Source organism: Mucilaginibacter sp. (assembly GCF_025359345.1).
Taxonomy (GTDB): Bacteria; Bacteroidota; Bacteroidia; order Sphingobacteriales; family Sphingobacteriaceae; genus Mucilaginibacter.
The window spans coordinates 114993-170632 of sequence record NZ_JANYGQ010000013.1; the positions used below are offsets into that span (position 1 = coordinate 114993).

A 55640-nucleotide genomic window follows, 5' to 3' on the forward strand; every position below is an offset into this window, starting at 1 on the left:
TTAAAACAACGAGGCAGGCGATAAATTTCTTCATGATAATTGGTTTGTTTAAAAATAGGATTTAATTATGGTTTAATAAATCGGCTTCTCCCTAATTCTTCGTATGTTACCATATGAAAATCAAAATTAGTTATGGTTTATTGTTAGCTGCTGTATTTTCGGTTGCAACATTTGGAAAAGCGCACGCCCAAGCCGAACAAAAAGAATTGGCAGTTGGCGATAAAATGCCGGCATTTGCACTTACCGACCAAAACGGCAAACGCTTTAACAGCGCCGATTATCTCGGCAAGAATTTCCTGGTGATTTATTTTTACCCGAAGGATGAAAGCATGGTTTGCACCAAAGAAGCCTGCCAGTTTAGGGATAGCTTTAATGATTTCACCAAAGCCGGCGCCAAAGTAATCGGCATAAATGCCGGTACAGTTGAAAGCCATAAGAGCTTCACCGACCATTACAAGCTGCCTTTTATTTTATTAAGCGACCCGGATAACGTAGTTTATCATAAATTCGGGGTGAAGAATAAAATGTTTATGACCGGCCGTCAAACTTTTGTGGTAGATAAGGAAGGCAAAATAGCGTTCACCTATACAGCCATGATGCAGGGCAAAAAACATGCGGATGATGCACTGGCATTTGTGAAGGGGCATAAGTGAGGTAGTTAATGGTTCATAGTTAATGGTAGCGGCAAACCCAGGCCTAAGGGCCCTGTAGCAACAGATGTTCATAGCTCAATGGGTTCCATCGCCTATAATCTAAATGCTATTGATAATATTTTGTGGCCATTAACTATTAACTTGCTATACACTACTTTTCCGGCTATGAACCATTAACTATGAACTAATCATGATAACCTCTCTCAAAATCTTCTTCAGCGTCCTCTTCGTTTGGATGTGTTACCAGGTGATAAATACCAGCATCCACAGTAACTTGTTTGAACAATGGAACTTTTTAGGCGGCATACCCTGGATGAGGGCTACCCTTTGGGATTTTTATGCCAATGTAGCTGCTATTTTTTTATGGGTTTGCTGCAAAGAAAAAAGCGTGGTGCTGATGATCATCTGGCTTATATTATTGGTAGCTTTAGGCAGCATTGCTACCTGCGGTTATGTGCTGATACAACTGTTTAAGCTTAAACCGAACGAAGGATTGAAAGAATTTTTTAGCAAACAAAATGGATAATCATTCAGTATGGGCGCTGGCGCTTTATAGTTTAATAGCCTGCTGCGTAATCATGTTTTTTGTATGGCTGTGGTCGTACAAAATAAAAAATGCGGGAGTAGTTGATATTTTCTGGTCATATAACTTCCCTGTTATCGCCATCATATTGTTATTACTGGCGCCGGGATTTGAAACGCGCAAGATTTTGCTTTGTAGCATGGTGATTATTGCCGGGGTACGATTGGGCACTCATTTAGCGGTGCGGGTTTTAAAACACCTGCACGAAGAAGAACCGCGATATGCTCAAATCCGTAAAGAGTGGGGAGCAAGCGCCGAGGTAAAAATGGCCGGCTTTTTCCAAATGCAGGCAGCTTCGAATGTGTTGCTGGCCATTCCGTTTTTTATCGTCGCTATGAATACCAGTACAGAACTGTCGCCGTTTGAATACGCCGGCGCAATTTTATGGCTGATAAGTGTAATCGGAGAGGCAACTGCCGACCAGCAACTGACCAATTTTAAAAAGAATCCGGCAAACAAAGGAAAAGTTTGCGATACAGGGCTGTGGGGTTATTCGCGGCACCCCAATTACTTTTTTGAGTGGCTGATGTGGGTATCATATTTTGTATTCGCGCTGGGGTCGCCTTATGGGTATTTGGCAATAATCAGTCCGGCTATTATTTTATACCTGCTTACGAAGGTTACCGGCATACCGGCTACCGAGCAGCAATCGTTACGGTCGAAAGGGGAAGCTTTTAAAAAGTACCAGGAAAAAGTGAGTGTGTTTGTGCCATGGTTTAGGGAATAAGATGCAAGAGTCAAGAAATCAAGAGACAAGACGAAAAACCACATTGGTAAGTAAATTTATGAATTGGCGCTTTTATCTTGATTCTTGCATCTTGACTTCTTGATTCTATTCCCCATGGCTCTAAAAAAATCACCGTCCGCAATCCATCTCCAATAAAAAAACGTAAACTGCTTAAACAAACAAAAACAACAAACGAGCCGGCTTTTGCCAACCCTATTACATGCGGTACGATAAACTGATTGAACAAAATAAAGTCCCTGATTTTTTGCTGAGGCAGGGCATCCGTAAATTATTAAAGCAACGGCTGGCCGACGAAAATAAAGGCGATGTTGAAGCACAGCAGGCACACCTGATGGCTTTGATTGATAAGCTGAAAGCATCGCCAATAGCAGTTAACACGGTTGATGCCAACCAGCAGCATTACGAGGTACCGACTAAATTTTACCAATATTGCCTTGGCAAAAATCTTAAATATTCAAGCTGTTATTATAAACCCGGCGTAACCAGTCTCGACCAGGCGGAAGATGATATGCTGGCGCTTACGTGTGAAAGGGCAGAACTTAAAAACGGGCAGCAGGTATTGGAACTTGGCTGCGGCTGGGGTTCGCTATCGCTTTACATGGCTGCGAAATACCCCGATAGTACTTTTAAGGTGGTATCGAATTCGCGCACACAAAAAATGCATATCGACGAGCAGGCTGCACTGCGGGGTATTACCAATTTAATGGTGATAACTGCAGACATGAATACCTTTAAAATTGATGGCCAGTTTGATCGGGTGGTATCGGTAGAAATGTTCGAGCATATGCGCAATTATACACTGCTGATGAAGAAGGTAGCATCGTGCCTGAAACCGGATGGCAAGTTGTTTATTCATATTTTTACCCATAAAGAATATGCCTACCTATTTGAAGTAATTGACGATACCGACTGGATGAGCAAGTATTTTTTTACCGGCGGCATTATGCCCAGCGACGATCTTTTATTTTATTTTAACGATGATTTGGTAGCTGAGCAGCACTGGCATGTAAACGGCACCCATTATGGCAAAACAGCTGAAGACTGGCTGAAAAATATGGATAGACACAAAGCCGAAATCATGCCATTGTTTGAAGATACTTACGGAAAGGACCAGGCAGTGAAATGGTGGGTTTACTGGCGGATATTTTACATGGCCTGCGCCGAATTGTGGAATTATAACAATGGGAACGAATGGATTGTGAGCCATTATTTGTTTCATAAAACGCGCCAATCGTAGAGACACAAGTATTGTGTCTCTACATAAAAATAACATATGATTAGATTTTACATTTTAGTTATTCTCTTCCTCATTTCACTGCTTTGCATATTTAGGGCGCCCGAATATCATTTGTGGTTGCTGGCCATAGGCGTTACCGAATTCCCTATGCTATTTGCAAGTATTACCATATTTATGCTGGCGATTGGTATCTGGATACAGCGTTATCAATTGGCAGGGACGGTTTTAGGGCTGATTACGCTGGCGATTTTCCTTTCCCCTATTGTGCGCGCTTACTGGGTATCAAAAGACATAAAACAGGATATGGCGCAAGCATTCGGCACCAAAGAAAATGGCGAAATTGCCTTCAGTTTTTTCAGGATGTTTAAATCCGCTGAAGGTGTCAAATACAAAACCATCGCCTATGTAAAATATAGCGACACATCAATGGCTATGGATTTCTACCCGGCACAGTTGCCCGGAGGTTCGCGGCTTATCCCCAATATGGACGAAGCAGAATATGAGAAAATGAAACGGCCGTGTGTCATTGTGGTTCACGGCGGCTCGTGGGCTGGTGGCGACAGTCAACAATTGCCGGAACTCAACAGTTATTTGGCGTTAAGGGGTTACAATGTGGCCTCTATAAACTACCGCATGGCACCCAAATGGCAAACGCCCGCCCCGGTTGAAGATATAAAGGCAACCATAGCCTACTGTCGCCAGCATGCGGATGAGTTACATATCGACACTGATAACTTCATATTAATAGGCCGCTCGGCAGGAGCGCAGATTGCTTTGCTGGCAGCTTATACCATGCACGAACCCGCTTTAAAAGGTGTGGTTGATTTTTATGGCCCGGCAGATATGGTTTGGGGGTATTCCATACCATCCAACCCGTTGATTATGGATTCGAGGAAAGTAATGGAGCAATATATTGGCGGGCCGTATAGCAAAGTTCCGCAGAAATATGTGGCCTGCTCGCCTTTGGAATTTGTAAACAGGCAATCCGTTCCAACACTTATTATTCATGGTAATAATGATGTGCTGGTTTCACCAGAGCATAGCCGTCGCCTCGATTTAAAACTCACACAAAATGGCATCAAACATTACTGGCTGAAACTGCCGTGGGCAACCCATGGGTTTGATTATAATTTGAACGGGCCGGGCGGGCAATTGTCTACTTATGCGGTGGAGACATTTTTGAAAACGGTAATGGGCGAAGCCCCAAATAAATAATTTTTTCGCCCTCTTTTTGCTTGCAAAGAGAGGGCAGGTCGAGCGAAGCAACGACCGGGTGAGTCCTCTTGAGGCGGCGTTAACGCAAATACATTAGCGCCAATGCACGGCGGCGTTGACTCACCCCGACCTCGCTTCGCTGGTCGACCCTCTCTGCGCAAGCGCAAAGAGGGTGAGCTACAGTTCTTATTTAACCAATATGTTATCGCCACTACAAAATAAGCTTCTAGGCAAAAAAATTGAATATAACAAATGAACCAACCAGATATTAGTTCCCCCTTTAGGGAGTTAGGGGGCCTCCGCGTCGCTATAATAGGAACCGGTATTGCCGGTATGGGCTGTGCACATTTTTTACGTAAAGGCACCGATTTAACCGTTTACGAGCAAAACGATTACGTGGGCGGGCATACCAACACGGTTACCGTTGATGAGGATGGCAAGCCGGTTTATATTGATACCGGATTTATGGTATTTAACTTTGAAACTTATCCCAACCTTTGCAGGCTGTTTGATGAAATAAAGGCGCCCATTAAAAAAACGGATATGTCCTTCAGCGTCCAACATATGCCGAGCGGGCTGGAGTACAGCGGGTCGAGTGTTAACCACCTCTTTGCCCAGCGTAAAAATATTTTTAACCTGCGCTATATCAAAATGCTGAACCAGATTGGCCGCTTCAATAAAGAAAGCGTTAAAATACTGGACGACCCGAAATATGCCAACTATTCGATAGGTGAGTATATTAAGGAATTTAATTTCGGCGAGGATATGCTGTGGAGGTACCTTGTGCCGATGAGTTCGGCGGTATGGTCTACACCGATGGAGCAGATGCTGGATTTCCCGGCGGTAACATTGATCCGTTTCTTTCTGAATCATGGTTTTTTAGGGTTCGACACCCAACACCAATGGTATACCTTAGAGAAAGGCAGCCAGGCCTACCGCGAAATTTTGATAAAGCCCTTTAAAGATAAAATACATGTTAACCGCAAAGCCATAAAAGTAACCCGTGAAAACGGCAAGGTTACCGTGCATGCTTCGGATGGTTCGCAGGAGATATTTGACCGGGTAATTATCGCCAGCCACGGCGACCAGGCTTTGGCGATGCTGGGCAACCCAACCAACGAAGAGCAGAGGTTGCTATCGAACTTTAAATATCAATACAATAAGGCAGTGCTGCATACCGATAAAAGCATCATGCCCAAAACAAAGCTGGCCTGGAGCAGCTGGAACTACAGTATAAAAATGCAGGACGGCAAACTAAACCCAACCACCATTTACTGGATGAACAGGCTGCAGGGCGTATCAGATAAAAAGGATTACTTCGTGTCGATTAACCCGCACAATGGTTTGGACGAAAGCAAAATAATAAAAGAGCTGGATTACGATCACCCCCTGTTTGACGTTCCGGCAATAAATGCCCAGGCCGAATTGCAAACACTGAATCAAAACGGCCCCATATATTTTTGCGGCAGTTATTTTAAATATGGCTTTCATGAAGATGCTTTTGCAAGTGCAGTGGCGTTATGCTCACAGTTGTTAGGGAAGCCCGTTTATGAATAGCGCATGCAAGCATTTAGCCTGCTTTTTTCGATACTTGTAACAAGAAAACCTACTGATAACCAGTTTGATATTATAAAATATAAAAAATAAAATAAACTATTGGCAATAATATTTGTCTATCATTTCAAACAAGGAAATTATTATGAAAAAGTTAATTTTAATAGCAGCAATAATATTGGGCTGCTTGTCGATAAAAACAGCCGAGGCACAAGTAAGCGTTAGTTTAGGTTTGAATATAGGCAGCCAGCCCGATTGGGGCCCGGTAGGCTATGATCATGCCGATTATTACTATATGCCGGATATTGATACTTATTACGATGTACCTTCGCACCGTTATGTTTACATGGAAAACAATGTATGGGTACACCGTACTTACTTACCTACAAGGTATGCCAATTACGACCGTTACCATGGGTATAAAGTAGTGGTAAATGAGCGTAACCCATGGGAGCGCCACGACGTTTACCGTACCAGGTATGCTACCTACAGGGGCCGCAGAGACCAGGTAGTAATCCGCGACAGCCGCGACGAACGTTACCGCAACCACTGGCATGATAATGGCAACCACTATGGCCAGCGTGAACGTGGCGACAAGGGCGAGGGCCACGATAAAGGCCATGACAAAGGTCATGGACACGGACACGATCGCGACTAATCAAACACATAAACTACAATTAAATAGAATTGCCCTGGCATTTGCCGGGGCTTTTTTTTATACCCCCAGGTTGTGGGGGAGTTTTCATAACGAAAACAGTGCATCCCAACAATAATTATTGGCATATATTAAGCATATTTACCACGATATTTGATATATGATAATTGAATTTGTCACCCAGCCACAGCTTGACTTTATGTCCCTGTTTGCAGAGGCTCTTAAAGTAGAGGTGGTAAATAACGAATTGCAAATTCCGCCAGCTATGGGCGAGGGTTTTGTCCGGCGGGTTGCGCTTAATGACGATTTCCGCCTGCTTATCCACAGGTACCGGTTAAAGGAAGACCTTGTTTTAAAACGTATTGGATCCAAAGACCCGGCGAGCTTTATCAGTATCATTTTTTACAGCAACGATGAGCCGGTGACGCTGGTTACCGGTGAACAGCAAGTGCAGCAATTTACCCGCTATAATGCTATGGCCATCCAAATTGCATCAAACAACCTTGATTCGGTTATCACTTTTCAGGCAAATACCGAGATTTACTTTACTGTGGCAGGGATTAGCGCAGCACGCCTTGATGCCATGCTTACCTTAAGCCGGCCCGACCCCTTGGTAGACGCCATCACTAACCCCAAGGGCTCATTCCTGTTTTATGAAAGCATGGCGGCCGAGGCGCAAATAGCTCTGAAACAGCTTTCAGAGCCGCAAACTGGCAACCCATTGGCCAGCTTTTATTACCGTGTAAGGGTTGAAAGTTTACTATACTACGTGTTTGATAAATTATGCAACCGACAGGCCACACAGCATAGCCCGGTAAACAAGGCAGACGTTGAAAAACTCTTCATTATCCGGACGGCAGTATTGAGTGATTTAAGCCAGCCGCCCAGCCTGCCGGACCTGGCTAAACTTGGCGGCATGAGTGAAACCAAAATGAAGGAACTGTTCAGGCAGGTGTTTGGTGATAGTATCTATAACTATTATCAAACCGCCCGCATGGAGGAAGCAGCTTACCTGCTCAAATACAAGCATTATTCCGTTAGCGAAGTTGGCTACCAGCTTGGCTTCAGTAACCTTAGCCATTTCAGCCGTTTATTTGAACGGCACCATCAGCAAAAGCCTAAAAAATACGCATCCGGCGGATAGGACTATTTTTCGGGCGCAGGGCGCTATTTTAAGTTTCGTGGTCTCCGCACCTTTGACATATCATTTAAAACAAAAACAAACGATATGAAAAAGCTACTAATGCCCTATACCAACGAAGCGCTGAATTTAAAAAATCATTTGGTAATGGCACCTATGACACGCAGTCGCGCTATCAACAACCTGCCCAATGACTTAATGGCCGAATATTACAGCCAGCGCCGCGGTGCCGGGCTTATTATAACTGAAGGAACCGCCCCTGCACCGGAAGCACTCGGATACGCCCGTATCCCCGGCATTTTTTCGGGCGAGCAAATTGAGGGCTGGAAAATTGTCACCTCGGCGGTACACAAAAATCAAACTAAAATATTTTTACAACTGATGCACACTGGCCGTGTTGGTCACCAGGATAACTTGCCTACAGGCATACAATTAGTTGGACCGTCGGACATTGCTGCGGCAGGGCAGATATTCACTGATACTGCCGGCATGCAGGACCATTCCGCCCCTGTTGCGCTTACCGGGCAAGGTGTTAAAGACGTTATAGCAGGCTATGTTACTGCTGCAAAAAATGCAATTGAGGCAGGTTTTGACGGAGTGGAGCTGCATGCGGCAAACGGATACCTTATAGAGCAGTTTCTGAACCCGAATGTGAATAACCGCACAGATAATTACGGTGGCAGCATTGAAAACAGGGCAAGGTTCGCCGTCGAAATTGCTCAACAGGTTGCAGCTGCAATCGGCAAAAATAAAGTAGGCGTGCGGATATCGCCAAACTCGACACTGGGCGATTTGCAGGCTTATGACGCAGATGCTGTGCAGGAAACATACATACACCTGGCCAGAGAGTTCAACCGCTTCGGGCTTGCCTATATACATATCAGCCTTAACCAGCAAACACCGAAAGATACATTGCTCGCTATTCGTACGGAATTTGAAGGCACGCTGATTTATTGTAACACATTTACCGCCGAAAAAGCTGAGGCTGAATTAAATGGTGGCGACGCAGATTTAATAGCCTTTGGACGGCCATTCCTGGCTAACCCCGATCTGGACGAGCGCATAGCCAATAACACCGAATTGAATGCGCCCGACTTTTCGACCCTGTACACTCCCGGCGCAAAAGGATATACCGATTATCCAGTCCTGTTTAATTAATCACTAACGAATTTTTCAATCTTTAATTCTTAAAAAAATGGCACTTTCGAAAGAAGTATTGCAAACTATTGCCTATGCCAGCGAGCATGGCTACGATAAACTTAACCGGTTCCCGGCAAAACAAACCCGGGAAATGATGAAACTGGCTCCGAAAAATGAAAACCCTACACCGGTAGCGCAAGTGATTAATACCGTAATTGAACAACACGATATCCCGGTCAGGATATACATACCCGAAGGCACGGGGCCATTCCCGGTAATATCTTATTTTCATGGTGGCGGGTTTGTGCTGATGAGCCTTGATACGCACGACGAAATTTGCCGGCAGCTTTGTGCAAATACAGGCTCTGTGGTGATGTCGGTCGACTATAAACTGGCGCCTGAACATCCGTATCCTGCAGGGCCAGAAAGTTGCGTGGTTGCCACGCGCTGGATGATTAAAAATGCATGGCGCTACAACGGCATTAGCGAACGCATGGCTGTTGCCGGCGACAGCGCCGGTGGATATATGGCTTTATACGTTGCACAAAAGTTAACTGCAGATGGCGTTAAGCTAAAGGCACAGTTTGCCGCTTACCCGGTTACCGACCATTACACCGCCGACCATCCATCGTGGGACAAAAACAGGAAAGGTTATGTGCTAACTGCTCAGCTGATGCAATGGTTTTGGGATATATTTTTGCCAGACCCTGCAAAGTTTGAAGAAGCATCTATTTTAAGGACATCCGACTTTTCGAACCTGCCGCCCGCGTTTATTATGACAGCCAATTACGACCCGTTAAGAGATGAAGGAAAAGCCTACGCAAAAAAATTAAAATCGGCAGCGATAAAAACCCTTTACAAAAACTATCAGAATACTCACGGCTTTTTAGGCATGGGCACAATGGGTCAGGATGCTTTGCAAATGGCTTGTGCATTTCTAAGAAAGCATTTAAATGGGTAGCAGCTAACCTATTTCGCCAGCTTCTTCACCACCTTATTTATCGCATCGCCCCAAAAGTTCCCTAAGGCTGCTGCGCCTTGTTTGTTGGGATGAAGATAAAACGTTCCCTGGTGGCCTTGCTCGGGCTGCAAATCGGTAGTTGAATATTTTTTGAAATAATCAAAGCCTTTGGTGTCGCCAACAAAAACACGTTTGGGGTAGGTGGCAGCATAGTCTTGTACCAGTAAGTCAATTTCGGCGAGATAGTTGGTTAGGCGTTCCAACCCCTCGGCAAGGTATTTAGCGCCATTGTAGGTATTGGGGCTGTACCAAACCGGGTGCTGGAAAATAACAACGGAAGACGGGAATTCCTTTAACAGGCTATCCGCAATCAGTTTTAAATTCTGGTAGTAGTTTTCAGGAAAAACAGGTGCACCGCGCGGGCCTTCAATTGCGCTGTCATTAGTACCCAGCTTTATCGAAAATATCAGCAGCCCTTGTTTATCGGCAAATGATTGCGCAGCTTTTTCAACATCTTTAAAAACACCGTTTGTTGTTGGTAAAAAATCGACAGTGGTATAACCACCATGCCCTTGGTTTGCAATTTCGACTTTGCCTATGTTTGATTGCTGTTTCAGGTAATTTGCAGCAATAACCGGCGGTGCTTCGGTAGCAGGATCGGCCAGGCCGGCGCCGTAGGTTATACTGTTACCGATAAATACGATATTTAAGTCTTTTTTGCCTTGTGCAAAAAGGTTGATTACGCTAAACAGCATTAATACTACTAGTAGCGGTGTTTTAAATCTTATCATATTTGTATCGATAACTGGTTTAAATCAATTTATAAGCTGAGTGCAGCGCGCTTCTTTGATCTTGAGGCCGGTGGGTGCCAAACTATAACCCCGCCTGCGATCAAGCATAAAAGCATGGTGTAGAAACCCCTCCCTGCGCCCTCCCAGGGGAGGGAATCGCACATTCCCGCGCTTTTTTGTTCCGCGTTCGCCTTTTCTAACCTCTAACTACTGATCTCTAGTCTCTAAAATTTCACCCCCATATTCCAAAACATAAACGCCCATTTGTCAACCTGGCCGCTTATAACCTGCTCGGTGCTTTGGCCTGCGCCGTGGCCCGCCTTGGTTTCAATACGGATGAGGATTGGTGCCGGGCTTTTCTGATATTCCTGCAGGCGTGCAGCAAACTTAAACGAATGCGCAGGTACTACACGGTCGTCATGGTCGGCTGTGGTTACCATAGTGGCCGGATAACTTGCCGGTTTTAAAGCATGATATGGGGAATATTTGTACAGATACTCGAACATTTCTTTGCTGTCTTCGGCTGTGCCGTAGTCATAGCTCCAACCCGCACCGGCGGTAAACTGGTTATAACGCAGCATATCCATTACCCCAACTGCCGGGAACGCCACTTTGCACAAATCGGGCCGCTGGGCCATCACTGCGCCAACCAGCAAGCCGCCGTTCGAGCCGCCCGAAATGGCCAGGTAGTCTTTAGACGTATATTTATGTTTGATGAGATATTCAGCTGCGGCTATAAAATCGTCGAACACATTTTGCTTCTTCATTTTAATACCTGCTTTGTGCCATTTTTCGCCGTACTCGCCGCCGCCGCGCAGGTTGGGTACTGCGTAAATGCCGCCGTGCTCCATCAAAATAATATTTGATGTACTAAAGGCCGGGGTAAGACTGATGCTGAAACCGCCATAAGCATAAAGCAATAACGGGTTTTTACCATTCATTACCGTACCCTTTTTGTAGGTGATGATCATCGGGATTTTGGTGCCATCCTTCGACGGGTAAAAAACCTGTTTGCTCTCATACTGCTCCGGGTCGAATTGCACACCTGACTTTTTGTAGATGTTTGAAACGCCTGTAGCTATATCAAGCTTAAAAATAGTGCCCGGGTAAACATAGTTGGTAAAGGTGTAATAGGTTTCCTTCTCTTGCTTTTTTGTGCCGAAACCGCTGGCCGTGCCTATAGATGGTAAAGTTATCGTGCGCTCCAGCTTGCCTTCCATATCGTACTGCTGCACAAACGAGGTCGCATCCTTTAAATACTCGGCAAATATTTTACCGCCGCCGGTTGTGGCGCTAAGCACGTTGGTGGTTTGAGGTATCAATTCTTTCCAGTTTTTTGGCTTCGGGTCGGAGGCATCAACGGTAACAATTTTAAAATTCGGCGAGTACAGGTTGGTGATGATATAAAGCTTGCTGCCAACATTATCCAGTACCGAATGCTGGTTGTCAAAATTGTCGATAACGTTAATAATTAAACTGTTTGGGTTGCTTAAGTCCTGTATATAAAGCTCGTTGCCGGTAGTTTCCTTAGCTGCAGATATAATTAAGAACCGCTCATCCTCCGTTAAATGCGCGCCGATGTACCGGCGCGGCGTGGTATCTCCACCAAAAATCAATATATCGCTGCTTTGCGCCGTGCCCAGCCTGTGATAAAACAGTTTGTGGTACTGCGTAATACCCGCCAGTTGGCTTCCCGCTTTAGGCTTATCATAGCTGCTGTAATAAAAACCGTCGTTACCCTTCCAGGCTATACCACTGAATTTTACGTCGATAAGGGTGTCGCCTATCATGCTTTTATCAGCAGTTTTTATCACGATAACCTTGCGCCAGTCGCTGCCGCCTTCTGATAGCAGGTAGGCTGCCATGCTGCCGTCTTTGGTAAAATCGATCCCCTGTAAGGAAGTGGTGCCATCAGCTGAGAATTTATTAGGGTCGAGGAACACTTCGGGCGACCCATCACCTATCTGTCGCCACAAAACAGCCTGGCTTTGCAGACCATCGTTTTTATAAAAGTAGGTGTATTGGCCTTCTTTAAAGGGTGCGCTGTATTTTTCGTAGTTCCATAATTGTTTAAGCCTTGTGTGCATGGCATCGCGGTAAGGTATCTGGCTTAAATAGTCGTAGGTTACCTTATTTTCTTCCTGCACCCAGGCCCGGGTATCGGCGGCGCGGTCATCTTCCAGCCAGCGGTATGGGTCGGGCACCTGGGTGCCGAAATAGGTAGTTACGGTATCAACTTTTTTGGTAGCGGGGTAGGTGAGTGTTTTAGTATTCATTTGTTGAGCAAAGGCAAAGCTGCAAAATAAAACAGCTGCGCATAAACAGTTAATAGTTTTCATTGCAAGGGTTGGTTGGTAGGCTAAGATAGGATTTTTTGGGAGAAGTCGGAAAAGTCCGAAAGACAGAAAAGATCGGCAAGACAGGAAAGTTCAATAGCAATCATATCGTTCTCAGCCAGCAGAAAAGGTAGTCGTTGCTAAGATACCTGCTTGTTTTTTTGACGGTATGTTTTTACAAGCACAATTATGCCTGCGGTAACCATTAAGCCTAATGATACGGCACCAGTAACAATACGCCATGTTTCATGCTTTTGCGCTCCATTTATCAAGGTGGTAATATTTATGACTACCGTACAAATAAATATAAAGTAAAATACTACCCGGCTGTTTTTATTCATGGCGTTGCTGTATTATCCTTCGGCAGTTGTTTTGCGGTTTTTGATAAAGGCATTGATAATAATAGCTGCAATCACCACAAAAAACAACCCGCCAACAGATGCCAGCACAATGCGCCAGGTTTGGTGTTGGTCAATACCCTTAAAAATGCTGTTTACGCTGATGGCGATAAACCCTATAGAGGTGATGAAGGGAATGAGCAGCTTTTTGTCGATGCCTTTTTGCATGTTGCTAATGTAGAAAGTTTCTTCTTATTTAAAAAACGGACGTAAGCACAACGTATCTTTCGCGGACTTTACCATTTGTGTTTGGTCAACATAGCGTGGTGGCGAACACACCCCTGCCACCGCTTAGTCCGACGCTCCCCCTCTCAAGAGGGGAATTAAGAAACGTTACGGTTTTTACTGGTGCTTATTATTAATCTTCCCGGCATCTTCCAGCTCAATATCCATCTGGTCGTCGTATTTAAAGCGGTATAGTACCCAATCGTTTTGTGGTTTGTAAAAAATAAAGGTAAACCGCAGGGGCTGTACTTCGTGCTTAACCAGGTAGCTGTAAAAATAAAGGCTGTTCGACGCATTCTTTTGGGAGATAAGATCCTTGCCCAAATACATGCCTATCCCCTGCCGTAACGAATCGAGCTTGGCTTTTAACTGGGCTATGCCGGCCGTGTTGGTGAAATATTTATTGGTGCCGAAAAGGAAATCGATTGCTGCAGACGTGCCATCGTTTTTATATTTTTTAAAGAAAGTATCAACCACGCTAACGGCGCTTCTGCCCACTGCGGGTAGTGCCACAGCAGGCTTGGCAGCGGCAGGTTTGGACCCCGGTTTGGCTGCAGCAGGTTTAGCCTGCGCGTTTGCATACACAATGCAGCAACAAAATATCCCTGCTAATAAAAAGGATCTTGTTATTAATTTTAAGTTCAAGTGTTTCATGGTATGTGTTTTAACGCCCCAAAGTAAATAAAAAAGCCTGCTATTTTGAATAGCAGGCTGTATTTTTTTAGTTCGGTAAATTGAAAAGCTTATAACCTAATCAACTCAATCAACCGCTCCACTACTTAGCCACGTACATTACTTCCTTAACCGCTTTAATTACGCGGTCGGCATTTGGCAGGTATTCCTGTATAAGGGTTGGTGCATAAGGCAATGGCACGTCGCCGCCCATTATGCGCAGTACCGGTGCATCTAAATAATCAAATGCATCTTTTTGCACTTTAAAGGCAATTTCGGTAGCTATCGAGCCCAATGGCCAGCTTTCTTCAACAATAACCAAACGGTTTGTTTTTTTAACAGAAGCAATAACGGTATCGTAATCGATAGGGCGCACGGTGCGCAAATCAATCACTTCGGCGTGGATGCCTTCTTTTTCCAACTCGGCAGCAGCGGCGTTAACCACTTTCATTATTTTACCAAAGCCAACCAAAGTAACATCGCTGCCTTCTTTGGTTACATTAGCTTTACCCAAGGGGATATAATATGTTTCTTCAGGCACTTCTCCTTTATCGCCATACATCAATTCCGATTCCATAAAAATAACCGGATCAGGGTCAATTATTGACGATTTCAATAAGCCTTTTGCATCATAAGGGTTTGATGGTACAACCACCTTTAAACCGGGACAGTTGGCATACCAGCTTTCGAAGCACTGGCTGTGCTGCGAACTTAGCATACCTGCGTTGCCTGTCGGGCCGCGAAATACGATAGGCACCGAGAACTGGCCACCGCTCATCGACATGATTTTTGCCGCGCCGTTTATGATCTGGTCGATAGCCACCAGCGAGAAGTTAAACGTCATGAACTCGATAATTGGCTTTAAACCATTCATTGCCGAGCCTATACCTATACCGGCGAAACCGCATTCAGAGATAGGAGTATCAATTACGCGCTTGGCGCTAAATTCGTCGAGCATGCCCTGGCTAACTTTGTAGGCGCCATTGTATTCGGCAACCTCTTCACCCATCAGGTATATCTTATCGTCGTTGCGCATTTCTTCGGACATTGCCTCGCGCAGCGCTTCTCTGAATTGTATTTCTCTCATCGTTTTAAAAAATATGCTTTTTTAGCGAACGCAAATATAAGCAATGAAGTGTGATTTGCAATTTGTAATGGATTTGAGACGAGAGATTTTAGGAATGGGGTGAATTTTGGTGTTCTGAACCGGTATAATACGCCGAATTTGTCGCCGAGTTAAAACCCGGCGCTACAAAATTGGCCGAGCCGATGGCTCTTTAAAAATGGGTTTTCATTAGTAATTCATCGTTCCGGCAGCAAAAGATCATTCTATTTTAAAAAACTCGCTGCTCAAGGTAGTATCAATGTAATTCGAAGTAGACGTTTGAGTATAGGAGTTTGAAGTAGTATTAGTGATTGTAACGGTTATCATCGCGTTTGCAGGAAGCTTTGATCTTTTTAATGTTTCTTTGGTGGGAGTTAAGGTATATGTACAATCATCCAGCCATTTAATAGTTACGAACGATATCAATGAGTCCTTCGCATCGATAAAATATTCCTTTTGGTTCGCCCCAACACGTTCGATGATATAAGTGTACCCAGCATATTTAGATTTGAACTTTCCGTTCCTAAACGCAGCACAATTTGATGGCTTTGGATGGGGTGCGCAACCCAAAAGGAAAATCACAATGATAAAAAGAGAGTTTTTCATTTTTTAATTGAGGGCAATTAGTTTCTTGACAAAATACCTGTTTCAAGCCATTCTGCCAACTGCCCACTCAAAACTGCAAACTCTATTTCCGCTCCCCCTTCATCTTTGAAGCAATCTCCAATGCCCGGTAAGCATTTACTATGCCTCCCGTTTTGCTAAGCGTACCAAAATCAACCTTGGTATTGGTGCCGGGTTTGTTTACCATTACGCCTTTTACAGGTGTGGCGCATTCTAAAATAATTTGCTTGAGCTGTTTGGCGCTCAAGTCGGGGTAGTATTCGAGGCACAGGGCCGCTATGCCGGTAACTATCGGGGCCGAAAAGCTGGTTCCGTCGGCGGTGTTAAATTCGGCATCGGTATCAATCGATGTTACTTTGGCGCCGGGAGCGAAAACGTCAACGCTGTTTTTACCATAGTTGCTGAATGTTGCGGCCAGCAGGGTATCGGGCTTGGGGCCTGATGCGCCTACGCTGATTACGTTATCGGTTGTTGAACCGTCCAGGTAAGTGTCATTCGGGAACTCTGGTTTGGCATCCATGTCTTCATTGTCGTTGCCTGATGCCTGTACCAGCAGCACATCTTTCGATGCGGCATACTTAAAGGCGGCATCAACCCAATCTTTATGCGGCGAAAGTTTTTTACCAAAACTCATGTTGATGACCTGCGCGCCATGGTCTACAGCGAAACGGATGGCATTGGCAATATCTTTATCGTACTCATCGCCGTTGGGCACCGCTTTTATCGACATGATGCGCACATTATCGGCCACGCCATCAATACCATAACCGTTATTGCGAATTGCGCCAATCAGGCCGGCCACACCTGTTCCGTGCGATGCATCTTCGTTTTTAAGCACATTGTTGCCATAGGGTTTGCCATCGTTAACATCCGGATCGTCGCCAACTATGCGGGCGCGGGCATCAAGGTCGGGGGTAATGTTGTTGTTTAGCTTGGCGTTGTATTCGGTAATGTCTTTCAGCACTTTTGCGTTGTCAGATGCTCCGCCTATTTGCCCGAAAACCGATTCCCAAACTGTTTTGCTTTGCGTTACTGTATCATTCGCGGTGTGTATCTTAGCCAGGTCGGCCATGGTAAATGTCTGGTCCGATTTTAATTTCAGCTCCCTTTTAATATAGTGGTTGGTAGCCGACAAAATATTTAGCTCGTAGCCCACATCCTTAGCCTCGCGCAGGGTTTTGCTCATGGTGCTATCGTAGGTCATTTTTACTTTTTCCCAGTAAGCAAACTCTTTTTCCTGTCCTGCCGGGGCAGTGGTAACCGCAATGTATTTGCTCTTAAGTTTGTTATATTGCCTTACCTCTTCGGTGGTTTCGGTGAAATCAACCTTGCGGTCTTTTCCGCCTAAAAAATCCCAGCCGTGTACGTCGTCAACATAGCCATCACCATCATCATCCTTGCCGTTGTTTGGTATTTCTTTGGGGTTTACCCACAGAATAGAAGCCAAGTCTTTCTGTGCGGTATCAATGCCACTATCAATAGTGGTAACGATAACAGTTTTGCTTTTTTTACCCTTTAAAAACAGGTAAGCCTGCTTTAAACTGATGCCGTAAAAGCCATCGGTTTTTAAATCCATGGCGTGCCAATTTTTTGGCGGATCGGCAGGTTGTTTGGGCATTTGCTGCCCGGTTGCGCTTAGGGTTAAGAAAAGAGCCCCAAGCAGAAAAGGGGTAAAGATGTAAGTGCTTAATTTCATATTGGTTGATTGGGTGAGTGGTTGATTGGGTGAATGGTTGAAAAACTTAATCAACCTAATCCAACTTAATCAACCACTCACTAAAAAATTATAAATCAAATTTAATTCCCTGAGCAAGGGGTAACGTTTTTGAATAGTTAATAGTATTTGTTTGCCGCCTCATGTAAACTTTCCAGGCATCCGAGCCCGATTCGCGGCCACCGCCGGTTTCTTTCTCGCCGCCAAACGCACCGCCTATTTCGGCACCCGATGTACCTATGTTTACATTGGCTATGCCGCAGTCAGAACCAGCGGCAGACAGAAATTGTTCTGCATCGCGTAAATTTTGTGTCATTATTGCTGATGACAGGCCTTGTGGTACGCCGTTTTGCATCGCAATGGCGTCATCCAGGTCTTTATATTTGATAAGGTAAAGTATGGGTGCAAAGGTTTCGTGCTGTACAATTTTGTAGTGGTTTTCTACTTCGGCGATGCAAGGTTTTACATAACAGCCCGAAGCGTATTGATCGCCTTCCAGCTTGCCGCCATCAACAATAAATTTACCGCCTTCGGCTTTGCATTTTTCTATCGATTCGAGGTATAATGCTACGGCATCAGTGTCAATTAGCGGGCCCATGTGGTTGTTTTCATCCAGCGGGTCGCCAATGCGGATTTGTTTGTAGGCTTTTACCAGTTTTTCTTTAAAGGCATCGTAAACGCTTTCATGGATGATCAACCTGCGGGTACTGGTGCAGCGCTGCCCGGCGGTGCCTACTGCGCCAAATACGGCGCCAATCAGCGACATATCCAAATCGGCATTCTCGGTTATGATGATGGCGTTGTTTCCGCCAAGTTCTAACAAACTGCGGCCAAGCCTTGCGCCTACTGCCGCGCCAATTGATTTGCCCATTCGGGTGGAGCCGGTTGCCGAAACCAGTGGTACGCGGGTATCATTAGCCATCAGTTCGCCAATCTCGCGATCTCCGATAACCAGGCAACTTACGCCCTCATCTATATTATGTTTTTTAAATACTGCCTGTGCAATATGCTGGCAGGCAATAGCAGTTAAAGGTGTTTTCTCGGATGGCTTCCAGATGCAAACATCGCCGCAAACCCATGCCAGCATGGCGTTCCAACTCCATACGGCAACCGGGAAGTTAAAGGCCGATATAATGCCCACGATACCCAGCGGATGATACTGCTCGTACATGCGGTGCTGCGGGCGTTCGCTGTGCATGGTAAGGCCGTAAAGCTGGCGGCTAAGCCCAACTGCAAAGTCGGCAATGTCAATCATTTCCTGTACCTCGCCATAGCCTTCCTGCAGGCTTTTGCCCATTTCGTAGCTTACCAGGGCGCCCAGGCTTTCCTTGTTTTCGCGCAGCGCATTACCGATTTCGCGCACAATTTCGCCGCGCTTGGGGGCGGGTATGGTTCGCCAGTTGATGAAGGCTTTTTGCGCTGTTTCAACTGCCTGGTTGTAGTTGTCGGCAGTGGCAAATTTCACCGACGCAATTTTTTTACCGTCGGTTGGTGATACGATATCTTTTATAGCTGCATTGGGGCTGCTTGTCCAGTTGCTGCCTGTACTAAATGCGTCATTTATGTCGTTTATATGTAAACGAGTAAGAATTTCGGGAATATTAAGGCTCATAATTGTTACTTTTGTCAAAGGTAAAAATCTTTAAGGCAATTTATTATCAACTCATCCTTTGCCGGCAAAATGATTCGCATTAATTATCAGGACTTTGTAATTAGGGCTGTTAACAATGTTTGAATGTTGATAACTAAATTGTATTATGGATGTTTATTACTTGTAATTTAATCTCAGTTTAAGTCAAAGTTTCCCTAACCGGGGAGATTTAGAGTGGGCTAATAGAGCGAGTTTATTGCCTGTAACAGAGTAAATGTTCTGAAACAAAATTGAATGGAAGAAGAATTTGAATTTGGTTTTACCGAAGACCCAAAGTTTTCGGTAGAACGGTACGAAGAGATGATTCGTAATCATGACCAGTACTTTTTTGATGCCCAGGCGTTTGAGAACATTATCGACTACTACATCGAAAAGAACGATCCGTCTAAAGCCTTACAGGTTGCTGAATATGCCCGCAACCAGCACCCGTTTGCCGCAATTTTCCTGATAAAACAGGCGCAGCTATTGGTTGTGAGCAACCAGGTTGCCGAAGCATTTGAGGCGCTTGAAAAAGCCGCAATGCTGGAAGCATCGGACCCTGATATTTATTTGATCCGCGGCAACCTGTACGAGAGTATGGAGCGCTATGGCGAAGCCCTGGAAAATTATGAAAAAGCGCTCGACCTTGCCGAAGAAACCGACGAAGTGTTGCTGCATATCGCCTACGTGTACCAAAACATGGGCGACTACGAAACATCCATCACCTACCTGAAACTTTGCTTAAAGCAAAATATGGAGAACCAGGATGCTTTGTACGAACTGGCGTTTTGCTATGACGTGTTGGACAATCAGCAGGAGAGCGTGACGTTTTACCAGCAATACATCGATAACGAGCCCTACAGCTATGCCGCATGGTATAACCTGGGCAACGCGTTTACCAAGCTCAGCCTGTTTGAAAAAGCTATCGACGCTTATGACTACGCGATATTGATAAAGGACAGCTTTGCATCGGCCTATTTTAATAAGGGCAATGCATTGGTTAACCTGGAGAAATACGCGGAAGCGATTGAGGTTTACCGCCATACTTTTGAGTACGAGCAACCCAACGCAGATACCTATTGCGCCATTGGCGAATGCTACGAAAAGCTGGAGCAGATGGACGACGCGCGGGCTTTCTACAAAAAATCGGTTAAGATGGACCCTAAGCTGGCTGATGCCTGGTTTGGGATTGGCGTAACCCTTGACTTTGAGGAACGCTATTTTGAGGCCCTGCACTTCTACAAAAAAGCGCTCGATCTTGATATTGCCAACGCCGACTACTGGTTTGCCATTGCCGATGCCGAGTACAAGCTGGGGCACCTTACCGAAGCCGAACATGCTTACGAAAAGGTGGTAGAGCTAAACCCGATCGACGTTGACGCCTGGCTGGATTACTCATCTATTTTATATGAGCAGCAACGCCTTAGCGATGCCATTGAGGTGATAGCCCAGGCCATAAAAAACAACCCCGAAGCCGCCGAACTGTATTACCGCATGGTAGCTTACCTATTTGCCAAAGGCGAATACAACGAAGCCCTGAGCCACCTTGAAATGGCCCTGACATCGGATCCGGACAAACATTACATCCTGTTTGATTACCTGCCGCAGTTGCAGAAGAATAAGGTGATTGTGGATATTATTAATAGGTATACGAAATAGTTGATTAGAGGTTAGTTTATTAGAGATTAGTTAAGCGCACTGGGTTGCGACCAACCCAATCTCGACAATCAACAAATTAATCTCTAATCAACCGACCTCTAATCTCTAAAAAAAGCCAGTAATTTGAATTCAAATTACTGGCTTTTTTTACGACCTTTGCAGCCATTAGTACTTTTAGTTATAGTCTATAACCAATTGCGTGTTTCTATATGAACTACCAGATCAATAACCTTCCGGAAAGGGTTGCAAAACCACGCCAAAGCGGCATAACTATGGTGATGGACAAGGGCCTTAGCCTGCGCCAGGCGGAAGATTTTATTGAAGTTGGTGGCTTGTATACCGATATGGTGAAACTGGGCTGGGCAACCTCATACGTTACGCCAAACCTTACCGAAAAACTAAAGCTTTACCGCGATGCCGGCATCCCCGTATATTTTGGGGGCACCCTGTTTGAGGCGATGATTGTGCGCAACCAGTTCGACGATTATTGCCGCCTGCTCGATAAATTCGGGATGGATTATGCCGAGGTGTCTGACGGTTCCATCACGCTGGAGCATGATGTAAAGTGCGAATACATCCGGAAGCTGGCTAAAATTACTACGGTAATATCTGAAGTGGGCTCGAAAGATGTGCAGAAAATATTTGCGCCCTATAAGTGGATCAACCTGATGCGGGCTGAAATTGAGGCCGGATCGTGGAAGGTTATTGCCGAAGCCCGCGAAAGCGGCAATGTGGGCATCTACCGCGACTCAGGCGAAGTGCGCCAGGGCCTGGTTGACGAAATACTAACCCAAATACCCGAAGAAACCATCATTTGGGAAGCCCCCCAGAAAGCCCAGCAGGTATGGTTCATTAAACTAATAGGCGCCAACGTTAGCCTTGGCAATATTGCGCCGGCAGATGTTATCCCGCTGGAAACACTGCGCCTGGGCATCCGCAGTGACACTTTTGATCATTTTTTGTAATCAAATCCATATCCCCATCCTTCCCGCTATTTTTATTCACTATAATTTAATATTAGTAAAATAATTTAGTTCATATTATTATTGCCTATAAAATATTTCGCAGAGGTTTAGTATATTGGTCGGTAAATTATTGACTGATAAACCTTTTATAACCGACTATTGAAAAGAATATTTTATATGCTGCTGCTTATATCGGCGGCTGCATCCGCGCAAAAAAAAACTATCGATAGTTTAAATAACCGGCTGAAAGGCAAACTCGACGACACTTCGCGGATTGAGCTCTCGCTCAAACTGGCAAAGGTTTACCGCGATACCCTGCCCGATAAGGGGATGCAGTTAATGTATCAAACAGTCGCACTCGCCTCAAAAACCAATCATAAAGATTTGCTGGTTGATGCCTACGTTCAAATCGCCGAAGCGTTTGAAGACCAGGCCATTGCCGATTCTTTGCTTAAATACACCAAAAAAGCAATCGACCTTGCTACCACCCTTAAAGACAATCAAAACCTGGGACGGGCCCATAATTTAAACGGCAATAGTTATCTGCAGGCGCGTAAGTTCGACCTGGCGCAGAAAGAATATCTGACCGCTTTAAAGTTTTACGAATCGATAAAAAATCCGCTGCCAAAAGGGAATTTGATGGTAAACATAGGCTACCTGTTCCAGCAAATGGGGAACGTGGAGAAGGCACACGAATATTATGATGGCGCGCTAAAAATATTTAAAGAGATAAATAATCAAAAGGCCATTGCGCAGGTTTATAACAACCTTGGTATTTTGTATGGAGAAAATAATCAGCTTAAAAAATCGGAGGCGTATTTTAATGAGTCGACTAAAATAAGGGAGCATTTGAATAATAATAACCAGCTGGCTTACTCCTATCTTAATTTGGGCGGCATAAACGTGTTGCTGAAAAACTACGACAAAGGCCGGCTGTACAATGATAAGGCCCTGAAGCTTTTTGTGCTGCTGAAAAACAACCAGGGCATTGCCAGCTGTTACACCAATTCGGGGCAGATAGAGCAGGAGACCGGCAATTATAAAAAATCGGTGGAGGCCTATAACCAGGCGCTTTTGCTGGCCACGAAGATAAAAGACATGGAGAACATGGAGAATGCGCTGGTCAGCATATCAAACACCTACGAAAAAATGGGCGACTTTAAAACCGCCTACCGCTACAATAACGAGCTGATCAAACTAAAAGACACCATCTACAACAAGGGCATGTCCAAGCAGATTGCCGAGTTGGAAACCAAATATAAAACCGAGAAAAAAACGCAGGAAATTGCTTTGCTAAACAAGCAGGGCACCATCCAGAAACTGCAGATTAAAAACCGCAACGTAACCATCGGGGTGGTTGCGGCGGCTTTGCTCATTACGGTTTGCTTCGGTCTGTTATTTTATAACCGGTACCGGCTGAAGCAGGCGGCCATTTTACAGGCCGAAGTAATCAAACAACAGGACATCGCCTCCAAAAGCATTATCGACGCCGAAGAACGCGAACGCAAGCGCATTGCGAGCGACCTGCACGACGGCGTGGGTCAGCTGTTTTCGGCGGTAAAAATGAATTTGGGGAGCTTGCTGGAGCATGTGGAAATAAAGGAACCTACCTATAGCCAGCTGGCCGAAAAAACCATGCTGATGGTGGACGAGAGTTGCAGGGAGGTACGGTCCATTACGCACCAGATGATGCCTAATGCGCTGCTGAAAGCCGGCTTAGGATCGGCGGTGAAGGATTTTATCAATAAGATAGATTCGCATAAACTGAAGATCACCGTTGAAACAACCGGCCTGGGCGAAAGGCTCGACAACAATACCGAGGCCGTGCTTTACCGCGTGATACAGGAATGCGTTAACAACGTGATCAAACACGCCGGGGCAACGCGGCTCGATATCCAGCTTACGCGCGAAGACAACGAGGTATCAGTAACCATTGAAGACAACGGCAAGGGGTTCGACAGCACGCAGCGCGACAAGTTTGAGGGCATCGGCCTAAAAAATATCATTACACGTATAACCTATCTTAAAGGAACTGTGGATATATCATCGGCGCCCGGCAAGGGCACGCTGGTGGCTATTTATGTTCCGCTAACACTATCATAAATGGCTGCTACACACAAAATATTTATTGTCGACGATCACCAGATGGTGGTTGACGGGCTAAAACTGCTGATTGGCCACATGCCCGACTTTGAGGTGATTGGCGAATGCAATAACCCCGCAAAAGTGGAGGGCATGCTCGATACGCTGAACCCCGACATCCTGCTTACCGACGTTAACATGGCCGGCATGAGCGGCGTTGAGCTTACCCGGCATATTAAACGCGCCAAACCCCATATCAAGGTGCTCGCCCTATCCATGTTTGGCGATAGCCAGGTGGTAACCGAAATGATGGACGCCGGCGTGAGCGGCTTTATACTGAAAAATACCGGCCGCGCCGAACTCGAAGACGCCCTGCGCAAAATTGCCGCCGGGGGCGATTATTACTCCGCCGATATTACCCGCCACCTTGTTCGCTCGTTTAAAGACAACCAGGAAGGCAACCACCTTACCGACCGCGAAATTGAAATTGTGCGCATGATTGAAAAGGAATTCAGCAACAAGCAAATTGCCGACCTGCTGTTCATCAGCGAACGAACCGTTGAAACGCACCGCAAAAACATACTGCGAAAAACCAATACTCAAACCGTGGTAGGCTTGCTGAAGTATGCTTATGAGCGGAAGATAATTTGAGGGCAAGCGTTCCATTTTCCCACACGGAACACTTGGAACGCTATGGAACATGCTGATTATCAAGCGCTCTATATTTCTGTCTCCGCAGGATCTCCCGCAGATTTGAGTTAACCTATAAAGTTCTTCAACTATTTAAAGGGCCATCGGCCCGGGACATATTGTAGCCACGGGTTTCAACCCGTGGTAAATTGATTAAAAAATAAAGAGTGCCGTCGGCACGAACCATATTAAGGTGTGAATATTCAAAAATATTGGTCGAACCTACGGTTCTGAATTCATTTCGACTTTATTCCACGGGTTAAAACCCGTGGCTACAATAGCTGGCCGAGGCTACGCCTCTTTAATTCACATTTCTGTCTCCGCAGAGTCTCCCGCAGATTTAAGTTAACCGATAAAGTTCTTCAACTATTTACAGGGCCATCGGCCCGGAACATATTGTAGCCACGGGTTTCAACCCGTGGTAAATTGATTAAAAAAATAAAGAGTGCCGTCGGCACGAGCCATAATTGTAATTATTAAAAATATTGGTCGAACCTACGGTTCTGAATCCATTTCGTCTTTATTCCACGGGTTAAAACCCGTGGCTACAATAGCTGGCCGAGGCTACGCCTCTTCTGTCTCCGCAGGGTCTCTCGCAGAGGACCCTGCGATGGTTTGCAGCTATTCATGAATGGAGCATCATCCCGCGCATACCTGGCACGCCGCGCAGGGTCCCTTTCAGGAGACCCTGCGGGGACAAAAAGAACTATCTATTGAACGTGTGATGGCATGTCACCCTGAGGCACTCGAAGGGTGCGCGTAGAGGCCCTTGCCCGCGTGCTAAGCAAGTCGTATAGGCCATTGCGCTCATGCTTCGAGTACCTCAGCATGACACCCTTTTTTCATTTTCCCTTCTGTCTCTGTCTCCGCAGGGTCTCTCGCAGAGGACCCTGCGATGGTTTGCAGCTATACATGTATGGAGCATAATCCCGCGCATACCTGGCACGCGGCGCAGGGTCCCTTTCAGGAGACCCTGCGGGGACAAAAATTGCTTTTGACGCTTCCTGAACTTCATTTCAAAAACATTTCCGTAAGTTAGTATCGGCTGTCGTGCTTTAAATGGACAGCGGCTAAATGAGTACGATAGAAAACAAGAAAGATGCGCCCACCCAATCATTTGCGTCGGCAAGTGCGTGGGGGGAATGGCTTGCTGCCAATCATGCTGAGTCTGACGGTATCTGGCTGCGCATTTTCAACAAAGAATCGGGTGAAAAAACGGTTACCTATGCAGAAGCACTCGACGAAGCACTCTGTTATGGTTGGATCGACGGACAAAAGAAGAAAGTTGACCCTGATTCCTGGGTCCAGAAATTCACGCCGCGCCGGGCACGTAGTATATGGTCGAAACGAAACATCGAACATATTGAACGGCTTACCAACGAAAAGCGAATGAAAGCCGCCGGTTTGAAGGCTTTTGAAGACGCAAACAACGACGGGCGCCTGGCGGCCGCATATGATTCACCTTCCAATTCCACAACCCCTGCCGATTTTCTCGAACTCCTTGAAAAAAACAAAAAGGCAAAAGCTTTTTTCGACTCGCTGAACAAAACCAACAAATATGCCATCACCTGGCGGCTGCAGACCGCCAAAAAACCGGAGACCCGCGAAAAGCGAATGCACATTATCCTGGAAATGCTGGCTAAGGGCGAGAAATTTCATTAGGGGAAAGAAACCTAAAGCAGCACCCGATTCCGGGATGCTATGTAGGCGGGCTACCTAAACGCTGCATACTAGCGAGAGGAGGAATTTATTGTAGCCCTTCGAAAATATTGCACACTTATTAGGGTCATTAACATTTTTCAAAAAACCCTGATAATCAATGTTTAATGCGATTAATGTTAAGAAAAGTTGGAGTTTTTGTGCAAAACTTATTGGGGGTGTTAAAAACTTAAAGGAATAATTTGTAAAACCATGTTGTAGCTTTGTCTCTAATCACTCCATAGATAAATTGTTGAAGTAGAAAAAGATAAGAGACTGAGAAAATGAAGTCTGAAAGGTGTTGACGCACCAGACAGACTCCATTAGCCGGAGGCTGGTAACCTCAATCCAGGTTTTTGATTTCCTGGGGATTAAATTGTTCTAAATTGTAGCGCAAATGTGGTGTAAATTTTGGTATTACTCAAAATAATTTCAAGATAATTATCGACATCTGTTAAAAATGAACGTTTGAAAGTAAAAAAAATTAGCGGGAAGAATACCGTAAGCATCTATTATTCTTTCATTTATCGCTTTTTTTAAGTGGTATAATTTTTTTACTAAGATGTTAACATTTAAGCAACACTTCGGAATTCCCGACTCTCAGCCGGTTGAGTTCCAAAATATACCTCTTGAAGAAGATTTGGAGGTATTTATCGATCCGTTTCTTATAACTAATAACCGGGATACTGGATTTTTTAATGGGTTATATGTTCAATTAACCGGTTTTTTCACTAAGCTTAATAGGGATTATATCGTGCCTAATGACCAGCGCAACGGTTTATTATTTCTTGACAACTTGCACGAGCCGAACGAATACCATTTAGGATATTCAGCATCAAACAAAGGCCGAGCAATATCTGCGACCAGGGCGGGTACAATTTTCGAAGCTTTAAGAAATAATCGGTTTGCTAGAGGCGGGGTAAGTATAACCAACCAAGCGCATAGTGTTTTACTACTGGTTACTGGTATCGGGCAAGATATTATGTCAGATACGATTGAAAATGTTTGCAGGGATAAATTTGCAGCATTTACTTTAGAGCAGTGCTTGAAACACAACATTCCAACCGAGAGTTTTCAGCGTCATTATTACAATGCCGCGCATGAAGTTTGGGAGTATGCTGATTTTGAACTGCCGAGCTATTTAGGTAAACCAATTATTCTTTTGCCAAAGGAAGTGTTATCTTCTCCGCGAGCCTATGTCAATAATTTTAATTACTTCGTAGCCGGAAATTTTATCGGACCGGATATAATAAAAGGCAAGATTACAGTAACAAAAGAAGGGCGTTTCGTAAAGACGCTTAAAGATGGCACAAAACGACAAATAACAAAAAATATCGTTGAGGTTTATAGAAAGCCTAAGTCTGAACTCGTCGACTTTGTTGTCGAGTACAATGATTCAGTGGATAGGTTTACGGATTATGCTAAAGAGCATTATCCGCCGGCGAACCTCTCCATTTGACAAAGTTTCTAATTACAGCGGTTCGACATAAATCTGTGTCGGACTGCTATTTATATTCAAACTCATTATGAGTTGAAAATGTCAACGATCTTCCGTTCGCTCGTCCTCCCTTTTCCTATAAAACAGAAGAATACTGGCTGTACAATAATGTTAATTTATAAAACGCACTCGAATATTCCGACTACCTCCAAGTCAGCCAGTTCATCCGCAGTCAAAACAATATCCTGATATGACGAATCGTATGATAATGGCTTCAGCGAAATTGATTGATGATGCCATTGCCCATCGGTGACATTTTTTTTACTTATATATTCTTTTACAGTGTAGCCTGAGCCAAAGTCAGAATCTTGGATATTGGAATGTCGAACTAAAACGATTTTACCATTTCTAGAGCCTCCACCATCCCTTCTAAATAAGCAAAGCGAGCCATTCGGAATAACCTTGTTCATGGATTCTCCAATAACGGTGCATGCAAATAATTCCTGAGACGACTTATATTTAGGAGGTAACGAAACCCATTCATAGCTTTCGGTATTAATTTGCTGGAGGTCACTAAAATATCCTGCGGCAGCCTTCAAGTTAAAGACCGGAACGGAATTTACGAATGGGATAATATGATCCTGATCTAAATATTTAACGGCGGAGGTGATTTTGCGGCGTGTTTCGATATGTTTTTCAAAATAGTCTCTTAAATTTTTATCGCAGACATATAGATATGTACCTTTTATTCCCCTCAACATTATCGTCTTGTATATATTAATTATGAACCCTTTTAATTCTAAAGGATCTTTAATTGATGATTTTCCGTTCCTATCGTAGTAGTTATCTTTTAAAATTACAATTTCATTTATTTCTTTATCATAACTGATTTCATTCCCAAAGATTATTGCCGCATAATTCAAATCGTAACCTTGAGTGGTGTGTATGCACCCCACCTCATTTAATGCATTTGCGGAGTTTATGAAATCGTCCGAAACACTATTCCACTGCAGTTTGTAATTGTCAATGATGATATCATACGCAGTTTTATCATTTTTTGATATCCATGGCCATGAAAAACCTGCGATCAATCTTGCCAAACCTCCTTCAGACTCTCTCAATTTTATTTCGCTGACCATCGTCTCTACCGAGTCAAAAAGTACGAATTCATAGTCTTTTGAAGGAAAAAATCTCTGCGATTCCTTTAGTTTGCAATTCAAAAGATCATCGATATATTTAACGTAGCCATTGCCGCCTTTCACCCTGAATTGAGATTTCAAAGACATGACTCTCGTGTATTCTGACGATTTTAACTTATCAAAATCAGCCTTTTTTACGTCAGCAGGTTTAATTGACTGATCTTCATCGTAGAAGAATATTCGCTTGTTTGACTGTTTTACAACCCAGTCTAATTCGTTAAACTTATTTTTATCAAGACCCAGCTTTGCGGATGCTAAATCAAAATAGCGAAAATAACTTCCCAAGTTCACTCTTCGCCGTAGTCTGTGGGACTCGTCGACTAAAACTATGTCGAATCGACCATTAGCTAAATCTGCGGGGCCGATTACCATATTTGCGTTTAAGCCTTTTATATTTTTAAATACTTTTTTTAATGTGTTCCTAAATGAAGCCATTGGGACAACGAGAGCCATCCTCGGATTAGGATATACTTTTTTTAATTCAAAAACTGTTTGAATAAAATCTAACTCGTCATCTCCAAATTCTTTATAATTTAGTTCCTCGTAATTCGAGTTGAGAAGCTTGAATAAAAATGTCGCTAGTATGGTTTTGCCAGTTCCTGCTCCCCCTTCAGCAATAATATTTTCAACCTTACCATTAAGCAAGCCTTTAAGGATAGTTAGTAACCCCGCGCGTTGGTCAGCAGTAAGGCTTTTATAAGGCGAATATTTAAAAAGATCAGAGTTATTTATGTGCTCAATTGAATATTTAGTAATGCCTTCAGACCTTAAATTATTCCAAATTAGGTTAAAAATATCCCAATAAACTTCTTTTTTTTGATAATAATTGTGATTTGCCAGGCCGATATTTCCGTTTATCAATTTATATTGACCATCGCCCGCCATGTATTTTATTAAATTTGATTCTATATCAAGCGTGGCCGACTTGTTGAATTTTTCACTGCTAATTAGATGGACTGTTGATAGGATATTTTTAGCGTCACTTTTTAAATGGGCAGCCATTCTTGAGTATGTATCGGTTGTTTCACCAACATAAGCTTCTTTAACATTGCCGTCACTTAAAATGTACACAATTGGCCATAAATCTTTTGCATAATGAGCATCTTGAAATTCATTAAACATGGTGGCGTTAAATTCATACTTTTTTATTTCAAAGGGTTTATTTAACATTATAGTTCATTATATTTCTTTGCGTTGCCTTTTGCCTTATGTACAGGATATTTATCTGCATTCTTTTGAATCTTGCTCGTCATTATTTCGTTGATGTCCAGATTATATTTATCCGCCAGCAATAAAGCGTAACCCAAAACGTCAGCAAGTTCGTCTTTAATTTTTTCTACGTTAGCCTCGTTAGCATTTTTCCAGAGAAATAATTCATTTAACTCGGCAGCTTCAATCGATAAAGCGAGTGCCAAATCTTTAGCGTTATGAAATTGCGCCCAGTCGCGTTCATCTCGAAATTCTATTAATAAGGTTTGTAGTTCTTTCCAATCATTCATTACACAATTCCGATAATTAACTAGTATGAATTTAAAAAACGAAAATTACAATTAATAGAAAGGATTAACAACATTGACAATGTCCATAATCAAATTTATATATACCTTAGTAATTCATTGATTAGTTAGCAATTAGATAACCTAAATTTAACCCTTGTCATTATGTTATTTTCCGATCGCTTTAAAATTGTCAAAAACGGGTCTGAAGACTGGTTTAATCCTATCCTGGATGATGACACCCTGTTATTTGTAGATCCCTTCTTAATCTATTTAGATAACACCGGACTTTTCCAAGGGGCTTATCAAAAGATTATGGATTTCTTTTCAAAGGTCTTTGAGGAAGCAGCTAACGTGCCTTACAATGTGAAGTCTCCACGATTTAAAGTTTTAATGAGTAGAGTGATTTTTAAGGAGCCCAGAGAAGCATGTCTGGGGTTTTCAATAGGAAGTGTCGACGGCGCGGGCTCTGGTTCAGGTTTTGCAAAAAACACAATTTCGGCCATCTATCAAAGCATAAATGCCGGAATTATCAATTTAAATCATTTTGAGGAATTAGGAATTTTTAACGCAAATATTAAAGAAGACAGAATAAGTGACACAGCTATAAACATTCTTAAAGAAGAATTCATCGCATATAGTCAAAGCATTTGCAATAGTTTAAATATTCCACTTTCCGATTTGCCTTGCCGGGTATTCGATCAAAGTACCAATCGATGGGTCGTTAGAAAATATAGGTTGCCTCGAAATCCGTTTAACAATGGACCGATTATTCTTATTCCAAAAAGATTTCTCGCAAGTATAAATGCCTTGAATTCGGAAGATTTTTTTGATTATTGCTGGGAGCAATTTGACGACAGTGTAAAAGACCAATTAAATGTAGAGATTAAGTCAAACGTAGACAAAAAGAAAATTGTTGAAATAGCAAGAAACAACCCTGATTGGGTAGCAAAATATTTAAAATTTAAGGAGGACGAAGATAAGCAAAACGCTTATGACTTAGAAAATGACCCGGCGGGTGTTTATCAATGGCACAAAGCAACTGAGAAATTCGTGAATGATAGCCCGCTAGAAACGGACGTTAAAGATCCGGATTCCTTCATTTCTTTTCTTGATGAGTTGGCAGAAAGCTTCAGGATATTTCTTGAAGAATCCAACGGCTATACATTGTTATTGGATAGTTCATCAAAACCCAAAAGAGAAAAGGCCAGTCAACTTTTGTTATATGGAATGATTAAACATTTCTGTAAAGCAATTGGATGTAAGATCGATTTAAAAGAGGCTGGTAAAGGAATTATTAATTTTATCTTTCAAAGCGGCTATAAATCAATTGCATTTTTGGAAGTAAAATATGCAAGAAATTCTGAATTGCTAAAGACATTTGATTCATTTCTTCAAAAAACCAATTATGGAGACGAAATTGTTCATGGTTATTATTTCGTTATTGGGTTTAAATTTGTCGATGTTCAAAAAGGACTCGAGTTAGAAGACGATTTATTGGGTTTAGCCGAAGAGTATAATTTTCGGTTAAAATATAAAACAATTGATTTAACAATAAATTAGTCCCAAGAAATGAAAGTATTTATTTCGCATAGTAGCGATGACAAGCGGTTTGTACGAACTCTTAAAGCCGATTTGAATGAAAACGGAATTAATACTTGGGTGGATGAAGACGAACTCAACTTTGGAGACAGTTTAGTTGAAAAGCTAGAACTGTCAATTGATGATACATCGCATTTTATCGTTGTCCTCTCTGAAAGCAGCATAAATTCAGAATGGGTTCAACGGGAGTTGGCTAGAGTTTTGAAAAGTTTTCAAAAAAAAATCATTCCTATCAAATATAAAAAATGCGAGATTCCGAAAGAACTTCAACATATGCTTTTTGCAGATGTATCTGATATTGCTAGAATAGTAGATGGCGATAGGCTAATTTTACGCGACGAAAAATATTATAAATTTATCCAAAAACTGGTTAAATCGTTAACCAACGTTGAAACGAAATTGACCGGTTTAGACAAAAGATTGCTTACTGAGGACATTAAACAAACCAACATCAATTCAATTTCTGACGATCATAACCGATATTTAAAATTAAAAATTAAAGGTTACTTGGGTAATACTGCGAGAGATAAATATAGCGAGATCATTGAACGTTCGATTAATCTCAATGAACGATCAAAGGTTAGAATTAATTTAAATAAGCCTGTTTTATTGCCTCATGTCTTCAAAGAGATATTTAAAGAAATAAAAATAGGGGATAATATTACAATAAAAAATAAAAGTAACGAGAAAAAATTGGGGTTGTTCGCTGGTTTCCGGAAAGAAAATGACGACATTCTAATATTACCTGTCTCTATTAGAAACTATTTAAATATTGAAAAATCAAATAAAAACTTTGATGTCATCGTGTCTGAAGCAAAATTCGAAATTTTAATCTTATGACATTGTATACCTCTTCTCTCTTTCTCGCGCTAGTATGCAGCGCGGCCTGCAGAGGTGGGGTACTAGTGCGCCGCGTTCAGGTAACCCGCATGCCATTTAACCACAAACCCGGGTTAGCGATTGCCGTGGATACCGGCCTTCGGGGGGCCTCAGTGCAGGCCGCGCCTAAGGCCTGCAGGCGTATGAACAGAAAGCGCGCCCCGCTTCTACCGGCGGGGAACCCCATGATAATCAGTGGGCAGTTGGGTGTAGTGAGTGGTGAGTAGTGAGTGGTTAATTAGTTGGCTTTAGGCAGTTGGCAGTGGTTAACTGTTTCGATCAATTATAAAATAACCTGCTTTTAATTATTGAGCTTCATGAGCCTCAATTGAATAAACCAGGGGGATGAGGTTGCTGATGAATTAAACAGGCGTTAAATTTGCAAGCTATGCTTAACCTCAATTTTACGCCATTCCCAACAATAACAACCCAAGGCCTGGTGTTAAGGCAATTACAGGATGACGATGTGCATGAACTTTTTGCCCTGCGTACAGACGAGCGTGTGAACCGTTTTTTAGACCGGTCGCTGCCGCAGTCGTTGGATGATGTGCGGGAATTTATTGCAACGGTAAACCAAATTACGCAGCGCAACGAGGGCCTTTATTGGGTAATTACCCGCAAAAACGAAGATAAGCTATTGGGTACTATCGGCCTGCGCAATTTCGACCCCGAACAATACCAGGCCGAAATAGGCTATGAATTGCACCCCGATCACCAGGGTAAAGGCATGATGCACGAAGCAATAACCCATGTATTAGCTTATGGTTTCGGCCGGTTAGGTTTGCAGTCCATTAAAGCCGATACCCACCCCGGGAATCTGCGATCCATCCAAATACTTGAAAGGTTTGGCTTTGTGAAGATTAATGGCGGGGAAAATATTTACATATTGGTGAGTGGTGGATAGTGAATGGTGAGTGGTTGATTAATCAGTTGGGAGTTAGAAGGTTCACCATGAATGGCCCTGGTCCGTATGCTTTCCTTTGGCAAACCGGGGGGCGACTGGGATTGTATACTGTGGAGGCGGGGGGGCTGATGCGGGGGTATTGGATTAACTTTATGTTGTCCCCGCTCAATTGCCGCGGGGCTGTTACTTTTTGTCTTGATACAAAAAGTAACCAAAAAAATCAAGACAGAAAAAAGCTTCCCCGCTGCAGGCCAGACTCCCCGGCCCGCTTTTCTGTCGTGCCTTTGCCCGCCTTAAACACATTGCTACTGCTTCACTAACCATGAAATACTTTGAGGCATCCAATATTTTTTTGTTGTCCGTCACCAGATAAGCTTCGGGCAAAAGCCAAGACAACTGCAGGCCTGTGCGCCGGGCAGGGCATAGGAAATTTTTGCATACAGGTTCGACGAGAGACAGGGTCATCCGGCAAAAAGATTCCAGCCCGCAGTTGTCTTGGCTTTGTGCGTGAAAGGCCTAAAGCGCAAAGAAGCATTTCTGGTGACTTGATTTTTTTGGTCCTTTTTGTATCAAGACAAAAAGGACTAGCCCCCGCGGCAATTGAGCGGGGTGAACATTAGGTTAATCCCCGAAACTAAATTTCGAAGCAACCCGATGTTACATGGTGTATACACGCCGCTTTCATAGGAACGATCCGCCAGCTGGCGGATCGTTCCTCGCAATGACGAGAGGGTGATTTGCACCGGCTGTTTGTAGTTTAGAAACCACGGACGACTATGTCTCCCATGCCCCGCGTTTAGGTAGCCCGCATGCAATTTATTCGCGCCAGGCTAATGAAAATCAACCTGTCTTATTTTAATATTACCGAATTCCGTACCTTTAAAACCTGCACTTGCAACAGGCAATAGCCGCAAAACATGGATGAAAGCAAAATAATTATATACCAAACTGAAGACGGCAATACCAGGATTGAAACCCGTTTGGAGGACGAAACGGTGTGGCTAACACAGGCGCAGCTTTGCGAGTTATTTCAAAAATCAAAATCAACCATCAGCGAGCATATCAGGAATATTTTCGCTGAAGCTGAATTGCTGGAAAATTCAGTTGTCCGGAATTTCCGAACAACTGCTGCTGATGGTAAAAGCTACGACACGGCCTACTATAACTTAGATGTAATTATCTCTGTCGGCTACCGGGTAAAAAGTCACCAGGGAACAAAGTTCAGGCAATGGGCAACTGCCCGGCTGCGGGAGTACATTGTAAAGGGCTTTACCATGAACGATGAATTGCTGAAGCAAGCCGGCGGGGGCAATTATTTCGACGAATTGCTGGCGCGCATCAGGGATATACGTTCGTCGGAAAAAGTGTTTTGGCGCAAAGTGCTCGATATTTATGCCACGAGTATAGACTACGACCCGAGGCTGCAAATTTCGGTACAGTTTTTTCAAACCGTTCAAAACAAAATACATTGGGCGGCACACGGGCATACCGCCGCCGAAATTATTTTCTACCGCATTGATGCAAACAAAACAAACCTCGGGCTTACGCATTTAAAAGGCAGCAAGCCAACCCGACAGGAAATTGAAATAGCCAAAAACTACCTCGACGAAGACGAGCTGAATATACTTAACCGCATGGTAACCGCCTACCTGGAACTGGCCGAATTACAGGCGCTAAACCGCAAGCCCATGTATATGAAAGACTGGATAGCGCGCCTGGACGACTTTGTAAAAATGACGGGTAACGATGTTTTAGATAACGCCGGCACCATCAGCCACCAACAGGCCCTCGACAAAGCCACCACCGAATACGAAAAATATAAAGAGCAAACCAAAAACGACCTTTCAGCAGTCGAAAAAGACTTTTTAAAACAGCTTGAGACCACTGCTAAAAAGTTGAATAAGAAGAAGCCCAAATAACAGCGCTATAAGCAATTTTTTTAAAAAAGTGCTGACACTATTTTGTCAGTGCTTTTCGCGTTTTTCAGCGCGGCAATGCGAGAAAAAGCGCCCTATTAGTGCAGAAACAAGGTTTTTGGCACTTCGGCGCACCTTTTTGCTGTTCCACCCTGTTCCTTGTGTTTCACTGTGCACAGGAACATAAAACTATGCTAAAATTGATTTTAAGGGTAACGAATTGGTAACCTTAAAAGCCCTGAAATAGTTCTTCGGCTTACTTATAACACGTACAAACACGTACTATTACCCGCTCAATAACCGTATTTATACTCACTAAATAGGGTATTTTCCCCATTGCGGGCCAGACTGCGGCTGCCTAATTTTACCTGTGCAGCATGCCCTCTCAGGCGGCAGCATTAATTGGAATTAATATGGAAACCGGGGGCAATTATTTAAATCAAACTACCATTTACGTATCAACACAGGCCAAACTAAACGCCAGCCAAACCCAGGGCATCGCCGACGAGTTGCTGCGCATTATTGGCTACTCAGACCATAGCCACGGCGTACAGTTCAGGTTCTTCGAAGAAGACGGTTTAACCCAGGCGCATGCGTCGGTTGATAAAGAGTTGAGGGTTTCGGTGAATGGGTGAATTAGTGAATAGACCATGGATGATGGGGTGAAACTATCAAACTTATCAGGGTTTACCCAACAGCGTGGACAAATTTTTTCCCTGTACCATTTTTAATTTTCTCCCGAACTAAGGCTAAATCCGCCTTTCGATTAGCTAATTCGGTTTTCAACAACTGTATTTCATACGAAATGCACTTCTTTTCATCAAGAAGCATCATGTATTCTGCTGTTTTTTCCATGTCAATATTTTAGGGTTATTGCAAGGGTCGGCCTTAAAGGTAATAAAAAATCCAGAATTTATCCAGAATTCGTTTCGAATCAAACAAGAATTTTACATTGTTAAGGGTGGGTGATGGTTTATTCAGTGCGTTTTCTTCCCTCTACAGAAAAGAAAAAATATTTTGTCAAGTTTATTTGACTTTTGTAAAGTTTGTTTTACATTTGGTAAATCAAACTTTACAAAAAATGAAATCGAGATTTCTTTTCCCCCACAAATGGCGACTGTTAGGTTACTTATGTTTTGCCGCTGATCTGATTTTTGCGATTGCTTTAAAGATGTTGCGCCCGGAAGGCTACGTTTACGCTGACTTGCACGGCGTGCCGGGTTCCGCGCATAATCTACAGCCTGGTGTCATCATAGACCAGGGAACGAGGTGGCATAACGACGTCATAATTTTACTGGTGATTTTTGGATTATTATTGATTGCTTTTTCGAGAGAAAAAATAGAAGACGAACTGATTGCGCAGATGCGGCTAGACTCATTGCAGTGGGCTGCTTACGTTAACTATGGCATTTTTATAATTTGTGTCATTTTTATATATGGCACTAATTTTCTGCCGATACTTATTTTCAATGTTATAACTCCCCTTATATTTTTCATCATTCGTTTTCAATGGAGGATGTACCAGTTTAGCCGTTTACCAAATCAGCCATTAGCATCATGAAAAACCATTTTTTATTTCCGTATTGGTGCCGGTACATTGGGTGGGGCAGCATAATTGCGCACGTGCCACTGGCTATACTGGGCAAGGCGCATGGAATAAACAGCGTGCTCGACCACGGGCCTGTTAATGAAACGCTTTTCAATGGCGAACACCTGTTTTTTATCTGTACTACGCTACTTATGTCGGCAGGTTTATTCCTTGTAGCATTTGCCCGCGAAAAGATAGAGGATGAGCAGATATGGCAAATCCGGCTTAACTCGCTGCGGTGGGCTATCTACATTAATTATATTGTACTTATAGCCAGCCTTGTTTTAATAAACGATACCGGGCACATCCTGGAGCTTAACCTATGGGTGCCTCTGGCGTTTTTTATCATTCGTTTCAGGTGGGTAATATTCAAGCTTAACCATTCAATAAAGGAGGACACAAAATGAAAACAACATATTTATTCCCTGCATGGACAAAATACCTGGGTGCAATACTGGCTGTTCCCGGCTTCATATTGGGCTACCTGGTGGTTTATCAAAATTACAGTATTCCAGGCCTGGAGATCCGCTTGCGCAGTACCAGCACCCTGTTTTTAAGCGCTGTAGAAAACTTTACTAACGAGCTGGCGCTTACGCTGGTAGTTGTAGGCTTATTGCTGGTTGCATTTTCGCGCACTAAAAAGGAAGATGAGCTTACAGCCAAAATCAGGCTAAACTCGTTGTACTGGGCCATATTGGTAAATTACATTTTATATGCATGTTTTGCTTTGCTTGCCTTTGTTGGTTACCTGTTAAAATCAACATCGCTTAATAAATTTATTGATGATTTAACCAATAACCTTGAGTATACGGTTTACAACTTTTTTGTGCCGCTGGTTATTTTTATCGGTCGCTTTTACTTTTTGTTATATCGCAATAAAAATGAGTTTGACATAAAGCAAGTGCATTACCTGCCTTATAAACCATACCGGCAAATAGGGAAATGGGTGTCAATTGTAATTATGGCGATTGTAGCAGCCAATGAAGCATTTAACTGGAGCAATGCCCTTTCAAATTTATTTTGGCTGCTGCCGCTTAGTTTGTTGTTGTGGATATTTTCGACAGAAAAAACCGAAGACGAATACATTAATGCCACCCGGCTGGACGCCATGCAGGTTGCTGTGTATGTAAATTATGCCGTATTATTACTATCCAATTGGTTGGTTTACGGTATTGGCTTCCTGTATATACAGCTGGTGAACCTGGTAACCATCCCGCTGATTTTCATCGGCTGGTTCTACTACCGGGTGTACCGCATATCGAGGCAAACAGAAGTTAAAAGCATTTAGTTATGAAAAACAACATACGCGTTGAACGCGCCATAAAAAATATAACGCAGGCCGATCTTGCCGATGCCGTAGGCGTATCGCGTCAAACAATTAACACCATCGAAAGTAATAAATACGTACCTTCAACCGTACTGGCATTAAAAATATCAAGAGTTTTCGGCAAGCCGCTCGAAGAGATATTTATGTTGGAAGAAGGGGATTGAGAGCAGAACCAAGAGTCAGGAACCAAGAATCAAGACAGAAGGATAAAATAAACCCATATGAAAACCAAAACAACTTTTGCCCCGGAGCTGGTTATTCCAAACGGGGTAACCGATATCAGCTTTTACGTTAAAGCATTTAATGCCGTTGAGCTATGGAGATTAAACAATGATGACGGCTCGGTGCATGTCGCCGGGTTTACCATTGACGATGCGTTGTTTCATATTCATGAGCAAACGGCAAATACCGGCTTTAGTCCGGCTACACACAATGGCACCACGGTAAACGTTGGATTGATGGTTGGCGATGTGCACGCGGTGGTAGCGCAAGCGGAGGCCGCAGGCGCCCGGATCACCTCGCCGGTGACAGATTATGAATACGGCTACCGCCAGGGCAGCATAGTCGACCCATTTGGCCATCACTGGACGATTGAAAAAATAATTAACAACGATATTTTAATGACAGGTAACTATGGAGAATAACACCACAAATGATTTCGAAACGGCTATCAGGCCTACTTTATCGGTAAGCAATGGTATTGCTGCGGTCGAGTTCTATAAAAAGGCCTTTAACGCCGATGAACTGATGCGTGTTGAAGCACCGGATGGCGCTATTGTGGCTGAACTATCTATTAATGGTGCCCGTTTTTTTGTGGCCGATGGCCCGCCGGAAGCAGAGCATGCAACGCCTGAGAAAGCTGCATCGATTCCCATCCGGATGGGATTGATAGTGGCCAATCCCGATGCTTTCGCTGCCAGCGCCATTGCAGCAGGCGCAACCGAAGTATACCCCGTTGCCGACCAGGATTATGGTTACCGCTTAGGGCATATTATTGACCCCTACGGGCATCATTGGGAGATTTGCAGACCTTTGTAGGAGAGGCAAGAAATCAAGAGACAAGAGTCAAGAAAAATGTTGGTTAATGCTTTGCCAGCTGTTTTCTTGAACAGAAGTGATTTTATCATCTTGATTGCTGACGTCTTGATTCTTGTCTCTTGATTTCTTGCTTCTCTCCAAAACCCTATCTTTGCCATATGCGCTTTGATATTATCTCCGTATTGCCCGATTTGCTGCAGAGCCCCTTTGCTCATTCTATTTTGCAGCGTGCACAAAAAAAGGGAATAGCCGAAATTGTGGTACATAACCTGCGCGATTATTCAACCAGCAAACAAAAAAGCGTTGATGATTATCCTTATGGCGGTGGCAGTGGCATGGTGATGACTATACCACCTTTTGCAGCCTGTATTGAAAAGCTGAAGACCGAGCGGGAATATGATGAGGTGATATTTATGTCGCCCGATGGTGAAACGCTGAACCAGGCCATTGCCAATCAGCTATCCGGCAAACAAAACATTATTATACTTTGCGGCCATTATAAAGGTATTGACCAGCGCATACGTGATATTTACGTTACCCGCGAGATCTCCATTGGCGACTACGTGCTGTCTGGCGGCGAATTGCCCGCGGCGGTTTTGGTTGATGCCGTGGTGAGGCTGATCCCCGGTGTATTGTCTGACGAAACATCGGCCCTTTCTGATTCTTTCCAGGATGGCCTGTTGGACGCTCCTGTGTACACCCGCCCAGCCGACTGGAACGGCTACAAGGTGCCCGATATCTTATTAAGCGGCAATACCCCAGAAATTGAAAAATGGCGCTTTGAGCAGGCTGTTGAACGCACCAGGGCAAGAAGGCCGGATTTGTTAGATGAATAATTTGTATGGGCGTATCGCATACACCCTCGTCTGCTTATCAACAAACCAACACACATTGCATATTCACCAGGGCGTATTCAATACGCCCCTACTATTGATATTACTTCGAACATTATATCGTAAATTAGATTGCAACCAAAATGCACCCTTTGCATTATAGCGTTGCAACCATGAACCCCGAACAGGAAAAAGAACTTATACAACAATGTCGCGCCAGCCCGGCCGCGTTTGGGCAGGTGTTTGACATTTGGTATAAGCCCGTGTTTGGTTACATTTTACGCCGTACTGCCGATTATGACCTGTCGAAAGATATTGCTGCGGAAACTTTTTTAAAAGCTTTTTTGAAGATAAACACTTTTCAATGGCGGGGGATCAGCCTTTCGGCGTGGCTGTACCGCATTGCCACTAACGAGCTGAATCAATATTATCGCAGCAGTAAATATAAGCCGCAATCGTTACAGCAACTGCTGGAGAACCCCCAAATGGAAAAGCTGTTGCACCAACAGGACGGCGACGAGCGCGAAGCAATGGAGAAAGAAATGCAGGGCTTTAACGATTTTAACCTGATCCGCGCCAAGCTGCTTAGGCTGGATATTAAATACCAGGAAGTAATTGCGCTGCGCTATTTTGAGCAAAAAACCAATACGGAGATAAGCGCCATATTAGATAAGAACGAGGGAACAATTAAATCGCTGCTGTCGCGCGGATTAGAAAAATTAAGAAACATGCTTTAACACTGCAACCAAATACAGGCTCTGCATTATAAGGGTAATTAACATGAAAGATAACGACGAATTTTTAAAGAAAATGGAAAACTTACAAGTACCGGATATAAACCCCGGTGAGCACCCGAAGATGGTAAAAATGGCCATCATGAATGCGGAGCGTTCGGCGGCGCTCGGTGTATGGCTCATTGTTGTGCCATGCTATTTTTTGTTCTGTGTGTGTATGTATTACTTTTTTCACCTCAGGCTCAGCTGGTTCGAGTCGATGTTTAATTTGATGGCCAGCCTTGATAAAAATCCCTCACTCCGGTTTTTATCGCCGCTTTTACTGGTGATATTTCCTATTGTATCCATCGTGATAAACGCCTTTGCCATTACACATGTACGATACCAAAAGTTAGGGCCTGAACATAGCAAAATAAAGGAATTCAGCATCACTATAAAAATAAAAATCTGGAACATTTTATTAATACTGCTTAGCCTGGCTATTGTATTTACATTTTTGGCTTATATAGTTACCGAAAACATTATTATAAAAAATTAATACCATGAAACTAAACTGGTTTACCCGCAAAGGGATTATTTATTGGCCGGCATCAATAGCGGGCTGGGTGATATTGGTTTTAGCGACCGCATTTGCCATATACTCATTTATCGATATCGACAGCCGCTCGCACTCGGTAAGTGATACGCTTACAAATTTTGTTTTCAATTTATTGTTGATCGGCCTGGTGTACACCATTGTCGGTTATTTTACAGAGGCAAGAAGAAAGGGTGATTGATTTTGTTGGAACGTTGTAAAGTTTGAAAGTTGTAATGTTAAACCGGCGTTTGCCATGAGCAGACATTAAAGCTTGTTGAATTGGAGTCTCCGGTGTTTTTTTTCTTTCGGACTTTTCCGACTTTCCGGACTTTCGGACTCCCTGATTGTTAACAAAACAATAAATGTGGAAATTTTTCACATTGACTTTTTTTATTAAAAAATAATCCCTATAATTGCAATCCGATTTTTACGGGCTAAAAATCGCTTTTAAGAGCTAAAAATCATGGATTTAGTAAAATTTGTTGAAGAACAATCAGTAGAAAAAAGACAACTTCCGTCTTTTAAATCAGGAGATACGGTAAGTGTTCACTATAAAATCAGGGAAGGTAATAAAGAACGTATCCAAGTTTACCAGGGTGTTGTTATACAACGCAACAGTACCGGCGCTACCGAAACCTTTACCGTACGTAAAGTATCAAACGGAATTGGTGTTGAGCGTATATTCCCAATTAACTCACCAAATATTGATAAAATTGAGGTGAACAGCCACGGTAAAGTACGCCGCGCTAAATTGTACTATCTGCGCGCCCTTACCGGTAAAGCAGCTCGTATCAAATCAAAAAGAGTTTAATTGTTCCTGCCTCCGGCATGAGGTAACAATAAAATATTTAAGCCTTTCCGGTATTCGGAGGGGCTTTTTTGCGTGGCTTATAACGCGACACTATAACCCACTTTTACATTATTCACTACCATGTGGGTGTAAAAGTGTTTTAGATTGACATTTCCATCAGCCACTTTTTTGCAAACACCTCGCCTTGCTGCATCGACAATACATTTACAATCATTATAGAAACATAGCTGCAGGTAACGGCCGCCGCTAGTTCGCCCTCGTTTTATTCTATTGCAAATACCCAATTATCTGTTGATATTTGAGCTCCCCCTTTGATAACATTTAAATTATTACGGAATATTTTTGGTTAATAATTAGATTATTACAAAATGGGTGTTCAGGAAAATAAACTGCTGCGAACGAAAAAACCGGCCATAACGCATAGCCAAGTTTCGGGGCAGCTTTTTGATACCCTGCCCGTTGCCGTTTATGCTTGCGACAGGAATGGCTACATTACATCATTTAACCAGGCTGCTGTAAATTTGTGGGGCCGGAAACCTGAAATTGGCAAAGATTTGTGGTGTGGTTCATGGAAAATATTCCATCCCAACGGCGAGCCTTTAAACCTGGACAACTGTCCGATGGCCCGTACCCTGAAAGCAGGTATTGCTATTGAGGGCGAAGAAATAATTATCGAACGACCGGACGGCACCAGAATTAATGTACAACCATACCCTGTACCCACTTTTAACGATGCAGGCGAACTTGTCGGCGCCGTAAACACGTTGATTGACGTTACCGAGCAGCGTAGCAGCGAAACCAAACAAGCCATGCTCGCTGCAATTATCGAATCATCGGAAGATGCGATAGTAAGTAAAACCCTCGATGGAACAATAACCTCCTGGAATAAATCGGCCGCTAAAATGTTTGGCTATAGTGAGAGCGAGATAATAGGAAAGTCGATAACCATTGTAATCCCTGAAAACCGCAGGCAGGAAGAGGACGTGATATTGGGGAAAATACGCCAGGGTAAAAAGGTTGAACATTATGAAACATACCGCCGTAGAAAAGATGGCACCGAAATAGCTGTTTCACTAACTATATCACCCATCAAAAACCAAGCCGGACAGGTTATAGGTGCGTCAAAAATTGCACGTGATATTTCAAAACAAAAAACCAATGAAGAAAGCCTGCAACGCTATGCTGATAACCTGGAAACGGTTAATAGTGTAGGTAGAATGGTTTCGGAACGTTTGGATGTACAGGAAATATTGCAACAGGTAACGGATGTTACAACCCAGGTTACCGGAGCCGCATTCGGTGCTTTTTTTTATAATAAGCTCGATGAGCACGGCGAGTCGTATACGTTGTTTACCTTGTCAGGCGCGCCGCGCGAGGCATTTGAAAAGTTCGGGATGCCCCGCAACACAGCTGTTTTTCATCCCACATTTAGTGGGGAAGGAACCGTTAGGGTTGATGATATAACGAAGGATCCCCGTTACGGAAAAAATCACCCACACTTTGGCATGCCCAAGGGGCATTTACCTGTGGTGAGTTATTTGGCAGTACCGGTAATTTCAAAATCGGGCGCGGTAATAGGCGGACTGTTTTACGGGCACCCGGAACCGGGCCGGTTTAACATACACCATGAGGGCCTGGTTGAAAGCGTAGCTACGCAGGCTGCAATAGCTCTTGAAAATGCCAGGCTTTACGAAGAGATACAAAAGCTAAACTCAAAAAAGGACGATTTTATCGGCCTCGCCAGTCACGAGTTAAAAACGCCCGTGACCAGCCTTAGCGGTTATCTGCAAATAATAAACCGCCGCCTGCCTGCCGACGACGGAAATAAGCCTTTTATTGAAAAAGCCCTGTCGCAAATAAATAAACTTTCGGGCCTGATATCTGATTTGCTGGATGTGTCAAAAATTGAAACCGGGCAATTGCCACTCTCATTTACCGGGTTTGACTTATTGCACCTGGCAAAAGAAGTTATCGAGGTGATGCAATATTCCACCAAAACACACCGGCTAACACTCGAGTCGGGCGTTAATAAGCTATTGGTTACGGCCGACAGGCAGCGGATCGAGCAGGTTATTATCAACTTGTTGTCAAACGCTATTAAATATTCGCCGGGGGCTAACCAGGTTAACGTAACAGTTTCGGTCGCCGACAACAAGGCGTTGGTTGCTGTGCAGGATTTTGGCTTAGGCATAACACGCGATCAGCAGGATCGCATCTTTACCCGTTTTTACCGGGTTGAGGATATGGCGGCCCATATATCGGGCTTGGGCATTGGTCTTTTTATCAGTAAAGAAATTATAAGCCGCCACAACGGCAGGCTTTGGGTCGAAAGCGGGCCGGGCAAAGGGTCGGTATTCTTTTTTGAGATACCTTTAGGGTAGCAAAAGGAGAACACCCTAAAGTTAACTCTTTGATTTACTTAAATCTCTTCTGCACTCCAAAATATTCATCATTCGCAACCCCTTCGCCATCAAAATCAATCATGCCATGGAATGTTGCGTGGTCGCCATTAATTTTCACTTGTACCTTTAGTGTGGATTTATCAGGTGTCAGCTGCGCCATAGTCAGCGAATCGCCGATAAGACTCCATGTTCCGGCGGGGCGCCTAACCAGGCTATCTTTTGTGTTGCGGTATTCAGAGTAATACGTACCGTCTTCCATAAAGTGCGTGCGGATTGGTTTAATACCAAGCCGGGCTTCCCAGTTGGTGCTGTCGGCTTCCATGGTTACAGCGGGTTTGGTCTTGTTGTGCATAATAACTTTTACATACACATTGCGCCATTCACCTATAAGCTGTGTAGCCGGTTTATCGATTTTCGTATATGCCGTAAAGGCAATAAGGCAAACCATAAAACCTGCAATCAATAGCGGTATGTTTTTATTCTTTTTCATTTGTTGAATTTTAGCACCGCTGATTTTTATGATTACGTTGATTACTGTTGATATAAAGTTAATAAAGGGGATGGGGAAATCCTATAGGGAAACTGGGTGTGTTGCCAGCACATCATGTCAAGTAAAATCCGGCAGTATCATAATATTTATCTGTCCAAAAACAATATTTACCCTCAGCTGTTAATCAATCGATTAATTTTTAACGCCTGATAATCAGTGCATTAAAACAACATGACAATTAAATGATTTTATCAATCAATCGTTTGATTAGTTTTGTTCGAGGAAAACAATGGAAAAAGAGAAAATAGATAAGAAAGACCACATACTTGATGTTGCTGAACGCGTGTTTTCAGACTTCGGGTTTGATGGCGCTTCAACCCGCATGATTTCGGGTGAAGCTGGGGTAAATATGGCTATGCTTAATTATTATTTCGGCTCGAAAGAGGGTTTGTTCCTCGCAATTTTTGAGCGGAAGATATCATCCTTTCAAACGTTGCTACAAAATATCGGTAACGATGACAGCATGACATCGTGGGATAAGCTGGCCAAGTGTATAGACAAATATGTTGACCGCATCATCGTTAACAACTGTTTCCAGAAGTTGATTAACCGCGAAATTACCATGAATAAACGCGGCGACCTTACCGATAAGATTACCGAAATGTTGATGGTAAATGTCATCGAAATAAGGAAAATACTGGATGAGGGCATAAAAAACGGCAGCTTTTTTAAGGACATAGACATCCAACTGGTTATTGCCTCAATATTCGGCACCAAAAATTATATCATCAACACCCCGCACCTATCATCGCTGATTTTGGGACATGATATCCGCGACGAAAAATTCATGGAAGAACAACTTAAGCCCCGCATAAAAACGTACATGAAGAGACTTTTGAAAGCTTACTTAATGACCGACAATGACAACACAAAATAATAACATCGACCAAACACATCCTTTTAAAAGTACGCTGAAAACCTTTCTGCGTATTTTAATCCCTGCGCTTATCTTAACCTTACTGCTCGGGGTTGCAGCAAAAGCGCAGGACCGTACCCTTACCCTCGACGAAGCGATTAAGCTTGGCCTTGATAACAGCAAGGTTTTAAAGTTGTCGAAATCGAAAATTGACGAGGCGGTGTCTGTTTACAACCAGGCACTCGATGAGGCCAAGCCGACCGGCAAGGCCAGCTTTGGCTATAACCGTGCCGAAATACCTGCAAATAAGCTTGCTTTTGGCACACAGAGCCTCTCGCTACCAAAAAGTGCTGACGCATGGTTAGGCACAGTTTCAGTATCAGAGGTTATCTTCGGTGGTAATAAGTTAAAGTACGCTAAGGAATCAACAGACTTACTAACCCAGGTTAGTCGTTTGGATGCGGATAACGACAAGGACGAGATAACTTACGACATTATTAATTCTTATTACGGGCTGTATAAAGTTTTGCAAAGCAAAAAAGTGGTACAACAAAACCTGGCGTCGATAGATCGGCAGATTAAACAATCCCAGCGTTTTTTTGAGCAGGGTTTGGTTACCAAAAATGACGTGCTGCGTTTTCAATTACAGCACTCAAACATCGAGTTGAACGGCATCGACCTGGAAACTAACCGCAAAATCATAAACTATAATTTAAATATTTTATTGGGCCTGCCGGAAGGAACGCAATTGGCCATCGCTCAAATAAACGAGGCAGACAGGCAGGTTGCCCCTCTGACCAACTACCTTGATACAGCCATGAGCAACCGCATCGAGCTAAAACAACTTGACTTGCGCACCAAATATGCCGAAACCGGAATTAAAAACGTACAGGCCAATATATTACCAACATTGGCAGCTTCGGGCAGCCTTTATTATGTTGACGTGGCTGCAAGTCCGATACCCAAAAGCGGCTCATACGTTACACCCATAGCATTGGGCCTAAGCCTGAACTGGAACTTCGGGGCTTTATGGACCAACAAAAACAAGGTATCGCAAGCTAAAATTCAGCGCGAAGAAACGATCATCAACAAAGATATTAAGCTTGATAATGTAAAACGAGAGGTAAATCAGAGCTACCAGCAATATACACAGGCACTTGATAAAATTAAGCTGCTGCAAACTTCGATCGACCAGGCGGGTGAAAACAATAAAATACTGGAATCGAAATATAAAAGCAATATCGCATCGGCCACAGACCGCGCAGATGCCGAAACCTTACTTTACCAGGCACAGATAAACCTGGAGCTGGCCAAGGCCGATGCAGGGCTGGCATACTATACCCTACTAAAATCGACCGGAAAACTTAATAAATAATACACAAACCCAAACAATACATACAATGGCAAAGGCAAACGAAACACAGGAAAACGAACCGAAAAAAAAACCGAACAGGGTGCTCCCGATAATATTGGGGACCATACTTGTAATTGGTATTATTTTCGGGATAAAAGAATATATATACTACGGCAAGCACGTTGATACTGATGACGCACAGGTTGACGGCAACATAAGCCCCGTTGTAGCCCGCGTTGGCGGCTACGTTGACAGTATTTATTTTGAAGAAAACACTCACGTTACCAAAGACCAGATACTGGTAAAAATTGACGACCGCGACTTTAAAGTGAAGCTTGAGCAAGCCGAAGCCGCCGAAACCGGCGCAAAATCAAACATTGATGTGGGCCAAAGCCAGATTTTTGCTACCGCAGCCAACTCGTCGAGCGCAAGGGCTGATGTTGCGTCAGCAGCAGCAAGGCTGGAGAAGGTTAAAAAGGATTATGACCGTTATGCCAATCTTGTTAAAGATGGCTCTGTTACTCAACAGCAATTTGACCAGGCTAAAGCAGACCTTGAGGTAGCGCAGGCTACTTACCGTGCCACCCAGGATAAATACAAAGCCGCTCAGGAACAAGTAGGCACCACCAAGAGCCAATTGAATGTAACCCATACCGGCGTGAGCCAAAAGCAGGTTGACGTTGATTATGCAAAGCTGCAATTGTCATACACACTTGTAAAATCGCCGGCAGATGGCATCACCTCGAAAAAGAATGTACAGGTTGGCCAATTGGTGCAAGCCGGGCAAACACTGTTTTCGGTAGTAAACGATAACAGCCTGTTTATTACCGCCAACTTTAAGGAAACCCAGCTTGATAAAATTCGGAACGGTCAAAAAGTTGAGATTGACGTTGATGCCTACCCAGACATTAAATTTGAAGGTAGTGTTTACAATTTCTCTCCGGCAACAGGCGCTAAATTCTCGCTTTTACCTCCGGACAATGCTACTGGCAACTATGTAAAGGTTGTACAGCGTGTGCCCGTTAAAATTAAAATAAACGGCAGCAAAGAAGACCTTGCAAAACTGCGCCCGGGTATGAGCGTAAGTGTGTCTGTGAGAGTGAAGGAATAATTAGGAAGTCATTAGTCTTGAGTCTGAAGTCTGAAGTCGGTTGGCCGACTGTGGAGATGTTTGACTTAAGACTAACGACTATAGACTTAAGACTTAGAAAAAATGGCTGAAACCGGCTTTAAAAAGTGGATCATTACCATCACGGTTATCGTTGCCTCCTTATTGGAGCTGATTGATACCACGATAGTAAACGTATCCTTGCCCCAAATACAGGGTAACCTGGGCGCTACGCTGGAGGATATTGCCTGGGTAGTAACAGGCTATGCAGTAGCAAACGTAATTGTTCTCCCTATGTCGGGCTGGTTAGGCAGCCGCTTTGGGCGAAAACAATATTTTATAACCTCCATCATCGTATTTACCATTGCCTCGTTTTTATGTGGTAATGCAACCGGACTTGACGAGCTTGTAATATTCAGGATTTTGCAAGGCGTTGCTGGTGGTGGTTTAATATCCACCTCGCAGGCAATACTGGTTGAAACCTGGCCGCGCGAGCAAATAGGTACCGCTACAGCGCTGTTTGGTTTAGGTGCTGTGGTAGGCCCAACAGTGGGGCCAACCATAGGTGGCTACATTACTGACCATGCCACCTGGCGCTGGATATTTTATGTGAACATACCCGTAGGTGCTATTGCGGCATTTTGTGCATTCACTTTTATAAGGGAAACACCCAAAGATGCAAAGGGCAAGCCGGTTGACTGGTGGGGAATTATCCTGCTGGCTATAGCGGTGGGCAGCTTACAAACCGTGCTTGAAAAAGGCGAATCGGAAGATTGGTTTGCAAAGACATACATCCTGGTGCTTACAGTTACTGCCGTACTAGGTGTAATATTGTTTATATGGCGTGAAATGAGCATCGAATATCCGATAGTGAATTTCGGCATATTAAGACATCGAAGTTTCGCCGTAGGGATGTTTACATCGTTTATACTGGGGTTTGGGCTTTATGGCTCAGTGTTCGTGTTCCCGGTGTTTTGTCAGAATTTGCTGGGCTTTACCGCGCAGCAAACCGGTGAGCTGCTCTTCCCCGGTGGTTTGTGTACCATTGTGATGATGCCTTTTATCGGTAAGATGCTTAACAAGGGTATACCAGCGCAGTTTATGGCCACAGGGGGCATGTTTTTGTTCTTTGTGTTTACCACTATGCTCAGCAATTCAACACTTGCCACCGGACAGGCGGATGTATTGGTACCACTGCTGATACGTGGTGTTGGTATGGCCCTATTGTTTGTACCACTTACCACCCTTGCCATTGCCGACCTAAAGGGCCCTGAGTTGGGCCAGGGTACCGGTTTAAATAACATGATGCGTCAGTTGGGCGGTTCGTTTGGTATAGCAGTATTAACCACCATTATTCATATACGGTCGGGCTTTCACCGCAGTGTACTTATTGAGCATGTCAATCCTTATAACCCCGCGTTTACACAACGACTCAACCTTTATACCCAAAGCTTTATTGCAAAAGGCAAATCGGTGCTCGATGCTACTCAAATGGCTTACGCGGCAATTGAGGGCGCTATTACAAGGCAAACGTTGTTATTAACTTATGACGATGCTTACTGGATATCAGGCCTGGTGATGTTGTTTTCGATACCGCTGCTTTACTTGCAGCCATTTAAAAAAGCAGTGAAGTTGCCGGTGGATGCGCATTAAAGGGAGTCTGAAGTCGTTAGTCGGAAGTCCGACGTCTTAATGGACCAACGATTATATTGACCCTCTGCGACCTCTGTTGTGCCATGGTTAAAAACCATGTAAAAAGCAAAAAGCTGTTCATTTTACATGAACAGCTTTCCCCAAAAAACTACAATTAAAATTTTATTATCCCCCGGTAACAAATTATAAAGTCTGAAGCCAGGATTATTTAATCTAAGGTCTAAATGTACAATTATTTACCCCAAAAAAGCAAATATTATTGGCGATAGAAACGCGAATAATGAAAAATAAATGAAAATAGGCTTTGGGTAGCATCCATGACAGGCCCTGAGCCGCAACGCGAGGTCTAAATCCAGCGTCCTCCGGATTAATGCCATCCGCTTTTTTCAATTAAAAACATCATGCTGCCTGCAATAACGAACCAGCGCCGCGCGCTGTGCCGCCAGACCACTACGTAAAATACCCTGCTAAAATGCGCCGGCTACCCATAAACAGCAGGTGCAGATGTAGAGTAATCATCATTTAAAACACCCTGCGCCCCTTTTTTCACATAAAATAAACTTTTTTAAAAAACTGTTTGTGTAATAAAAAATGGTGCGTATATTTGCAACCCCGTCCAAAGGCTATCTTTGGACAACCGGAGTGGTAGTTCAGCTGGTTAGAATACATGCCTGTCACGCATGGGGTCGCGGGTTCGAGTCCCGTCCATTCCGCTGAAAACAATGTCAAAATTGACTAAAAGCCTGTAAATCATCGATTTACAGGCTTTTTTGTTTGCTCGAAAACACCAAATTATGCATGTTTTACCATATAAAAGGTGAGCAATTCGGTGAGCATATTTGAGGAAACAAGATGCTCACCAGAAACGCCATAAGTAACTGATTGGCAAGATGTTCAATGGCTGAACATCTTGTTTGCAAGTGATTAAATAAACAATTTTGTTTCACTATTTAATTCATTTGTAATGAGAACTAACATCAATTTGCTTTTTTATTTAAAGAAGCGCAACACCTACACAAGTGGCCCGGTTGCCATTTATTTGAGGTTTACTGTTGACGGCCGCCGTGCGGAAGCATCAACCGGAAAAGTTTGTGACCCTGTCCGTTGGAATACGCAAGCGGGGCGCGCCATTGGCACAAAAGAAGACATACGAACATTAAACGCTTACCTTGACACGCTGCATTCCCAGGCCCAGGAATTTCATCGCTGGATGACTGCAAATGATGAAATGGTTACTGCCGAAAGTTTAAAGAACCGATTTATCGGGAAAGTGGATAAGGTGCGAACACTTATAACCGTATTTGAAGATCATAATCAAAAAATGAAAAGCCTGGTAGGGCAGGAATTTGAGAAAAGCACCTTGCAGCGTTACGAAACCGCCTTGATGCACACAAAAGATTTTATGCAATGGCAACATAATGTTTCCGATATACCTATCACAAAAATCAACTTCGCTTTTCTAAACGATTTTGAATACTACTTGCGGAGTGTACGCAAGTGTGCCAATAATTCGGCTATCAAATACATTAAAAATTTAGGCAAGATTGTCCGTATTTGCTTAGGTAATGGCTGGCTTACAGTTGATCCCTACTTGAATTATAAACCTAAAACAAAGGCTGTTCACCGGGATGTGCTGACTAAAGAAGAATTAGACAGGCTTATCAAAAAGAAATTCGACATTGAGCGGCTGAATGTAGTTAGGGATGTATTTGTTTTTTGTTGTTATACAGGCCTGGCTTATGTTGATGTGCATAAATTAAAACGCTCCGAATTAGTTAAAGGCATTGATGGCGATCTGTGGATTTATACCAGCCGCAAAAAAACAGACACCTTATCAAGGATTCCGGTTTTGCCTGCCGCGCTGTCTGTTATTGAATCCTACAACGATCATCCGCAGTGTATAGCAGAAGATTCTTTGCTGCCAGTAATGAGCAACCAAAAGATGAATGCCTATCTAAAGGAAATTGCCGACCTCTGCAATATCAAAAAGCTTTTAACCTTCCACATCGCCCGGCATACATTTGCAACCACTGTAACGCTTAATAATGGCGTTCCGATTGAAAGTGTGGCTAAGATGATGGGGCATACGAGCATCAAGACCACGCAAATTTATGCTAAAGTTATGGATCATAAGATAAGTTCGGATATGCAGCTATTAAGAGGAAAGTTAGCGTTTAGCTAACCTGATGCAAATCAAATTTACGGCAGTAAATCATAAAAATTGCCGTAAATTTGAATCCCGCCAATTACTATTTACCGCTTCTTTGTCGGATGTGCAATGCTGTTAAACCGAAACGTTGCAGGGAAATGTATTACTACCAACCTGTCTGAATAAACCATCCCATATTTACCGCTTAAGCAACCAACAGCGCGAGCCGGGTAAATAGTCAAGGCCCTTTAGCTTTGCTTAGTGATTATTATCGAAACTATCTTGTTGACAAAGAATAAGGTGAACCAAGTCAAGGCCCAGGTTAATGACCTATGCTTCGTATTAGTCCTTTTCCAAGTCCTTTAGATTTTCTTTGTGATTGCTATTAAAACTATCTTGCTGACAAAGAATAGGGTGAACCAAGTCAAGGCCCAGGCTAAAGACCTATGGCCCGTATTAGTCCCTGTTCCGAGTCACAAGTCGATGTCAATGACAAGTTAGAATTTTAGACACCAGGTCTTATAAAGGTTTTAGTCTCAGCACATCACATTAATTTATTTAGTATGAAATACAAAGTATTTATCGGAATCGATGTATCAAAGCTTACTATTGATGCCCACCTGCACGGAATTGGTGCTTCCAAAACATTCAGTAACGAGGAAAAAGGATTTGCTTTATTTTTAAGTTGGGTAAAAAAGTATAGTAAACAATCGGAACCGGCGGAGATGATCATATGCTTCGAGCACACCGGTATGTATTCAATTAAACTTGCCACCTATCTAAATGATATTGGAATCCCATTCGCTATGCTTCCTGCGCTTCAGATCAAACAATCTTTAGGGATCAGAAGAGGAAAGAATGACCAGATCGATGCACAAAGAATCGCTGAATATGCTTGGCTACATCGCGAAACCATTCAGGCAACTCTATTACCAGCCAAAAGTATTCTCAAACTTCAGTCGCTGCTTACATTACGAAATCGCTTGGTATGTGATCGTGGAGGGTATGAAGCCACGTGGAAAGAACAGAAAAAGGCATTAAAAGGAAAAGAGCATAAGGGGATATTTCAAGTTTATAAAAGTCTGATAATGAACCTAACGGTTCAAGTTAAAAAGATTGAAGAACAAATAAAGGCGGTTATAGAAAGTGATGAAACAGTTAAATTAAACTATCAATTACTGACCAGTATTAAGTGTGTAGGACCTGTACTGGCCGCAAATATGATTGCTTATACGCACAATTTTACCCGTTTTGCTACCTGGCGAAAGTTCGCCTGCTATGTGGGAACTGCTCCTTTTGAACACCAGTCTGGCACTAGTATAAAAGGAAGAACACGAGTCAGTAGTTTATCCAACAAGCAGCTAAAAAAATTAATCCACATGGTGGCCATATGTGCTTGCGCATATAATCCAGAGATGAAAAGCTATTATAAAAGAAGGGTGAGCGAAGGGAAAAATAAGATGAGTACGCTAAATGTTATACGCAATAAGATCATTTCCAGAATGTTTGCTGTTGTCAATCGCGGCTCGGGCTATGTAGATCTGATGAAATATGCAGCTTAGGGCTTATCATCTTAACTCTTAAACAACTCCCCTTATTTTGGACGGGTTCTGTCAAGGGCAGCGAAGGGCGGGATTGTGCGACTGAGCTGTTTATACACCCTTGACAGGTTCCGGCCAAAATGAGAATTTTGTGTGGGGATAAGATGAATTTTAGTTCTACTAATTTTTTAGAATATTTTTCAGCGAATATAAATAATCGGGGTTTTGGTCCATAAATGGATGTCCAGCCCCTTTTAAAGTAATTAATTTATCCCCTGGTTTAAAAAAAGTTTCCAGTTTTAACGAAGAACCATAGTAAAACATTTTATCCTGGTCTCCATGGAAAATAATGACCGGGACTGTTGTTAGTTTAAGGAACTGATAGGTATCAAAATGAAATGCAATTTTGGTGGTATCGTATGAAGGTCTCAAATGATGCATTGCATCTGGCAGGCTATAATAAGGTGCTTGCAAGATTAGTTCTTTTGGATGATTTTTTGATGCTAAAAATGCGGCTGGCCCTGTCCCTATAGAATAACCTAATAATATGATCTTGTTTTCATTGTAAAAGGATTTAAGATAATTATATACTTCTTGCACATCGCTATACAATTCGTCTTCGTTTTTAATTGAATCTTCACTTTTACCATAACCTCTATAATCCATCATGAACAAATCATAATGGAGACTGGTGTATGTTTTAGATATATTTCCCCACTTATCTAATGCGCCTGTGTTACCATGGAGGTATAATATAACTCCTTTAGACGAGTCTGACGGGAACAGAATGCCATTTAGCCGTACGCTATCTTTTGTTATGATGGTGACTTCTTTAAATTTTACGGGGTAATTATAATTGTAGTTTTTGGGTAATTTTGCGCCGGGGAAAAAGAATTTTATTTGTTTTTGAGTCGGATCGGCCCGCGTTTGTGCATTTGAATTATGACTTATCAAAGCAAACGAGAGTAGCATAGAATATATTACTCCTTTCATAATAGATTTATTAATGGTCTGTATCATTTTTATCAATGTAATTATTTGTAAATGCGGTTAAATGAAAGATATGATAAAGAATTACTACCAAGATACAGTATCATTAACATCGTATTGATAATTTAACAGTCTTTAACTCTTTGCTTTAATTAGAAAATTACCTCGGACTGAATAAATATAATCATATAAATAAATTTGGTAAAGTCTTAGAATACG

54 protein-coding genes and 1 tRNA gene (1 of these 55 only partly in view) are annotated in these 55640 nt (G+C 43.2%); 40 read left to right on the forward strand and 15 right to left on the reverse strand.

Annotated elements, in window-relative coordinates:
* A protein-coding gene (locus Q0R52_RS07260) for a kelch repeat-containing protein (protein ID WP_295793501.1) crosses the window boundary here: on the reverse strand, positions 1–34 show its start. The gene continues 962 nt to the left of window position 1, outside the view; only the first 34 of its 996 coding nucleotides appear in the window; it begins with the start codon at positions 32–34; its stop codon lies off the left edge, out of view.
* 79 nt (positions 35–113) lie between these two features.
* On the opposite strand from Q0R52_RS07260, the gene Q0R52_RS07265 reads away from it, so the two are divergent.
* The 10 genes from Q0R52_RS07265 (at position 114) to Q0R52_RS07310 (ending at position 9887) form a co-directional block, all read left to right on the forward strand.
* On the forward strand, positions 114–653 hold the full coding sequence (locus tag Q0R52_RS07265; protein WP_295793503.1) for a redoxin domain-containing protein: 540 nt from the start codon (positions 114–116) through the stop codon (positions 651–653).
* Between the two features lie 190 nt (positions 654–843).
* Positions 844–1179 (forward strand): DUF1475 family protein, encoded by a 336-nt coding sequence (locus Q0R52_RS07270; protein WP_295793504.1) that lies wholly within the window; start codon positions 844–846, stop codon positions 1177–1179.
* Entirely contained in the window at positions 1172–1963 is a 792-nt protein-coding gene (locus tag Q0R52_RS07275; protein ID WP_295793506.1) for a DUF1295 domain-containing protein, read from the forward strand. Before Q0R52_RS07270 ends, Q0R52_RS07275 begins: the two co-directional genes overlap by 8 nt.
* A 220-nt stretch (positions 1964–2183) precedes the next feature.
* Entirely contained in the window at positions 2184–3221 is a 1038-nt protein-coding gene (locus Q0R52_RS07280; protein WP_295793508.1) for a cyclopropane-fatty-acyl-phospholipid synthase family protein, read from the forward strand.
* A 36-nt stretch (positions 3222–3257) separates the two neighbouring features.
* Positions 3258–4436 (forward strand): alpha/beta hydrolase, encoded by a 1179-nt coding sequence (locus tag Q0R52_RS07285; protein ID WP_295793509.1) that lies wholly within the window; start codon positions 3258–3260, stop codon positions 4434–4436.
* Between the two features lie 252 nt (positions 4437–4688).
* Positions 4689–5993: an FAD-dependent oxidoreductase gene (locus Q0R52_RS07290; RefSeq protein WP_295793510.1), complete on the forward strand. Its 1305-nt coding sequence runs from the start codon at positions 4689–4691 to the stop codon at positions 5991–5993.
* 142 nt (positions 5994–6135) lie between these two features.
* Positions 6136–6648 carry a hypothetical protein gene (locus Q0R52_RS07295; protein ID WP_295793511.1) on the forward strand — a complete coding sequence of 171 codons (513 nt, stop codon included), beginning with the start codon at positions 6136–6138 and terminating at the stop codon, positions 6646–6648.
* 157 nt (positions 6649–6805) lie between these two features.
* On the forward strand, positions 6806–7789 hold the full coding sequence (locus Q0R52_RS07300; protein ID WP_295793512.1) for an AraC family transcriptional regulator: 984 nt from the start codon (positions 6806–6808) through the stop codon (positions 7787–7789).
* Between the two features lie 84 nt (positions 7790–7873).
* A complete protein-coding gene (locus Q0R52_RS07305) occupies positions 7874–8944 on the forward strand; it encodes an alkene reductase (protein ID WP_295793513.1) in 1071 nt (356 codons plus the stop codon).
* A 37-nt stretch (positions 8945–8981) separates the two neighbouring features.
* Entirely contained in the window at positions 8982–9887 is a 906-nt protein-coding gene (locus Q0R52_RS07310) for an alpha/beta hydrolase (RefSeq protein ID WP_295793514.1), read from the forward strand.
* A gap of 8 nt (positions 9888–9895) precedes the next feature.
* Here the strand turns inward: Q0R52_RS07310 and Q0R52_RS07315 are convergent, their stop codons facing one another.
* The 9 genes from Q0R52_RS07315 to Q0R52_RS07355 form a co-directional block, all read right to left on the reverse strand.
* On the reverse strand, positions 9896–10678 hold the full coding sequence (locus Q0R52_RS07315; protein WP_295793516.1) for a GDSL-type esterase/lipase family protein: 783 nt from the start codon (positions 10676–10678) through the stop codon (positions 9896–9898).
* A gap of 224 nt (positions 10679–10902) precedes the next feature.
* Positions 10903–12954, reverse strand: a complete 2052-nt coding sequence (locus Q0R52_RS07320) for a prolyl oligopeptidase family serine peptidase (protein WP_295793518.1) — start codon at positions 12952–12954, stop codon at positions 10903–10905.
* A 200-nt stretch (positions 12955–13154) separates the two neighbouring features.
* Positions 13155–13355, reverse strand: coding sequence for a hypothetical protein (locus tag Q0R52_RS07325; protein WP_295793520.1), 201 nt, complete (start codon positions 13353–13355; stop codon positions 13155–13157).
* Positions 13356–13367: 12 nt separating this feature from the next.
* Complete coding sequence (locus Q0R52_RS07330; protein WP_252793435.1) at positions 13368–13580, reverse strand: hypothetical protein; 213 nt, start codon at positions 13578–13580, stop codon at positions 13368–13370.
* A 174-nt stretch (positions 13581–13754) separates the two neighbouring features.
* Positions 13755–14291: a hypothetical protein gene (locus Q0R52_RS07335; protein WP_295793521.1), complete on the reverse strand. Its 537-nt coding sequence runs from the start codon at positions 14289–14291 to the stop codon at positions 13755–13757.
* Between the two features lie 121 nt (positions 14292–14412).
* A complete protein-coding gene (locus Q0R52_RS07340) occupies positions 14413–15396 on the reverse strand; it encodes a pyruvate dehydrogenase complex E1 component subunit beta (RefSeq protein WP_252793438.1) in 984 nt (327 codons plus the stop codon).
* Positions 15397–15633: 237 nt separating this feature from the next.
* On the reverse strand, positions 15634–16020 hold the full coding sequence (locus Q0R52_RS07345) for a hypothetical protein (RefSeq protein WP_295793523.1): 387 nt from the start codon (positions 16018–16020) through the stop codon (positions 15634–15636).
* Positions 16021–16102: 82 nt separating this feature from the next.
* Positions 16103–17734, reverse strand: coding sequence for a S8 family serine peptidase (locus tag Q0R52_RS07350; protein ID WP_295793524.1), 1632 nt, complete (start codon positions 17732–17734; stop codon positions 16103–16105).
* Positions 17735–17822: 88 nt separating this feature from the next.
* Entirely contained in the window at positions 17823–19364 is a 1542-nt protein-coding gene (locus Q0R52_RS07355; RefSeq protein WP_295793526.1) for an aldehyde dehydrogenase family protein, read from the reverse strand.
* Between the two features lie 273 nt (positions 19365–19637).
* On the opposite strand from Q0R52_RS07355, the gene Q0R52_RS07360 reads away from it, so the two are divergent.
* From Q0R52_RS07360 to Q0R52_RS07385, 6 genes are all read left to right on the forward strand, one after another.
* Positions 19638–21041, forward strand: a complete 1404-nt coding sequence (locus Q0R52_RS07360) for a tetratricopeptide repeat protein (protein ID WP_295793528.1) — start codon at positions 19638–19640, stop codon at positions 21039–21041.
* 209 nt (positions 21042–21250) lie between these two features.
* The gene (locus Q0R52_RS07365; RefSeq protein WP_295793530.1) at positions 21251–22006 is read left to right on the forward strand and encodes a phosphosulfolactate synthase; all 756 of its coding nucleotides are present in this window, start codon (positions 21251–21253) and stop codon (positions 22004–22006) included.
* Between the two features lie 159 nt (positions 22007–22165).
* Positions 22166–24109 carry a sensor histidine kinase gene (locus Q0R52_RS07370; RefSeq protein WP_295793531.1) on the forward strand — a complete coding sequence of 648 codons (1944 nt, stop codon included), beginning with the start codon at positions 22166–22168 and terminating at the stop codon, positions 24107–24109.
* Positions 24110–24739, forward strand: a complete 630-nt coding sequence (locus Q0R52_RS07375) for a response regulator transcription factor (protein ID WP_295793533.1) — start codon at positions 24110–24112, stop codon at positions 24737–24739. It abuts the gene before it with no gap.
* A gap of 1113 nt (positions 24740–25852) precedes the next feature.
* Positions 25853–26440: a YdeI/OmpD-associated family protein gene (locus tag Q0R52_RS07380; RefSeq protein WP_295793535.1), complete on the forward strand. Its 588-nt coding sequence runs from the start codon at positions 25853–25855 to the stop codon at positions 26438–26440.
* Positions 26441–27038: 598 nt separating this feature from the next.
* A complete protein-coding gene (locus Q0R52_RS07385) occupies positions 27039–27935 on the forward strand; it encodes a hypothetical protein (protein WP_295793536.1) in 897 nt (298 codons plus the stop codon).
* Positions 27936–28090: 155 nt separating this feature from the next.
* Here the strand turns inward: Q0R52_RS07385 and Q0R52_RS07390 are convergent, their stop codons facing one another.
* Positions 28091–30283: a DNA/RNA helicase domain-containing protein gene (locus Q0R52_RS07390; RefSeq protein ID WP_295793539.1), complete on the reverse strand. Its 2193-nt coding sequence runs from the start codon at positions 30281–30283 to the stop codon at positions 28091–28093.
* Entirely contained in the window at positions 30283–30612 is a 330-nt protein-coding gene (locus tag Q0R52_RS07395) for a nucleotide pyrophosphohydrolase (RefSeq protein ID WP_295793541.1), read from the reverse strand. The genes Q0R52_RS07390 and Q0R52_RS07395 overlap by 1 nt, the downstream gene beginning before the upstream one ends.
* A gap of 162 nt (positions 30613–30774) precedes the next feature.
* Here Q0R52_RS07395 and Q0R52_RS07400 point away from each other — a divergent pair, with 162 nt between their 5' ends.
* The 5 genes from Q0R52_RS07400 (at position 30775) to Q0R52_RS07420 (ending at position 36545) form a co-directional block, all read left to right on the forward strand.
* Positions 30775–32172: a hypothetical protein gene (locus Q0R52_RS07400; protein ID WP_295793543.1), complete on the forward strand. Its 1398-nt coding sequence runs from the start codon at positions 30775–30777 to the stop codon at positions 32170–32172.
* A 9-nt stretch (positions 32173–32181) separates the two neighbouring features.
* A complete protein-coding gene (locus tag Q0R52_RS07405) occupies positions 32182–33051 on the forward strand; it encodes a toll/interleukin-1 receptor domain-containing protein (protein WP_295793545.1) in 870 nt (289 codons plus the stop codon).
* A 427-nt stretch (positions 33052–33478) separates the two neighbouring features.
* The gene (locus Q0R52_RS07410) at positions 33479–33994 is read left to right on the forward strand and encodes a GNAT family N-acetyltransferase (protein ID WP_295793547.1); all 516 of its coding nucleotides are present in this window, start codon (positions 33479–33481) and stop codon (positions 33992–33994) included.
* Between the two features lie 917 nt (positions 33995–34911).
* Positions 34912–35913 (forward strand): virulence RhuM family protein, encoded by a 1002-nt coding sequence (locus Q0R52_RS07415; protein ID WP_295793549.1) that lies wholly within the window; start codon positions 34912–34914, stop codon positions 35911–35913.
* Between the two features lie 374 nt (positions 35914–36287).
* Positions 36288–36545, forward strand: coding sequence for a hypothetical protein (locus Q0R52_RS07420; RefSeq protein ID WP_295793550.1), 258 nt, complete (start codon positions 36288–36290; stop codon positions 36543–36545).
* A 52-nt stretch (positions 36546–36597) separates the two neighbouring features.
* Here Q0R52_RS07420 and Q0R52_RS07425 read toward each other — a convergent pair whose 3' ends face one another.
* Positions 36598–36765, reverse strand: coding sequence for a hypothetical protein (locus Q0R52_RS07425; protein WP_295793551.1), 168 nt, complete (start codon positions 36763–36765; stop codon positions 36598–36600).
* Between the two features lie 106 nt (positions 36766–36871).
* On the opposite strand from Q0R52_RS07425, the gene Q0R52_RS07430 reads away from it, so the two are divergent.
* The 12 genes from Q0R52_RS07430 to Q0R52_RS07485 all read left to right on the forward strand — a co-directional run bounded on the left by Q0R52_RS07430 (position 36872) and on the right by Q0R52_RS07485 (position 45199).
* On the forward strand, positions 36872–37471 hold the full coding sequence (locus tag Q0R52_RS07430) for a hypothetical protein (protein WP_295793552.1): 600 nt from the start codon (positions 36872–36874) through the stop codon (positions 37469–37471).
* Complete coding sequence (locus tag Q0R52_RS07435; RefSeq protein ID WP_295793553.1) at positions 37468–37905, forward strand: hypothetical protein; 438 nt, start codon at positions 37468–37470, stop codon at positions 37903–37905. The genes Q0R52_RS07430 and Q0R52_RS07435 overlap by 4 nt, the downstream gene beginning before the upstream one ends.
* Positions 37902–38786 carry a hypothetical protein gene (locus Q0R52_RS07440; protein WP_295793554.1) on the forward strand — a complete coding sequence of 295 codons (885 nt, stop codon included), beginning with the start codon at positions 37902–37904 and terminating at the stop codon, positions 38784–38786. Before Q0R52_RS07435 ends, Q0R52_RS07440 begins: the two co-directional genes overlap by 4 nt.
* Before the next feature lie 2 nt (positions 38787–38788).
* Positions 38789–38989 (forward strand): helix-turn-helix transcriptional regulator, encoded by a 201-nt coding sequence (locus Q0R52_RS07445; protein ID WP_252793457.1) that lies wholly within the window; start codon positions 38789–38791, stop codon positions 38987–38989.
* A gap of 57 nt (positions 38990–39046) precedes the next feature.
* The gene (locus Q0R52_RS07450) at positions 39047–39469 is read left to right on the forward strand and encodes a VOC family protein (protein ID WP_295793557.1); all 423 of its coding nucleotides are present in this window, start codon (positions 39047–39049) and stop codon (positions 39467–39469) included.
* Positions 39459–39863, forward strand: a complete 405-nt coding sequence (locus Q0R52_RS07455) for a VOC family protein (protein ID WP_295793560.1) — start codon at positions 39459–39461, stop codon at positions 39861–39863. The genes Q0R52_RS07450 and Q0R52_RS07455 overlap by 11 nt, the downstream gene beginning before the upstream one ends.
* Positions 39864–40021: 158 nt before the next feature.
* Positions 40022–40699, forward strand: a complete 678-nt coding sequence (gene trmD / locus Q0R52_RS07460) for a tRNA (guanosine(37)-N1)-methyltransferase TrmD (RefSeq protein ID WP_295793562.1) — start codon at positions 40022–40024, stop codon at positions 40697–40699.
* 140 nt (positions 40700–40839) lie between these two features.
* A complete protein-coding gene (locus Q0R52_RS07465; protein ID WP_295793564.1) occupies positions 40840–41433 on the forward strand; it encodes an RNA polymerase sigma factor in 594 nt (197 codons plus the stop codon).
* Positions 41434–41476: 43 nt separating this feature from the next.
* Entirely contained in the window at positions 41477–41968 is a 492-nt protein-coding gene (locus Q0R52_RS07470) for a hypothetical protein (RefSeq protein ID WP_295793566.1), read from the forward strand.
* A gap of 4 nt (positions 41969–41972) precedes the next feature.
* Entirely contained in the window at positions 41973–42206 is a 234-nt protein-coding gene (locus Q0R52_RS07475) for a hypothetical protein (protein WP_295793568.1), read from the forward strand.
* A gap of 264 nt (positions 42207–42470) precedes the next feature.
* Positions 42471–42818 carry a 50S ribosomal protein L19 gene (rplS, locus tag Q0R52_RS07480; protein WP_256484507.1) on the forward strand — a complete coding sequence of 116 codons (348 nt, stop codon included), beginning with the start codon at positions 42471–42473 and terminating at the stop codon, positions 42816–42818.
* 368 nt (positions 42819–43186) lie between these two features.
* The gene (locus Q0R52_RS07485) at positions 43187–45199 is read left to right on the forward strand and encodes a PAS domain S-box protein (RefSeq protein WP_295793570.1); all 2013 of its coding nucleotides are present in this window, start codon (positions 43187–43189) and stop codon (positions 45197–45199) included.
* Between the two features lie 34 nt (positions 45200–45233).
* Here the strand turns inward: Q0R52_RS07485 and Q0R52_RS07490 are convergent, their stop codons facing one another.
* Positions 45234–45710 (reverse strand): hypothetical protein, encoded by a 477-nt coding sequence (locus Q0R52_RS07490; RefSeq protein WP_295793572.1) that lies wholly within the window; start codon positions 45708–45710, stop codon positions 45234–45236.
* 289 nt (positions 45711–45999) lie between these two features.
* On the opposite strand from Q0R52_RS07490, the gene Q0R52_RS07495 reads away from it, so the two are divergent.
* The 7 genes from Q0R52_RS07495 (at position 46000) to Q0R52_RS07525 (ending at position 54452) form a co-directional block, all read left to right on the forward strand.
* Positions 46000–46647 (forward strand): TetR/AcrR family transcriptional regulator, encoded by a 648-nt coding sequence (locus tag Q0R52_RS07495; RefSeq protein ID WP_252793467.1) that lies wholly within the window; start codon positions 46000–46002, stop codon positions 46645–46647.
* Positions 46631–48001 carry a TolC family protein gene (locus Q0R52_RS07500; protein WP_295793579.1) on the forward strand — a complete coding sequence of 457 codons (1371 nt, stop codon included), beginning with the start codon at positions 46631–46633 and terminating at the stop codon, positions 47999–48001. The genes Q0R52_RS07495 and Q0R52_RS07500 overlap by 17 nt, the downstream gene beginning before the upstream one ends.
* 25 nt (positions 48002–48026) lie before the next feature.
* Positions 48027–49091: an HlyD family secretion protein gene (locus Q0R52_RS07505; RefSeq protein WP_295793581.1), complete on the forward strand. Its 1065-nt coding sequence runs from the start codon at positions 48027–48029 to the stop codon at positions 49089–49091.
* A 102-nt stretch (positions 49092–49193) separates the two neighbouring features.
* Positions 49194–50741 carry a DHA2 family efflux MFS transporter permease subunit gene (locus tag Q0R52_RS07510; RefSeq protein ID WP_252793470.1) on the forward strand — a complete coding sequence of 516 codons (1548 nt, stop codon included), beginning with the start codon at positions 49194–49196 and terminating at the stop codon, positions 50739–50741.
* Positions 50742–51380: 639 nt separating this feature from the next.
* Positions 51381–51454 (forward strand) — tRNA-Asp (locus Q0R52_RS07515).
* Between the two features lie 251 nt (positions 51455–51705).
* Complete coding sequence (locus tag Q0R52_RS07520; RefSeq protein WP_295793584.1) at positions 51706–52923, forward strand: site-specific integrase; 1218 nt, start codon at positions 51706–51708, stop codon at positions 52921–52923.
* A 530-nt stretch (positions 52924–53453) separates the two neighbouring features.
* Positions 53454–54452: a transposase gene (locus tag Q0R52_RS07525; protein WP_295793587.1), complete on the forward strand. Its 999-nt coding sequence runs from the start codon at positions 53454–53456 to the stop codon at positions 54450–54452.
* 159 nt (positions 54453–54611) lie between these two features.
* Here the strand turns inward: Q0R52_RS07525 and Q0R52_RS07530 are convergent, their stop codons facing one another.
* A complete protein-coding gene (locus tag Q0R52_RS07530; RefSeq protein WP_295793589.1) occupies positions 54612–55424 on the reverse strand; it encodes an alpha/beta fold hydrolase in 813 nt (270 codons plus the stop codon).
* Positions 55425–55640 lie beyond the last annotated feature (216 nt).

What these genes read in the sequence shown, in the direction of transcription:
- Q0R52_RS07265 (WP_295793503.1), top strand. Translation starts at nt 114, where the DNA reads ATGAAAATCAAAATTAGTTATGGTTTATTGTTAGCTGCTGTATTTTCG.
- Q0R52_RS07270 (WP_295793504.1), top strand. Translation starts at nt 844, where the DNA reads ATGATAACCTCTCTCAAAATCTTCTTCAGCGTCCTCTTCGTTTGGATG.
- Q0R52_RS07275 (WP_295793506.1), top strand. Translation starts at nt 1,172, where the DNA reads ATGGATAATCATTCAGTATGGGCGCTGGCGCTTTATAGTTTAATAGCC.
- Q0R52_RS07280 (WP_295793508.1), top strand. Translation starts at nt 2,184, where the DNA reads ATGCGGTACGATAAACTGATTGAACAAAATAAAGTCCCTGATTTTTTG.
- Q0R52_RS07285 (WP_295793509.1), top strand. Translation starts at nt 3,258, where the DNA reads ATGATTAGATTTTACATTTTAGTTATTCTCTTCCTCATTTCACTGCTT.
- Q0R52_RS07290 (WP_295793510.1), top strand. Translation starts at nt 4,689, where the DNA reads ATGAACCAACCAGATATTAGTTCCCCCTTTAGGGAGTTAGGGGGCCTC.
- Q0R52_RS07295 (WP_295793511.1), top strand. Translation starts at nt 6,136, where the DNA reads ATGAAAAAGTTAATTTTAATAGCAGCAATAATATTGGGCTGCTTGTCG.
- Q0R52_RS07300 (WP_295793512.1), top strand. Translation starts at nt 6,806, where the DNA reads ATGATAATTGAATTTGTCACCCAGCCACAGCTTGACTTTATGTCCCTG.
- Q0R52_RS07305 (WP_295793513.1), top strand. Translation starts at nt 7,874, where the DNA reads ATGAAAAAGCTACTAATGCCCTATACCAACGAAGCGCTGAATTTAAAA.
- Q0R52_RS07310 (WP_295793514.1), top strand. Translation starts at nt 8,982, where the DNA reads ATGGCACTTTCGAAAGAAGTATTGCAAACTATTGCCTATGCCAGCGAG.
- Q0R52_RS07315 (WP_295793516.1), bottom strand. Translation starts at nt 10,678, where the DNA reads ATGATAAGATTTAAAACACCGCTACTAGTAGTATTAATGCTGTTTAGC.
- Q0R52_RS07320 (WP_295793518.1), bottom strand. Translation starts at nt 12,954, where the DNA reads ATGAATACTAAAACACTCACCTACCCCGCTACCAAAAAAGTTGATACC.
- Q0R52_RS07325 (WP_295793520.1), bottom strand. Translation starts at nt 13,355, where the DNA reads ATGAATAAAAACAGCCGGGTAGTATTTTACTTTATATTTATTTGTACG.
- Q0R52_RS07330 (WP_252793435.1), bottom strand. Translation starts at nt 13,580, where the DNA reads ATGCAAAAAGGCATCGACAAAAAGCTGCTCATTCCCTTCATCACCTCT.
- Q0R52_RS07335 (WP_295793521.1), bottom strand. Translation starts at nt 14,291, where the DNA reads ATGAAACACTTGAACTTAAAATTAATAACAAGATCCTTTTTATTAGCA.
- Q0R52_RS07340 (WP_252793438.1), bottom strand. Translation starts at nt 15,396, where the DNA reads ATGAGAGAAATACAATTCAGAGAAGCGCTGCGCGAGGCAATGTCCGAA.
- Q0R52_RS07345 (WP_295793523.1), bottom strand. Translation starts at nt 16,020, where the DNA reads ATGAAAAACTCTCTTTTTATCATTGTGATTTTCCTTTTGGGTTGCGCA.
- Q0R52_RS07350 (WP_295793524.1), bottom strand. Translation starts at nt 17,734, where the DNA reads ATGAAATTAAGCACTTACATCTTTACCCCTTTTCTGCTTGGGGCTCTT.
- Q0R52_RS07355 (WP_295793526.1), bottom strand. Translation starts at nt 19,364, where the DNA reads ATGAGCCTTAATATTCCCGAAATTCTTACTCGTTTACATATAAACGAC.
- Q0R52_RS07360 (WP_295793528.1), top strand. Translation starts at nt 19,638, where the DNA reads ATGGAAGAAGAATTTGAATTTGGTTTTACCGAAGACCCAAAGTTTTCG.
- Q0R52_RS07365 (WP_295793530.1), top strand. Translation starts at nt 21,251, where the DNA reads ATGAACTACCAGATCAATAACCTTCCGGAAAGGGTTGCAAAACCACGC.
- Q0R52_RS07375 (WP_295793533.1), top strand. Translation starts at nt 24,110, where the DNA reads ATGGCTGCTACACACAAAATATTTATTGTCGACGATCACCAGATGGTG.
- Q0R52_RS07380 (WP_295793535.1), top strand. Translation starts at nt 25,853, where the DNA reads ATGAGTACGATAGAAAACAAGAAAGATGCGCCCACCCAATCATTTGCG.
- Q0R52_RS07385 (WP_295793536.1), top strand. Translation starts at nt 27,039, where the DNA reads ATGTTAACATTTAAGCAACACTTCGGAATTCCCGACTCTCAGCCGGTT.
- Q0R52_RS07390 (WP_295793539.1), bottom strand. Translation starts at nt 30,283, where the DNA reads ATGTTAAATAAACCCTTTGAAATAAAAAAGTATGAATTTAACGCCACC.
- Q0R52_RS07395 (WP_295793541.1), bottom strand. Translation starts at nt 30,612, where the DNA reads ATGAATGATTGGAAAGAACTACAAACCTTATTAATAGAATTTCGAGAT.
- Q0R52_RS07400 (WP_295793543.1), top strand. Translation starts at nt 30,775, where the DNA reads ATGTTATTTTCCGATCGCTTTAAAATTGTCAAAAACGGGTCTGAAGAC.
- Q0R52_RS07405 (WP_295793545.1), top strand. Translation starts at nt 32,182, where the DNA reads ATGAAAGTATTTATTTCGCATAGTAGCGATGACAAGCGGTTTGTACGA.
- Q0R52_RS07410 (WP_295793547.1), top strand. Translation starts at nt 33,479, where the DNA reads ATGCTTAACCTCAATTTTACGCCATTCCCAACAATAACAACCCAAGGC.
- Q0R52_RS07415 (WP_295793549.1), top strand. Translation starts at nt 34,912, where the DNA reads ATGGATGAAAGCAAAATAATTATATACCAAACTGAAGACGGCAATACC.
- Q0R52_RS07420 (WP_295793550.1), top strand. Translation starts at nt 36,288, where the DNA reads ATGCCCTCTCAGGCGGCAGCATTAATTGGAATTAATATGGAAACCGGG.
- Q0R52_RS07425 (WP_295793551.1), bottom strand. Translation starts at nt 36,765, where the DNA reads ATGGAAAAAACAGCAGAATACATGATGCTTCTTGATGAAAAGAAGTGC.
- Q0R52_RS07435 (WP_295793553.1), top strand. Translation starts at nt 37,468, where the DNA reads ATGAAAAACCATTTTTTATTTCCGTATTGGTGCCGGTACATTGGGTGG.
- Q0R52_RS07440 (WP_295793554.1), top strand. Translation starts at nt 37,902, where the DNA reads ATGAAAACAACATATTTATTCCCTGCATGGACAAAATACCTGGGTGCA.
- Q0R52_RS07445 (WP_252793457.1), top strand. Translation starts at nt 38,789, where the DNA reads ATGAAAAACAACATACGCGTTGAACGCGCCATAAAAAATATAACGCAG.
- Q0R52_RS07450 (WP_295793557.1), top strand. Translation starts at nt 39,047, where the DNA reads ATGAAAACCAAAACAACTTTTGCCCCGGAGCTGGTTATTCCAAACGGG.
- Q0R52_RS07455 (WP_295793560.1), top strand. Translation starts at nt 39,459, where the DNA reads ATGGAGAATAACACCACAAATGATTTCGAAACGGCTATCAGGCCTACT.
- trmD (WP_295793562.1), top strand. Translation starts at nt 40,022, where the DNA reads ATGCGCTTTGATATTATCTCCGTATTGCCCGATTTGCTGCAGAGCCCC.
- Q0R52_RS07465 (WP_295793564.1), top strand. Translation starts at nt 40,840, where the DNA reads ATGCACCCTTTGCATTATAGCGTTGCAACCATGAACCCCGAACAGGAA.
- Q0R52_RS07470 (WP_295793566.1), top strand. Translation starts at nt 41,477, where the DNA reads ATGAAAGATAACGACGAATTTTTAAAGAAAATGGAAAACTTACAAGTA.
- Q0R52_RS07475 (WP_295793568.1), top strand. Translation starts at nt 41,973, where the DNA reads ATGAAACTAAACTGGTTTACCCGCAAAGGGATTATTTATTGGCCGGCA.
- rplS (WP_256484507.1), top strand. Translation starts at nt 42,471, where the DNA reads ATGGATTTAGTAAAATTTGTTGAAGAACAATCAGTAGAAAAAAGACAA.
- Q0R52_RS07485 (WP_295793570.1), top strand. Translation starts at nt 43,187, where the DNA reads ATGGGTGTTCAGGAAAATAAACTGCTGCGAACGAAAAAACCGGCCATA.
- Q0R52_RS07490 (WP_295793572.1), bottom strand. Translation starts at nt 45,710, where the DNA reads ATGAAAAAGAATAAAAACATACCGCTATTGATTGCAGGTTTTATGGTT.
- Q0R52_RS07495 (WP_252793467.1), top strand. Translation starts at nt 46,000, where the DNA reads ATGGAAAAAGAGAAAATAGATAAGAAAGACCACATACTTGATGTTGCT.
- Q0R52_RS07500 (WP_295793579.1), top strand. Translation starts at nt 46,631, where the DNA reads ATGACAACACAAAATAATAACATCGACCAAACACATCCTTTTAAAAGT.
- Q0R52_RS07505 (WP_295793581.1), top strand. Translation starts at nt 48,027, where the DNA reads ATGGCAAAGGCAAACGAAACACAGGAAAACGAACCGAAAAAAAAACCG.
- Q0R52_RS07510 (WP_252793470.1), top strand. Translation starts at nt 49,194, where the DNA reads ATGGCTGAAACCGGCTTTAAAAAGTGGATCATTACCATCACGGTTATC.
- Q0R52_RS07520 (WP_295793584.1), top strand. Translation starts at nt 51,706, where the DNA reads ATGAGAACTAACATCAATTTGCTTTTTTATTTAAAGAAGCGCAACACC.
- Q0R52_RS07525 (WP_295793587.1), top strand. Translation starts at nt 53,454, where the DNA reads ATGAAATACAAAGTATTTATCGGAATCGATGTATCAAAGCTTACTATT.
- Q0R52_RS07530 (WP_295793589.1), bottom strand. Translation starts at nt 55,424, where the DNA reads ATGAAAGGAGTAATATATTCTATGCTACTCTCGTTTGCTTTGATAAGT.